Raw genomic sequence first — 57,671 nt, forward strand, 5'->3', positions numbered from 1 at the left:
GCTTTGTTCAGTTTTCAAAGGTCTACGTTTTTTCGTTTAAGTTGTAACTTTTATATCTTAACAAATTCACTACTTCATGTCAATAACTTTTTTTATTTTTCTAAATTACTTAGAATTTATTATTTGTCATCGCCATTCGCAACTTAACCATCATAACAGACAACATTGTTATTTGTCAACAACTTTTTGAGTTATTATTTCAAGCTTTTGAAAGTCATGTTTATTTACAATTTGTTATTTTATCGTTGAACTTCAAATGACTTTTTCAAAACCAACGTTAACTAATTTACCACTTAAAATTCACAATGTCTAGCTTATTTTCTTATTTTCCTTAATTTATTTTTAAACATTAGGAATAGTCGATATTCTTTCATTCCAAAAAAACGTTTCCCTCTTTTAGGTATTCCGTTTTTTTGGAAGAATGAATTCTAGCGGCAAGTACGCTACTTAAATAAAGCGACACTCATTAAACACTCTGCTACTTACTTTTCAGTAATCATAACTTTATTTAATGCGAATCTTGAATTCGTTTAAACATCCGCTCCATTTCACGATTGGTAAAATGAATGAGTACTGGTCGCCCATGCGGACAATTAAATGGATTCTCACACTGTGCTAGATCCGCTAACAGTGCTCTTCCTTGTTCCGGATTTAAATAGTGATTCGCTTTAATTGATTTTTTGCAACTCATCATAATAGCCGTGTCTTCTCGAAACTTGGCAAGATCAAATCGGCCGGTTTCTAAAACAATGGTGATTATTTCTTGGACAAGCTCTTCTTCTCTTCCTGCTTCGTACCAAGTAGGGTGCTCTCTGATGATGAAACTCTGTTGACCAAAATCTTCTAAATGAATCCCCACTTCGGCTAGTTGAGTTCGTTTTTCATTGATTTTCAGCCATTCATCTTGAGGGTATTCAAGGACTATTGGGACTAGTAAATGTTGCAAGTCGCCCGCGTCTTCTCCAATTTTACGTCGATAGTATTCATATTTAATCCGTTCTTGGGCAGCATGTTGATCAATAATGTATAATCCTTCTTCACTTTGGGCAAATAAATAGGTTCCGTGCATCTGACCAAAATAAGCTAACTGTGGAAACCCTTTTTGCGTTTCGTTCATATCGTCATTAGATTGCGACTCTTCTATTTGAGTTTTTTGCTCTGGTGGTATAGATTGTACTAATTTTGAGTCGCTCTGGTCGATCACGGTGGACATATTTGATACGTGACTTGTCGTCTCCTCAGTAACAGGTGGTTTACTATTTTGCGAGAGGGACTCTTGCTTCGTGTTTAACTCATCCGACTTTTCGCTAGGCGTCACTTCTTTGATATAAAATTGCCCGGTCGTTTGATCAAATGCTAAATCGGTATTGGTACGTGCAGGTTCCTTTAATGATAAGGCTAACTGTTCTGTTGGCTGAGTAAGATCTTTTTTCTTTTTAAACAATTGATTGTAGTCCACTTGAGGGATTAGACGCTCATCTTGTAAACTTTCTCGAATGGCTGTTGTAATTAAGGTGGAGAGTTCTGCTTCTTTTGATAATCGCACTTCTTGCTTTGTCGGATGAACGTTCACATCTAATAGAAGCGGATCCATATCGATCGTTAAAATCACAATAGGAAAACGCCCGACCATCAATTTTGAACCATACCCACTTATAATCGCTTTATTTAATAGAAAGTTTTTAATATACCGACCATTGATAATCAAAGACATGTAATTTCGGCTTGCTCTTGTCACTTCTGGTAACGAGATATACCCATGAATGTTAAAATCGAGGTCTTTTGCTGTCACTTCGCGCATTTTTTTCGCCAGCGCGACACCATAAATCCCTGCTATGCTTTGTTTAAGATCTCCATTCCCCGTCGTTTGCAACATCTTATTATGATCATGGACTAAGCGAAATGCCACTTCGGGATGACTTAGCGCGAGGCGATTAACGATATCTCCTATATTAGCGAGTTCTGTCTGTAAAGATTTGACATACTTCAAGCGGGCAGGCGTATTAAAAAATAGATTTTCTACGGTGATTTTCGTTCCGCGGCGAAGTGCACTCGGTTGTTCTTGTGTAATTTTACCGCCTGTTAAGACGAGTAAAGTCCCTTCTTCTTCGTCCTTGAGCGCGGTTTCGATTGTCACTTGAGAAACGGAGGCGATACTAGGTAGCGCCTCGCCTCTAAAACCAAGGGTTCTTATTCGAAATAAATCATGTTTGGTATGAATTTTACTTGTGGCATGTCGTTTAAAGGCATTTCTAGCATCTTCTCGGGACATCCCTTCCCCATTATCGATGATTTGGATCTTTTTCAATCCGGCTTCTTCAAGAAAGATATCGATTTGAGTGCTCCCGGCATCGAGAGCATTTTCGATCAATTCTTTGACAACAGAAGCAGGTCGCTCCACAACTTCTCCGGCGGCAATTTGGTTCGCTAAACTTTCCGATAGTTCTTGGATCTTCCCCATTTTCTGTTCCCACTTTCTATTATCATTTTACTTTCTTTTGTAATTGGTGTAAGACATTCATCGCGTCTAACGGTGTCATCTCTAAAACGTTTAATCTTCTGAGTTCGTCAAGGACCCGTTGCTCTTCCTCATTCCCTTCGTGAAAAAGCGAGAGTTGTTCAACTGGCAATGGCGCTTTTTGTATCGGATGGCCATTTTCTAATTGAACTAACAAATCATCAGCCCGTTCCAACAGTCTTTTTGGTAATCCCGCAATTTTCGCCACATGTATCCCATAACTTTTATCAGCGGGACCAGGAAGCATTTTGTGTAAGAAAACGAGCTCCCCTTCTTTTTCTACTGCGCCAACGTGCACATTTTTTAGTTGCGAGAGTTCTTCTTCTAGCACGGTTAGTTCATGATAATGGGTTGAAAATAAGGTCTTACCCCGTACTTCGCGATGAATGTATTCAATAATGGCTTGTGCTAATGCCATGCCATCATAAGTGGCCGTTCCTCGCCCAAGTTCATCAAATAAAATCAAACTATTCGTTGTCGCATGTTGTAGAGCATGGTTCGCTTCAATCATTTCCACCATAAACGTACTTTGGCCGGCAATTAAATCATCACTGGCACCAATTCGAGTAAAGATTTGATCGAAAAGAGGCATCTCGGCACTTTCGGCTGGAATAAAACAGCCAATTTGGGCCATAATTACCGTCAAAGCTAATTGTCGCATATACGTGCTTTTCCCGGACATATTTGGACCGGTAATTAATAAAATCAAACTATCTTGATCCATTTCAATTGAATTGGGAATGTATTCTTGATGACCTAACACTTTTTCTACCACCGGATGACGTCCGTCAATAATGCGTAAGCGCCCCTCTTGATTGAATGTCGGGCGAACATATTGATATTTTTCGCTGACTGTCGCAAAACTTTGCAAGACATCGATTTCACTGACTGCTTGGGCTAGTTGTTGCAAGGACGCAATACTTTTTTTGACTTCTTCCCGAATGGCTAAAAACAATTGGTATTCTAAGTCTACCGATTTTTCTTCTGCTTCTAAGATTAATGTTTCGATTTCTTTTAACTCTGGACTGATAAAGCGTTCTGCGTTGGCTAACGTTTGTTTTCGCTCATAGCGATTTTCAGGTAAATGAACCAGATTCGCTTTTGTGATTTCAATATAATAACCAAACACGCGATTAAAGCCGATTTTCAAGGTTTTAATGCCGGTTGCTTGGCGTTCTTTCGCTTCGAGCTCCGCTAACCATTTTTTCCCAGACGACATCGCTTCTCGATACTGATCAAGTTGCTCGTTAAAGCCTGTCTTAATGATTTTCCCTTCTGTTATTGCGAGGGGGGCATCTTCGCTAATCCCTGTTTCGATTAATTGTACGAGGTCTTCCATCGGTGACAAGCGTGAAAGTAATCCTTGCCACTCCCCTTGATCGATTCCTTGGAGAATATGACGCAATAGCGGAATTTGCTGCAAGGATGTTTTTAGTTGAATTAAATCACGACCATTGACATTCCCAAAGGCAACTCTTCCTGCTAGTCGTTCTAAATCATAGACTTTTTTTAGGGCTTCTTGTAAATCACCACGTTCAAAAAATGCGTGGACGAAGGAGGCAACTTGATTTTGGCGTGTCTCGATGGCTTGTTGCTGAATTAATGGTCGGTCAATCCATTGTTTCAGTAAGCGCCCCCCCATTGCTGTTTTTGTTTCATCTAGTAACCATAATAATGTTCCTTGTTTTTTTCCGGTACGAAGCGCTTGAATCAATTCCAAGTTTGCTTTTGAATGGTAATCTAATTTTAAAAAGTGATCGACTTGATACATCCGTGCTTGCTGCAGATGATCTAAACTTCTTTTTTGTGTTTCATTTAAATAAGTTAATAGTTTTAATGTAACCTCTTTTAATCCTTCATCCAGTTCATTCGTTAACGATTCAAAATGCGGTGGACAAATCATCGTTTCTTGATAAGAAAAAACGAGTCCAAGTCTTTTTTCTAACAACTCTTTCGTCGATTCGGAGATGTCGTTGGTTAACAGTACTTCTTTGGCTCGTAGAACAGAGACCTCATTTAGTACACCCTCTTCGTCTGCGATAAGGGCGACTTTTAGCTCACCGGTACTTAAGTCCACATAGGCGAGTTGAAAATCCGAGATCCCTTGCGCTAAAGCGACTAAGTAGTTGTTATCTTTAGCGGAAAGGTTTTTTCCTTCCATCACCGTTCCGGGAGTGACTAATTGCACGACTTCCCGTTTGACCATCCCTTTGGCTGTTTTTGGATCTTCTACTTGTTCACAAATTGCGACTTTGTACCCTTGTTCGACTAACGTATCAATATAAGCTGCCGCCGCGTGATAAGGCACGCCACACATTGGTACTGGATCCACTGCGTTTTTATTCCGACTGGTTAACGTCAATTCTAATAATTGCGAAACTTCAATGGCATCCGTATAAAAGAGTTCATAGAAATCACCTAAACGATAAAACAAAAAAGCATCGGGATAAGCCGCTTTAATCTTAAAATACTGTTCCATCATTGGGGTTAATTTGGTTTCTGGTGGCATGTTATTCCTCCTCTCCCTCAATTACTCGATTGACGTTTTTTTGAATCATCGTCGAGACATGTTGCAATAATTCATCCGCTTCAATTAAACTTTGACGATAACTTTCAACTAAAGGATGACTTTTATATTCTTTATTTAAGCGATTAATTTCAGCAACCGCCTGCCTTTGCGCTTCTGGTTTCCCATAATGTTCAAAATTCACGGCATCTTTTTGCGCTGCTTTAATTTGCGCTTCTAATTCTTTTAATTTTGGATGGTTTTCGGCGCGATTACGCACCGCTTGGAACTGTTGCACACTTTCATGATTTTTTAATAAGTCTAACAATTTCTCGACTTCTTGTTCTAATTGTTTTTCTTCTTCTAAAAATGTCACAATTTTTCTCCTTTACTCCATGAATGGGCGATCTTCACTAATTTGAAAAGCTTGAATCGACTTCGCTTTCCCGGTCCGATCGTCTAGTTCAATCACACACGCTGATACAATCATACGCCCACTTTCGACTACTTCAAAACGACGAGGCAAAGCCGTCAAGAATTTCTCGATGACTGCGTCGCGCTTCATTCCTAAAATCCCATCGTAAGGACCTGTCATCCCAACATCCGTTAAGTAGGCTGTTCCTTGAGGTAAAATCCGCGCATCGTTTGTTTGAACATGGGTATGGGTACCCACGATGGCCGAAACCCGACCATCCAAATACCAGCCCAATGCTTGTTTTTCACTTGTCGCTTCGCCGTGGAAATCAACAAAAATAAAGGGCGTCCGTTCGCGAACCTCTGCTAACAACTGGTCCATCGTGGTAAATGGATCTTCTAGCGCCACCATAAACGTGCGCGCTTGTAAGTTAATGACGGCTAGTTCGACTTGATTGACTTTAATATAGACGATTCCGACACCAGGCGTTCCCGCCGGAAAATTCACTGGTCGAACTAATTTTTTGGCATCTGCAATAAATTCAAAGATTTCGCGATTATCCCAAGCATGATTACCTAACGTGACGACATCCGCTCCGTCTTGTAAAAAGCCTTTATAAATTTTCTCCGTAATCCCGCGACCCGCTGCCGCATTTTCACCATTAATAATCGTCACTTGAGGGCGGTATTTTTTCTTTAATTTTGGGACATATTCTGTAATGGCCTCACGTCCTAGAGATCCTACGACATCGCCGATAAATAAAATTTTCATGTTTTTCCTCTTTCCTCACGCACGTTCATTCGCTGCTTCTTCTATTATATCGGTTTTAAGGTGTAAAAAAAAGGTTTGCCGTCTTGCCTTATTCATAAAAAGTGATTGGGATTGCTCTTTTGAAGACGGAACAAAAGAAAAAAACTGTTGCCTAGTACGAAGCCAGGAACAGTTTGTGTTTTTATAAAGCAATTGGTCGGCGATCGCCTTCATGGATGACTTCACGAAAATCAGCAAAACCAGCATCGAGACCACGCAGTAATATTTCAGCCGTCCCGATATTCGTTGCCAAAGGAATTTCATAAACATCTGATAAGCGAATCAACGCCGTCACATCTGGTTCATGTGGTTGTGCTGCGAGTGGGTCTCTTAGAAAAATCACCATATCGAGATCATCTTCTGAAATCATCGCACCAATTTGTTGATCGCCACCTAAAGGGCCTGATTTAAAGCGATGAACCGGTAATTGCGTCGCTTCAGTAATTCTTGTTCCTGTCGTTCCTGTTGCATACAATTCATGTTTTTCTAAAATAAAACGATAAGCCGTCACTAATTTAACTATCAAATCTTTTTTTCGATCATGAGCAATTAACGCAATTTTCATTTTATCTCCTCCGCAACTTTTAATCGATTAAGTGTAATTCTTTTAATGCATGCCAAATTCCGTCATGATTGTGATCTTTGGTGACTAGATCTGCTTCTTGTTGTACGAGCAGCGAAGCATTACCCATTGCCACACCAATTCCTGATTCGCGCAACATCTCACGATCATTTAAGCCATCCCCAAAACCGATAATATCTGCCCGATCAATCCCTAAGCGTTCTGCTAGCGCTAAAAGCGTCCGGGCTTTTGACCCATTAGCTGGAATAACATCGACACATTTTTCATGCCAACGAACAAAATTAAAGGCTGGATGTTGACCTTCAAATAATGGATCGCAGTCTTTTTCGTAATAGGCCAATGCCTGATAAACTTCATCGTCATGAGAAAATCCGCCTAATTCAGAAGCCGTTGACCCAAATGATGTCATCGCATCTTGCATTTTCTCCAAATCAAATGAGCTCAAACGTTTCGATTGATCGAGTTGCACGATCGCAGTATCAATCCCTCTTGCTTGGCACACTTCAATTAAAGTAGTTAGCGCCTTTTGATCCAGTGTTTCTTTAAATACTTGTTGGTGATTAAAAAAACCAGCCGCGCCATTACATAAAATATAATTTTCAAATTGTAACTCGCGAATAACGGATTCCGCTAAAAACCGACTTCTCCCCGTTGCTAAGGTAACAAAATGTCCGGCTTTTCGTAACGCATCTAACGCTTCTAACGTACTTGGCAACGGACGTTTATTCGAATCTAAAATTGTCCCATCAATATCAAATGCTAATAATTTTCGACTTCCCACTATTAAAAAGCTCACTTTCTTTGCATCATTTTTTTCATTCCTTCTTACTTAATCATAGAAAAGGAATTTTTTCAATTGTTTGTGCTCTGTTTATAAAGGCATTTCTTAAGATAACCATTGTTGGTACATTTTTTCGACTAACTCGACACATTGCATGGTCATATCAGGTGCCGCAATCGGACTTGCTTGTAACCCTTCTTGTAAACACTGATTGACATGCGCGATTTCAAACACAAATTCACTTTGGTGAGCATACGTGATTTCTTCTACTGATTGATCACGGATGATGGTTGCTGTTTGTTTTTTCCAAAAGTCAGGAAGATGAATGCGCCCTTTCGTCCCATAAATCGTCAACTCACTTGGTCCTTCAAAGAGGGTTGAAATCAATAAATGACCTTGAAATCCTTCTTTAAATAAGATACTAACGTCACATTGACTATCAGACTCATCAGGCGAGAACATCGCCGTCCCTGCAACTTCTTCAATCTTGCCTCCTGTCACATACTGGAAATATTCAATAGGATAACTTCCTGAACCATATAACGCGCCACCTCCGGATGCTAAATCCTTAAACCAAGGAATGTGATCGGCGTTCGTATGCATCATACGACAATCCAAGTACTTGACTTCTCCAATTTCCCCATCTGCAATTAACGTTTTGATTGTTTGTGTTAAGGGATAAAATAAGGCTTTTTGCGCTTCCATCAAAAATACCCCTTGTGCTTGCGCAAGCGCAAATAAGTCTTCCGCTTCATCCAGCGTTAGTGTAAAGGGTTTTTCGAGTAATACCGATTTTCCAGCTAGCAAGGCTTCTTTTGCAACAGCATAGTGGGCTCGATTATAGGTAGCAATGTAAACGACATCAATTTCTTCGTCTAAAAATAATTCAGCATAACTCGCATAAACGTGTGGAATCTTTAAAGCGTCCGCCATTTTTTGAGCTTTTTTTTGCTCACGTGCCGCAATTGCCCAAACTTCTGCGTCAGCACATTCAACAATTCCTGCGACAAAACGTGGAACGATGGTTGCAGTACTGATAATGCCATATTTAATCGTCATGTTTTTTCCTTCTCTCCTAAGGTTGTGAAATCGCATCACTTTTTTAGGTGCTCTTTCTTTCTTTTTATACTAGCATATTCTGCTAATGGATTCATTATAATCTGTGCCGATTGCTCAAACTCGTGACTTTTTCTCTAAATGTTCCCCAATACTTCTTACGTCCTTCTTCTTTCGATTATGAAAGACTAATCGCAATAACGGTTCATGGCAATCGAAGTTTTATCGCTATGTTATACTAAAGTCATTAGGTGAAACAAAGAAAAGAAAGGGGAAAAAAAGATGTGTACAACCATTGGATTTCATTACAAAGAGGGACACGTATTTGGTCGAACGTTAGAAATCACGCAAGCGTTAGCGCACCAAATTCTCTATGTTCCAAAAAACACGCAAGATTTTTTTAAAACGAGTGAGGGACGCACGTACGAAACGCGTTTTTCAACAATCGGGACAGGCTTTTTTGACCAGCCTTCCTTTGGAGATGGGATTAACGAAAAAGGGCTGATGGGTTCAAATAATTTCTTTCCTGCTTATGCGACTTTTGCCAAAGAGTGTAGCGAGGATCGGATTAATCTAATCAGTTCAGAAGCGTTTGATTTTTTATTGACCCGTTGTCAAGATGTCGAAGAAGTAAAAGCGACGGCTGCCACAATCAATCTACTCGCGCAAAACGCAGCCGGCGTCAAATCGATGAGTATGCACTTCTTTTTTATGGATCAACAAGGTGCGACTGTTGTCTTAGAACCAAGAGAGGGTTCCCTCATTGCACATGACAATCCTTATGGCGTTTTAACCAATGCGCCAGATTTTTCATGGCACGCGACTAATTTAAAGAATTATTTGCATCTAAAACCTGAAAATATTGAATCTAGCCATTTCAACGACGTCACCCTTACAAAATTGGGCGAAGGCAATGGACTGGTGGGGCTTCCTGGAGATTTCACACCGCCTTCACGCTTTATTCGTGCCGCTTACTTTGTCGCACAAACACCAAAAAACCTCGATCGTCAAGCAGCTATCCGACAAGCTTTTCGAATTTTAGGGCAATTTGATATTCCTACAGGTGCAGTGGGCGACGCTGCGAATGGTCATTGCGATGAAACGTTATACACGAGTGTCATGGATACGAAACAAAAAGCCTATTTCATCAAAGGACACAATCATTCTTTTATTCAAGCCTTCCAACTTGAGGATTATCTCACTGAAACGGACATTCAATTTGTTCCTCTTCAACAGGAGAAAAACCTCTAGGTCAAAAAAAGAACCCACGATTCTTTCATTTTCATTTTAGCTAGACCCTCATAAGGATAAAAAAAAAGGAGTTAAGACAAATGAATGTCTTAACTCCTTTTTTATCCAGTACTATTGCTAGTAGAATCTCTCTTCTCCACAAAAAAAGATTCCGACACCCTACAAATCCGGTAGGTGAATCACTTCATGTGCCTCTGTTTGAGTTAACTAGACGAACTAGTTCTCCTCGGCTCTGTCGCATAAAATAGATAGTAACATATTCTTTGACAAATAACTAGGCTTTGCTCTCAAAAATTGATTGGATTTTCGTATTAATTAAATCAATCGCTACGTAATTTGCCCCACCCTCCGGCACAATCACATCGGCATAACGCTTTGTGGGTTCGATAAATTGGTGATACATTGGCTTAACGACTGATAAATATTGATCAATCACGGAGTCCAAAGTCCGACCACGTTCTTCCATATCACGCTTAATCCGACGAATAATCCGAATATCGTCATCGGTTTCGACGTAGATTTTAATATCCATTAAATTCCGTAAACGTTCATCTTCTAAGATTAAAATCCCTTCAAGAATAATGACTTCTTTTGGCTCTTGTAAAATGACTTCAGCGCTTCTTGTATGTCTGACATAATCATATACCGGTTTTTCAATCGTTTCAAAGCGGCGCAGTTGTTCTAAGTGTTCGATCAATAAATCGGTATCAAAGGCAAAAGGGTGATCATAATTCGTATTTAAACGTTCTTCAAAGACTAGGTGATCTTGATTCTTGTAATAAGAATCATGTTCTAGCATCATAATCGAATGATTCGGAAACTGATCCAAAATCGCACGACTAATACTTGTCTTCCCACTCCCGGATCCACCCGTCACGCCAATAATGATTGGTCTGTTATTTGTCATTTTAAAAAGCTCCTTCTTTCCCTTGTTTCGTTATCCTTTTTTATTATAGCCAAATTCAATAAAAATTCTAGCGATTTCGCCATTTTCTAAGAAAGTAGCGAATAAAGGTCTTCTAATTGACGAATTTGATGGGTCGGTTCAATCGCAAGTGGTGTTTTCGGTGTATCTGGCCGCAACCAAATGGTATCAATTTCGGCATTGATGCCCCCTTGAATATCAGACGATAAAGAATCACCAATAATGACGGTTTGTGCTTTGTTCAAATTCGGAATTTTCGCAAATGTATACTCAAAAAATTCAATCATTGGTTTTTGGTAGCCCGTATCTTCAGAGACAATGACTTCTTTAAAATAAGGAAGTAATTTTGAGTCTTCCAACCGTTTAAATTGTGTTTTAGAGACGCCATTCGTCACAATATATAAATCAGCTTTTTCGGCAAAATGCTGCACGACTTCTAAGCTGTTCCCTAACAGTTGATGGCCTTCATTTAAGAATTCACGGTACGCTTGTTCCATCGCGAGACTATCGACTTCATGATTCAGTAGTTGAAAAAAGGCTCCAAAACGACCATTGACAACTTCATCGCGACTCATTTCTCCCGTTTCGAAGGCGCGCCAGCGTGCTTCGTTGACTTCTTTATAAAGCTTTTCTTTATCTGAAGTAAAATGAAGGCCTTCTTTTTCAAATAACGCTTTTAACGCTTGGCTTTCAGCTGCTTGAAAATCAAGCAATGTATCATCGACATCAAATAATAGTGTGGTATAACGCATGAACATTCTCCTTTTTTGTAAACCTTAACGAAAATAAGGTTTGAGTTGTTGTAATTCTGTTAAACTGAGCGCTCGATATTGACCTTCCGGAAGCGTCCCTAATTCAAGTGGCCCCATTGCGACCCGTTTTAAGGCAACGACTTTTTTACCACGAGCTAAAAACATTTTTTTCACTTGATGAAATTTTCCTTCTTGAATCTGCAAGCGAACATCACTCGTTTGACTTTGTACGTCATAACTGACGATCGTAAGTGGCGCACTTTGACAAACCGTTCCATCTAAAAAGACAATCCCATCGGCAAAAGCGGCAATATCTTCTTGCGTTACCTCTTCGTTAATGCGCGCTTCATACGTTTTGATGACTTTTTTCGTTGGATGAAGCAAATCATAGACTAATTGGCCGTTACTTGTTAGGAGTAATAACCCTTTTGTGTCTCGATCTAAACGACCGGCGGCAACTAAATCTGAGCGAAAATCAGCCAGATGCAAGAGATCAAACACTGTCAGATGCTCCTGATCTACGTTCGCTGTCACCACACCTTTAGGTTTATTTAATAAATAATAAACGTCGTGCGTCTGAAGAACTTGATCAGCTACCGTGATTTCGTGCAAAAAGCTATCAACATTTTTGTTTTGTTGGAAGCAAACTTCCCCGTCAACCCTCACTTGACGCGTACGAAAGAGTTGCTTCATTTCTTTTCGCGAAGTTTGTAATTGTTGTTCTATTAACTTGTCTAAACGCATCGAATCCCTTTCTTTCTTTTTCTATTATAGCGTACTTTTTCGAGTGGAAAAAGGAGAAAACTTGACAGATGAAGGAATTCGTCCTATGGTTATAGAGTAAAGTAAATATTTGTTTCTAACTACACACAGTGTTATGAACTGGTGGAGAAAGTGACTAAACCCTTTCTAGGTAATGTTTTTTATTACCTTATCACGTACATGTCTTGTACGCACCCTTAACCTTTAAATGTGAAAGAGTAACACGATTTACTTCGAAATGACTGTCTCAGACAGAAAAATTAGGAGGAATTTAGTTATGTCAGTATCATTAGAAGTCAGCAAAAGAGCGCTCCGTCCCCGTGCCAACCGCAACAAGTTACGTCACGAAGGTCAAATCCCTGGAATCATCAATGGGTATCAAATTGAAAGTACCCCGATTTCGGTCGCTACTTCCGCTTTCAAACGCATTTTAAAAGACGAAGGATTAAACGCAGTTGTTCGTGTATCAATTGAAGGTAAAGAGTATAATACCTTAATTCATCAAATCACGACAGAAACATTTACCAAAGAAATCAACCATATCGAATTGTTATCAGTGAACATGTCCGAAGAAACAGAAGTAGAAGCTGAGATTGTTTTAGTTGGAGAAGCACCTGGCGTAAAACTTGGTGGAGCCTTAACACAAAACTTATACAGCGTGATTGTTTCAGCAACACCTGATAAATTACCAGAGAAAATCGAAGTCGATATTTCTGAATTAAGCATCGGTCAATCGATTACAGTAGCTGACTTAGAAACTACAACAGATTTCACGATCGTGACTGACGGCGTAGAACAAATTTGTGCGATTTCTGAAGCTCGTGCAGCAGAAGAAACAGTAGAAGAAGCTCCAGCAGCTGAATAATATATAGAACGCAAAAGCTCGAAATCATGATTGATTTCGAGCTTTTTTTGATTGATTCAATTTGATTTATAAGGCATGAAACTCTTCAGCTGAGACATTTTTATAGCTCAGAATCCAAGCACACAATTCGTCTTGGTCATTCAAGACGGTAATATCTTGATCAATTTTTTCATTTATCGAAGAAATCACACCCGTTAAAGGACTTGAAAACTCACTCACGGCTTTTTCTGCTTCAACTTCAAGCAACGTTTCACCTTGTTTTAACTCTTGGCCTTCTCCTGGCAAGTCAATAAATGTGATTTCACCTAATTCTTCTTGCGCTTCACTTGTTAACCCAACAACATATTCCGATCCATTAAACAAAATCCATAAATTATCTTTTTTCTTTAAACATGGTGTTTTCATTTTAACAAAATCCTTTCATATGCATCTGCTTTAAAGCCATTCGCTAAAAATTGGTGGTCTTTGACTAAAATCGGTCGTTTTAACAACATCCCATCACTGTTTAACTGTTGACTGGCCTCTTCTATTGTATAGTCATTCACCAAATCTTTCAAGCCTAGTTCCCGATACTTCATCCCACTTGTATTAAAAAAACGACGAATAGGCAACTCACTTTGGGTCATCCACTGGGTTAATAACGTGACACTTGGCGGCTCTTTCACTAAGTCAATCGTCTCAACTTCAAATCCAGCTTCTTCTAACCATTTTTTTGCATCTTTACACGTACTACATTTTGGATACCAATACAGTGTAATCATCGATTTCGCTTCCTTTTTTCATTCATTTCTACTTCTGGTGTCGCTTGATATCGCATCGATAAAATCAAGCCAATCCCAATCATATTACTAAGCAAGGCCGATCCCCCTTGACTGATAAACGGTAAGGGAATTCCGGTTAACGGTAGCAAACCAATATTTGCCCCAATATTTTCAAAAACGTGAAATAAAATCATCATAATAATCCCTGTGGCAATGTAGGCATAAAATTCATTGTTCGTGTCAAAACAAACGCGAATCATCCGATAAATCAAGACAAAATACAGCAAAATAACGAGGGTACTTCCAACAAAGCCAAAATTTTCGCCAATGACGGAAAAAATCATATCCGATTCTCTTACTTGGACGTAAACATCGCTCACATTGAAGCCCTTACCGAGCATGCCACCTGAGCCAATCGCCATCATTGAATTGGCGACTTGCATCGAACTACCTTGCATATCATGGAAAGGATCAATCCATGCATCAATCCGCGCGAACTGATAAGCGGAGAATCCAAATTTGGATAATATCTCTCGGCCCGTATCACTCAATACGAGAAAAATCATGGTCACTCCAAGTAATAACATCACCACAACTGTCGGCACGATAATCTCCCAAGAAATTCCTGACATTAAGAAGATCCCACCAAAAATAGCTAAAAAGACTAACATAGACCCAAAGTCATCTTGTAACATAATTAAGACAATCACCGGTAGCATCACTGCTAACATCTTGGCAATCAATAAGCCATCTGTCTTTAAGGTGGCCACTTTGCGATAAGTCGCATTATGTTTGGTAACGACGAGCGCCAACATTAAAATCACCGCGATTTTCATCAATTCCGCCGGTTGCACACTAAAGCCACCTAAGCGGAACCAGTTGCGCGACCCCGTTGCTTCAAATGTTGCTTGGTCATAAAACTTTAAAAGTAACCCCATGACAATTAAGCCTAACCCATAAATAAAGGGAGTGAGTTTCCAAAGCCATTTTGATTTCATATGCATAATAATGACGACGGCTACGATACCAATGACATACCATAATACTTGACGCCACACTTCTATGGCTGGATTCCCAGTAAAAATAGGACTTTGATCATACGCCACATAAACAGCGGCTAAACCAAATAAACACAAAATAAAGACGGGCAAAATCACCCCGTAGTCAATTCGATTATCATTTCTAAATATATTTTTATTCATCGCTTCGCTCTTTTCTTAAGAAATACTTCTCCTATTATAGAGGGCTTTTCTAATAATTGAAAGAGAAGGGAACGACATTCAGTAAATTTTTAAGTTTTTAACAACAATAACCAATCATTTAAATAAGTTAGTGCTTTATTTTTTTAACTATTCTCTTCTTTTTCAACCATCTAATCAAATGCACCTTAGGAAATGAGGTTGTCTGAATGGATAACGGACTCTGAGCCTAGATGCCCCGGTGAACTTACAGAACTTTTGAGCAACTAAGCGTACAAAAAAAGCAAATTGAAACTTTCTATGCAAGTCAACAATTTGCTAATTCCTTCAATTCGTCGAATCAAGTGTCCGAAACATACCCGACGGACAAAATAAGTCCTAGTTGGTTACCAAAATACGAGAAGAAGCCTTCGTTTTCGTCCGCTCTCACCAAGAGGTTTGTCTCTTATTATTTGAGCGTTCGAACCAAATAAACTTCTTCGCAAAAACCTTTTAACCCATTATAGATGCGTTGCGCGCGCGAATGTTGTCGACACAAAGCAAAAACGGTCGGGCCACTCCCACTCATTAAAGCGATATCGGCACCATACTTGATCATCCGATCTTTAATTTGTTGCACAACCGGGTATTTAGGAATCGTAATATCTTCTAGACTATTCCCCATGTGACAAAGCATCTCTTCATAGTCTTGCGCTAAAATCGCTTGTGATAAGCTCGCCATATCCGGATGACTCAATTCGTCAATCTTTGAGACTTGTTGAAAAATTTTCCTAGTTGAAACACTAATACGCGGTTTCACTAACACAACCCAACATTGAGGCATCGGGACAAGTGGTTGAACAATCTCTCCCTTACCTGCAATAAAAGCCGTTGTACCATATAAGCAATACGGGACGTCTGTTCCAATCGTGACCCCAATTTCAATGAGTTCTTCCATGGAAAGATTCAAATTCCATAAGCGATTCATCCCACGCAAAGCTGCGGCACAATCAGAACTTCCCCCACCAAGTCCAGCAGCGACAGGAATGTTCTTTTCGATTGAAATTTTTAAGCCTTTCGTGATGCCGTAACGTTGTTTGATGATCGAGGCAGCCTGGTACACATTATTTCGTTTATCAATGGGTAAAAAAGCTTTATTCGTCTCAATCAGAATCTTGTTTTCTGGAATTTCTTCGAAAATTAAGCGATCGGCTAAATCGACACTCGACATCACCATCTCCAATTCGTGATAGCCGTCTATTTCCCGCTTATACAACACATCTAAGCCTAAGTTGATTTTCGCTGGTGCTTTTTCTATAATTTCCATTTCATCACCCACCACTTAAAATCATTTGATTCATTCTATCATAGTAAAAAAAAACTGTATAGTTCGTCCGTTTAGAATACCGTCTATATTTTTCGACTTTGACAATTGACCTTGCAAAATCTCATCCAATCTTATCATGCGCAATATCTGGCAAGAATCGAAACGGAGCACGGGATAAGGTCGTTTTTTTTCTACCTATTATTTTTAAAATAACATAATATATTCTTTGTTTTCTCGTAGATTTCTCATTTTATTAAAAGTGTGCTATAATAAGATTATAGAAAAGGGAGGTTTTTTAGAACATGGCAACATTTGGCAAGTTTGAAACTACTATTGTCCCGTCGGAATTTGGTTTAGAGTTTGAAGTCGATACCCCTGTTCGTTTTAGCTTTCAAGATCAAGCAGAAACAGGCGAAGTCGTGAAACAATTGCGTAACTCGGCAATTATTAAAATTAAGGAAACACAAGAAAATAGTGATCTTATGAGAAGAAGCAATGGTGTAATCATTATTAACTATAAACAGTTACAAAAAATTTAAGCAAAAAGGCTATCCAATTGGACAGCCTTTTTTTTATTTTGTACCGAATAAACGATCGCCGGCATCCCCTAGACCAGGAACGATGTAGCCATTTTCATTTAAGCGATCATCTAATGCTGCCGTATAAATATCAACATCCGGATGTGCTTCTTGTAATACTTTGACTCCTTCAGGTGCCGCTACTAAACAAACAAATTTAATGTTTGATGCGCCACGTTTTTTCAAAGCGTCAATTGCCATCACTGCGGATCCACCTGTTGCTAACATCGGATCGACCACTAATAATTGGCGGCTCGTAATGTCATCTGGTAATTTCACAAAGTACTCATGTGGTTCAAGTGTTTCTTCGTCACGGTATAATCCAACGTGTCCGACTTTAGCAGCTGGAATCAATTGTAAAATCCCATCAACCATGCCTAATCCCGCACGTAAAATTGGAATAATCGCAACTTTTTTCCCTGCTAATTGTTTTTGAACACTCTTCATCATTGGTGTTTCAATTTCAACTTCTTCTACTGGTAAGTCGCGTGAAATTTCATACGCCATTAGCATCGCAATTTCATCAACGACCTCACGAAAGACTTTAGTCCCACTATTTTTATCACGGATAATTGTTAACTTGTGTTGAATTAATGGATGATCAATTACTTGAAATTTTCCCATTTTAATCGCTCCTTTTCGTTGTTGCTATTATTGTAAAACAAATTCCATTTTCAAACAAGGAATCTTATAAGACTTTCGTATATTTCCTATAAAATCAGGTCTTGTTCTCATTTTTTTTGAAGGATTCGCTGCTACAAGATCAATAAAAAAGAAGAGGTGACCGACATTTCCTGTCATTCCCTCTTCTTAGACTTTATTCATTGAATGCCGTTAGCGACTCCCCGCTGCTAGCATCGTCTCTTCATCATTATTTGATTTTTAAAGGATGAGCATCGGTCAAAGCAATAACTTCTTCTTTTACTTGTGCCAATATTTCTGCGTCGTCTTTATTTTCTAAGACTTTCAGAATTAGTTTTGCTACTTCAACGGCGCTTTCTTCTTTAAAACCACGACTCGTAATCGCTGGTGTTCCGATACGAATACCACTTGTTTGGAACGGACTTAATTTCTCGAAAGGAATCGAATTTTTGTTCACGGTAATGCTAACGGTGTCTAACAACTGTTCCGCTTGTTTACCTGTCATTCCAAATCCTGTTACTTCAATTAATAACAAATGATTATCCGTCGCACCAGAAACAAGACGTGCTTTACCTGATTGATTAAAGACTTTTGCCATTGCCTGCGCATTTTTAATTACTTGAGCAGAGTATTCTTTAAATTCTGGTTGTAATGCTTCTTTGAAGGCAATCGCTTTTCCGGCAATCACGTGTTCTAATGGGCCACCTTGAATTCCAGGGAAGACGGCGCTATTGATTTTTTTCGCTAGGGCTTCATCATTCGTTAAAATTAACCCACCACGCGGACCACGCAACGTTTTGTGAGTCGTTGATGTCACAATATCAGCGTAAGGGACTGGATTCGGATGTGCACCGGTAGCCACAAGTCCCGCAATATGAGCCATATCCACCATTAATTTTGCGCCAACTTCATCCGCAATTTCTTTAAAGCGTGCAAAATCAATCGTTCTTGAGTAAGCACTCGCTCCAGCTACAATTAATTTTGGTTGATGTTTGCGTGCTAAAATACGGACAACGTCATAATCAAGAACTTCCGTCGCTGGATCAACACCGTAAGCCACAAAGTTATAGGTTTTCCCACTAAAGTTAACCGGAGAGCCGTGCGTTAAATGGCCACCAGCCGATAAATCCATTCCTAAAACGGTATCACCAGCTTCAATTAGAGAAAGATAAGCTGCTGTATTGGCTTGTGAACCAGAGTGTGCTTGAACGTTGGCAAATTTTGCCCCAAAAATTTCTTTTGCTCGTTCAATCGCTAAATCTTCCACCACATCCACAAACTCACAACCGCCATAGTAACGACGACCTGGATAACCTTCTGCGTATTTATTCGTTAAGATACTTCCTTGAGCAGCCATAACGCCCTCAGAAACAATATTTTCTGATGCAATTAATTCAATATTATTTTGTTGACGAATCCCCTCATTCTTGATTGCTTCCCATAATTCTTGGTCAAATTGCTTATAATCCATCTAACACAAACATCCCTTCAAAATAAGATAATCCGATTGTATCACAAAGCGAATAGACTTTGAAATGCTTTCCCTTAATAAACCTTGTTTTTTAAATGATTTCCTTGAAATTATCGATTAAAGACGAACGTTAATCTAAATAAAACGAAATATTATTCAGATGTTAGCTGTTCTAGAAAATTCAGTTGATTCGTTGCTTTTTTCAAACGATTCATATAAGCCACACCTAAGCCTTCTTCAGGGAAGGTTGGGACTAAGATGACGTCGATTGCTGCTTCATCTAAGGCGCGTAAGCCCGCAAACAAGCCTTTCGCTGCTGCTTCCACGCCTTCGCCTTCATAGGCAAACGTCGCTTGCGCTGACGCTTGGTATCGTTCAATCATTTGAGGACTTCCTAATAATCCCAGGCGGATCTCTTTGGCTATGACTAAAGCCATAACCGCTTCCCACTCATCAGGATTGACCATCAATGCAGGCGTTTTAGGGGCGTAATGCTTATATTTCATGCCAGGAGACTTCGGTGCTTGTTCTTCATGGGCTAGATGGGGATCTACTAAGATTTCAATTCCTAGAATCGTTTCTAACGCTTCTTTTGTAACAGCACCTGGACGTAAAATCATCGGGGGTTTCGTTGGATCGCTTAAATCAAGCACCGTCGACTCAACACCAATTGCTGTCGCGCCCCCTTCAAGTATGCCGGCAATTTTCCCTTGTAAATCATGATAGACATGTTGACTATTGGTCGGACTCGGTCGTCCAGAAGTGTTCGCACTGGGACCGACAATCGGAACACCGGCTTCTTTGATCAGTTCTAACGTTAGCGGATGATTGGGCATCCGAAATGAAACGGTCGGTAAGCCGGCCGAAACAACGCTTGGTAATGCCCCGGGTTTGATCGTAAAGATTAAGGTTAATGGCCCTGGCCAAAACGCGTCAACAATTTCTTGCGTCAACGGATGGAAGACCTCGACATAATCTTTTACTTGTTCAAAACTTTCGACGTGAACAATCAGTGGATTGTCACTTGGACGACCTTTCACCGTAAAGACCGATTGAACGGCATCGGCTATTTGGGCATTGGCTCCCAAACCATAGACCGTTTCTGTGGGAAACGCCACAATTTCACCCTCTCGGAGTAACCGGGCCGCTTCTATTAAGTCCATTTTATTAAATATTTTTGTTTCCACAAGTTATACACATCCTTTTTCAAAAAAGTTGGCGAGTTATCAACATTCCTTGCGTTGTTATCCCCATTCTGTGGACAACTTATCCGTCAAGAGGGGATAACTCTGTGGGTAATCGAATAAAAGGCTCCCATTGTCACTCTATCAAGGATTCATTCACTTATTAAAAGTAAAAAATAAATAGTTATGCACAAAGCTGTGTATAACTATTCCACGACAATCATCCGATCTCGCCCACTTAAATCTGGATAAATCGTTACTTTTTTATGTGGAAAAGCCGTTTGAAAAAGTGTTTGTACTGCTTTTCCTTGTTGAAAACCAATTTCTAAAAAAATTTTTCCAGAAGGTTTCAACTTTTCCTTTGCTTGCTGTGCTAATTTTTGATAGATCGCCAGGCCCTCTTCTTCTGCAAACAAGGCCATTTTCGGCTCAAAGGTGCGCACACTTTCGTCCATGACAGACCACTCATCAGCCGCAATATAAGGGGGGTTCGAAATTAAGATATCGATTGGTTGGTTAATGGGCGCTAACGTATCTCCTTCATAAAACGATAATGGGGCGTTTAACGTCTCGGCATTTTCTTGTGCGACTTTAAGCGCGGCTGGCGATAAATCGACAACGGCTACTTCCCAAGTGGGCCGCTCCAATTTTAATGAAATCCCGATTGCACCTGTCCCTGTCCCGACATCGACCACGTACAGTGGCTCATCTGGACATGTTTCTAAACAAAGAGCCACTAATTCTTCCGTTTCAGGACGAGGAATCAAGGTGGCTTCCGTAACTTTCAAACGATGACCATAAAATTCTTCAAATCCAAGAATATACTGCGCAGGATAATGCGCGGCTAGTTGTTTTAAATCTTGCTGAAGTTGCTGTTGTTCCAATTCCGGCATCTCTTTGTGCCAATTCAGCAACCAATCCGTCTTCCGCCAATTCTTACGGCCAAGTAAGACATATAAAATGCTGTGTCCTTCTACCCCTTGTTCTTCTAAAAAAGAAGAAGCCCAGGAAAGGACTTCTCGATACGTTTTAGCCATTTTGGAGCTCTTCTAATTTCGATGTTTGGTCGTAAATGATTAAAGAATCGACAATTTCATCTAATTTTCCGGCTAAGATTTGGTCTAGCTTTTGAATCGTTAACCCAATCCGGTGATCGGTGACGCGATTTTGTGGGAAGTTATAGGTCCGAATCCGCTCTGAACGATCGCCCGTTCCAACAGCCGATTTACGTTCGGAATCATAGGCACTTTGCGCTTCTTGTTGCAATTTGTCATAGACACGCGCGCGTAACACTTTCATCGCTTTCTCACGGTTTTTAATTTGGGAGCGTTCATCTTGCATTGCGACTGCAATGCCAGTTGGTATATGCGTCAAACGTACAGCTGAAGCGGTTTTGTTGACGTGCTGACCACCGGCACCAGAGGCATGATAAATATCAATTCGGATATCTTTATCTGCCAAGTCAATTTCGACTTCTTCTGCTTCTGGTAAGACGACAACCGTTGCCGTTGACGTGTGAATACGCCCTTGCGATTCGGTTGAAGGCACACGTTGTACTCGGTGAGCACCACTTTCATATTTTAATTTTGAAAAGACGCTTTCGCCGGTAATCATCATGATTACTTCCTTGTAACCACCAATCCCCGTTACGTTCGCATCCATCACTTCGACTTTCCAACCTTGTGCATCGGCATAACGTTGGTACATTTCGAATAAGTCACCGGCAAATAGCGCGGCTTCATCGCCACCTGCTGCGCCACGAATCTCCATAATGATATTTTTATCATCATTCGGATCTTTTGGTAAAAGCAAAATTTTAATTTGTTCTTCTAAATCAATTTTTTCTTTTTTCAGTTCACTGAGTTCTTCTTTTGCCATCTCAGCCATGTCTGCATCGAGGTTTTCACCAAGCAGTTCTTCTGTTTCTTCGATGCCGCTTACCACGACTTTATAACGACGGTAAACAGCAACTGTTTCACGTGTATTGGCTTCTTCTCTAGACAAAGCCATAAAGCGTTTCGTATCGGACACGACAGCGGGGTCACTTAATAATTCCCCTAACTCTTCATAACGGTCTTCAATCGATTGTAACTGATCGTACATAGGTATGCTCCTTTTCTTTAATTGCTCTTCATTTTTGGATTAACATAGTGTTGTCGACAAACAGGGTAATACGTTTCATTTCCCCCAATTTGGACTTGCTCCCCTTCGTAAACTGGAACGTGATTCACATAACGTAAATTCATGATTGCTTTTTTATGACAAAACCAACAAATGGTCTTCATTTCTTCAATCTTGTCCGCGTATAACAAGAGGGATTTTGACCCTTCAAACAGTTCATTGCGAAAATCATTTTTCAGCCCAAAGGCCATCACAGGAATCTTTAATTCATCGACAATTTTCGTTAAGTCTAAGACGTGACGCGCACTTAAAAATTGCGCCTCATCAATTAAGACACAATACGGCGTGTAGCCCAACGTTTGCACGACAGAAAAAATATCCGTTTCTTCAAAAATTGGTAGTGCTTCTTTTGAAATCCCAATGCGACTTTTCACTTGACCTAAGCCTGAACGCGTATCGATTCCGCTCGTCATCAAGACAACCGGCTTGTTTTGTTCTTCATAGTTATGGGCAACTTTCAAAATTTCAATTGATTTCCCACTATTCATCGCGCCATATTTAAAAAATAATTGTGCCATCTCTCATCCTCCACTTACTCCTTTGGTATTATACTTGAAAAAGCAAAAATTTTACAGTAAAAGAAAAGAGAAAACGTATTTTCCATTAAAACGCTCACCAGACGGTCTCGTCTCGTTAAGCTTTCAAGCGCTAACAATCTCCGCGCATCTTTTGCCGCTAAAAAAAGCGATGTCAGAACCTTAAAGGAACGGACTCGCTTTCAATCGAACGTTTGATTTATTTCAGTCGTTACTTACCTTGCTTCATGCTTAAAGCGGCTGACTTTTGTTTCTTCTAGTAACCGCCATTCACTTTGTAAAAATCCAAAATCTAATTGATCGTACCACTTACCACTTTGATACACACTTTCGCGATTGATCCCTTCTTGCACAAAGCCGAGACTGCGATACATCTCAATCGCGTTTTGATTAAAACTATGAACATGTAGTCGCACTTTATGTAAGCCTAAATGATCAAAGGCATACGCGAGTAGCAAGGAAACAGCTTCTTTTCCATAACCTTTTCCCCGGTAAGATTCATGGGGAATGCCAATCCCAATCACGGCTAAACGGTTTTTCATCATCACACCGGTTAACGAAATAAACCCGACTAAGGCATCATCTTTTATTTGACGAATCGTAAAGAAAAATGCTTCGTTACTATCCGGGTCGCCAAACATATCTTCCCAATCATCCACACCAAAAGGATGAAACACATCGTCACTAATCCCGCGCATAAATTGAGGATCCCATTGCCACTCCGCAAATAACTCTGTGTCCCCCTCTCTCAACTCTGCCAAATACACTTTTTTCCCACGCATGATGTTAACTCCTTTTCATTTTTGTTTCTTTTGAATACGCTCGTTCCCACACGAGCCTACTCATTTAATCGCAATATTTTCTACCCTGGCAACTAACACTCTCCAAATTGCAGCACGCAAAGTGGCGTCATACAGCGACGATTTAACCTAAGTGCTTGAAAAAACTCACACGAGTCACGTTCATCTCGGACCTAGTGTGAGCTTAGGATTTACAAAAAGACAACTTGTTCGACAACCTCAATGTTAGGGTCTAGCGACTGGATGACCGGACAATTCGGTGAAATCAATTTGACACAACGTTGTGCTTTCTCGTGGTATTCGGTCGCAATCTCCGCATAAATTGTCACGTTGATTGACTGAATCGGATTGGTTTTTTTCGCCATATCCCGCGTATAACTCACCGTGACCTTTTCAATTTCATGCGGCACATTCGAGTTGTTCAACACCGAAATATAGACATATCCCGCACAGGCAGCAGCGGCTGTCACAAGTGATTGCACAGGAGAATAGCCTTCTCCTCTGAGTAAAATCCAAGGTTCTTCAGGTGTATCGAGTGTAAATGCTGGTCCTACTTTATTTAATGTAAATGTTTCAATTGACATGTTAAACAACCTTTCTGTGTTCCCTTATTGATGTTAAAAAAAAGACATATCTGGAATTGGCCAGTAACGCCAAATGACTTTTCCTTCAACAGCCGTTTGCGCTACAAAACCGAAACTACGGCTATCTTTTGAAACTAAGCGATTATCGCCTAATACAAAATAATATCCCTCTGGCACAACCACACTAAAATCATCGGTAAAATTCGTTGCTTCACGAGCAATTTCTTGAAAAAGTTCGTTATAGCTATACGTTTCAACGAGTTGGTCTTGAGCAAACAAGGCTTGAAATTCAGCAAGATACGTTTCTTCTAAGGGATCGCCATTAATCGTTAATTGATCATTGCGCATTTCTACCGTTTCACCTGGTAAGCCAATGACCCGTTTTACCGCTAGTTTATCGGGATCGTCTGGTTCTTGCAACGTAATAATATCAAGACGGGAAATACTGTCCGTTTTGAGTGTTAATAATTTTTGTCCATCTGCCAACGTTGGATCCATTGAGTGTCCCTTCACCGAAACAGGCGTCACAAAATAAAAACGAACAATAGCAAATACGGCGATAATGACTAAAAATGCACCCCAGTTTTTGATAAATTCTTTCACATGATCCCTCCTTTTTCATAATACTTCGAACTAAAATTAGTATAACATAGCTCTCTCAGCAAAGTCCTATCCTGATCCTGAATTTTTTAGGAATTTTCCTATCGAATTAAAGGCATTTCTCACTTGATTATTTGGTATACTAGAGATGAAATCTATTTTAAGGAGGGTGTCTTCATGTCTTGGGACCGAAAATTAAGTCTTTTTTTCCGACGTAATCGTATTTTTTTATACCAACATGTTTCATCAATTCAAATTATTGTGATTTATTATTTACTCGTCACTCTTCTTTCTTTGGGACTTTTTTACTTACCGTTTTTCCGACAAACCGGCAGTGACGCGTCCTTTATTGATTTGTTATTTATGGCGGTCAGTACAATTAGTGTGACCGGGTTAACGACGTTTCCTATTAACAAAATTTTCAACCAAAACGGTGTGATTTTGTTGACGATTTTATTTCAAGTCGGTGGATTAGGGATTATGATGATTTCGACTTTCTTTTTCATCCTCTCCAACAAACGGATTTCCTTAAAGCAGCGGCAACTGATTATGACCGATATGAACCAGCCACGTTTAAGTGGGATTGTTAATTTAATTCGCACCACTTTTTTAATTTTAATTAGTTTACAAGCGATTGGTGGCCTACTCTTTAGTTTCTATTTTAAAGTCACTGGTTACTACGATCGTTGGTCAGATGCCTTCTTCAACGGTTTTTATCAAGCGATTTCGGCAGTCACTAATTCTGGCTTTGATGTTACAGGCCATTCGATTCTCCCGTATTCAACGGATTATCCTTTTTTATTTGGGATTATGTTTTTAATTTTTATTGGAGGAATTGGGTTTCCAGTTATCATGGACTTTCGCTCTTGGCTCATCGATAAATTAACGAAGAAAAAATTGCATCAAATCCCGTATCGCTTTTCATTATTTACGAAAATTGCTTTTTTCTCGTTCCTAATCTTGTTTGTCGCTGGAACGATTACGATTTTCTTATTGGAAAGAAACCATTTATTCCAAGGAGCGTCCCTTTTAAATCAGGGCGTTACGAGTATGTTTTATTCTGTGACAACGAGAAATGCTGGTCTACAAATCCATGATTTAAATGAATTTCAAACAACGACCTTGCTCGTTTTTTCGTTATTAATGTTTATCGGTTGTAGTCCGAGCTCTGTTGGTGGTGGTGTGCGAACCACAACCATTGCCATTATCGGTCTTTATTTATTTTCTTTCTTAAAAAGCGAAAGCCGCGTCAATGTCTTTGGACGTCAAATTGACGATGATGATTTACAAAAATCAATTGTAGTCTTTATGTTGTCGTTATTTATGTGCTTTAGTAGCGTGATTTTTTTGACGGCGACAGAAGATTTCCCGTTGATTTCCATTGTCGTGGAAGTTGCTTCGGCCTTTGGAACCACAGGAATGTCACTAGGCATTACCGCTGCCCTTTCGCCAATTGGAAAAATCGTCATTATTGCATTAATGTTTATTGGTCGCATCGGGATGCTTTACACGTTGTTACTCTTTGTTCCAAAAGAAACACGCGACTTAGGTTACGAATACCCGACTGAAAAAATCATCATTGGATAGCTATTCACGGTTGACTAACTCTTAAAAAAAGGCATAAAATCAGACAAGGATTTCTGCTCTTTACCTGATTTTATGGTATGATTAATTGAATTTGACTACTGCCAAAAAGAGAAAAAAGTAGTCCTTTAGATAGATGGAGGTTTTATATGAAAATTCGTCATTATTTTGCGACAGCTGTCGGCAAAACATCCCAATGGCTTTTACAAACATTTTTCAAAGGTGGTTCCAGTTATCCTGGAAAAATTGCCTTAACACTCGATCCCAATATTTTAGATTATTTAGCCAAAGACTATGAAGTCATTGTGGTTACTGGCACGAATGGTAAAACCTTAACCACGGCCCTGATTGTCAAAATCTTACAACAAGAATTTGATGATGTCTTAACCAATCCAACCGGTGCTAATATGGTGCAAGGGATTGTTTCTACTTTTTTATCGGCTCATGGCAAAAAAGGACGCAAAAAATTTGCGGTTCTTGAAATTGATGAGGCGAGCTTAAGTAAAGTGACGCGATACATTAAACCAAAATTGTTTGTTTTCACGAATATTTTCCGTGATCAAATGGATCGTTACGGTGAAATCTATACAACGTATCAAATGATTTTAGACGGTGCAGCCCAAGCACCAGAAGCTACGATTTTAGCTAATGGCGATTCGCCAATCTTCAACTCAAAAGATACGCCAAATCCTCGTATTTATTATGGCTTTAATCATCAAGCAGATCATGAGCAATTCGCGCATCCAAATACTGATGGCGTCTTATGTCCGCATTGTCAACATATTTTGCATTACAAGATGATTACGTATGCGAACTTAGGCAAATATTACTGTCCAAATTGTGATTTTAAACGACCAGAACTGGCATACCAACTCACTCAACTCGGTGAGATGACCAATGTTTCTTCTGTTTTTACGGTCGATGAAGAATCTTACAAAATTGAAGTCGGCGGCCTTTATAATATCTACAATGCTCTGACCGCTGCAGCAGTTGGCCAGCATTATGGTGTTTCGCCTGAAAAAATCCGTCTTGGACTTGGTTATGACGAAAAAGTCTTTGGCCGTCAAGAAGTCATTACGATTGGCTCGAAAAAATGTACACTGGTCCTCGTTAAAAACCCTGTTGGTCTCAATCAAGTCATTGATACGATTACCTTATCGCCAAATGATTTTTCACTTGTCTGCTTGCTGAACGCCAATTATGCAGATGGCATTGATGTGAGTTGGATTTGGGATGGTTCCTATGAGCACTTAACAAAACGTGCCATTCCCCAAGTCCTAACAGGCGGTGATCGTCGAGAAGATATGACTTTCCGCTTGCAGGTTGCCGGAATTGCTGAAGAAACGATCCACGAATGTGCGAATTTAGATGACGTCATTGCCCAAATTCCACAGCTTCCGACAGAAGAAGTCTATATTTTAGCAACTTATACGGCAGTGCTTCAATTGCGCCAAAAATTAACAGAAAAAGGAATTCTAAAAGGAGGGAACTAAACCATGGCCAACTATCAATTACGTGTCGCCCACCTTTATGGGAATTTACTAAACACCTATGGAGATAACGGCAATCTCCTTGTACTCGATTATTTAGCGAAAAAGATGGATGTTGAAATGACGACGACGATTGTGAGTCTTTATGAACCTTTTGTGGCGGACGAGTACGATCTAGTCTTTTTCGGTGGCGGACAAGATTATGAACAAAAAATCGTCGCCCACGATTTACAAAGTAAAAAAGAAGCCCTCACTTCCTATATTGAAAACGATGGCGTTCTCTTAGCGATTTGCGGAGGGTATCAGTTGCTGGGGCATTATTACGTGACCGCAAATGATGAAAAAATCATGGGAATTGGCGCGCTTGATCATTACACGACGCGGCAAGAAAATCACCGTTTTATTGGGGATATCAAAATCGTCAATGAAACGTTTAATGAAACCTATATCGGATTTGAAAACCATAACGGCCGGACGTTCTTAGGCAAAGGCGAGCGTCCATTAGGGATTGTCGTTGATGGACATGGTAATAATGGCGAAGATCAAACCGAAGGCGTGATTTATCGCAATGTGTTTGGTTCGTATTTCCACGGTCCCTTGCTAGCACGCAATACAAATTTAGCCAAACGAATTTTGAATCTCGCTTTAGCTAAAAAATATGGATCCGATTTTTTAATAAAGTAATCCATACTAAAAGTTAGACAACTAAAAAAAGGCTGACGCATCAGACGTCAGCCTTTTTTTGTTACTCTGCCAATCGAATTCGAACGCCAAAGTGATCGCTCACGACAGGTTCTGTGTGCCCGTCAAACATGACGTCATGTTGCGTGACACGAAGACCGTCGCTCACAAACAGATAATCAATGCGTAACGATCCTTGTTGATCTTGCCAACCGTCAATCGGCCCTTCGATCGTCGCTTCTCCCCTTCTTTTTTCGGCTACTAAAAAGCTATCTTGAAGTGCTAAGGGACTGTCGAGTACTCGCTGATGGCCGATCGTTCCCGCAATCTGGTTAAAATCACCACCTAAAATAATCGGGTATCGCGTGTCTGATAACAGTTCTTCTGCTCTCGCCCATTCCGTCTCAAACGCACCGCCTTCCCACCAGGAATGATGGACATTGCCAATTGTATACAGATTACCCGCACTTTCTGTGACGCCACTTAATAAAATACGGCGCGCGGCCTCTTGAATATCATCACACGTCGACATTAATGAAACCTTAGCTAACAAGGGTTCTTTGGATAAAATGGCCAGCCCTTCTTCGTACTTCCCATAGCCAATATGACTAAATCCCCACGTCCAGTAGTAGGGTTCATCCTTTATTTGAAGCGCTTGGGATAAAACAAGCGCAAAATTATCAGCTAATATCGGCCAAGGGTCATTATTGAAACAATACCATTCATCTAAAATTGCGGGTTCACTACCTATTCGTTGATTCACTTCTTGTAACAAAACGACATCAAATTTTTCTTTTACGATTGTATCGACGAGCTGTTGTAATTTCTCGAGACTATTTTCTTCTACCCAACTGTGGCAGTTCAGGGTTAATACATGCATTTAGAAACTCCTTTTATTTCATTTTTTACTTTATTATAACATAATTTGATTCTTCGCTGATTCGCTCTTGACGATGCAACCGATTGCGTCTATGATAGAGCTAGCATCTACTAGTGCTAGCATACAACTATAATGAAAGCGATTTACTAATTAATCGTTCTTGATTTTTCTTACAAATTTAATCAACGAATCCCCTTTTTACTTGTATGCTAGTATTTACTAGTTGATTATGATACGATATTTTTCGTTAAAGGAGTTGAACGTCCAATGAGTATTACAGTGAAAGATGTTGCAAAAAAAGCAGGGGTTGCTACATCCACTGTTTCACGAGTGATTAATAATCACTCCAGCATATCAGAAGAAACAAAAAAGAAAGTCCGAAAAGTAATGGACGAACTAGGGTACACTCCGAATCTGGCGGCTCGCAATTTAGGGAAACGAAGTGCTAGTGCGATTGGTGTTATTTTGCCACCCTTAAATTCGAAGGAGCGTTTAGGCAATCCTTTTTATTTAGAGACGATCGAAACAATTAATGAGGAAGCGCGTAAATCAAATATGTCGGTCGCCGTAGCTTCTGCTAGAGATTTTGAGACCTTATTAGCCAATGTTGAACGTATGCATCGGCAAAAACAAGTTGATGGCTTTATTCTTACTTATTCCGATAAATATGATCCAATTATTACCTATTTAGTTGAAGAAAACATTCCTTTCACGTTAATTGGACAACCTTATCAACAAGAAGAAAAAATCATTTATGTCGATAACGACAATCAACTATTAGGTAAACAAGCCACCGAGCATTTGATTGAAAAAGGACATCAAAAGATTTTATTCATCACGAATACAACGCATGAAAATTTATATTATGAACGCTTTTTTGGCTATCAAAAAGCGTTAATGATGACAGGATTACCTGTTTTCCCAGCAGTTTCCTTTGAAAAAACAGAAGATTATCCGAATTTCGCGGAAGTTTTAAAAGAAACGCAAGCAACGGCTCTCGTCGTTATCGATGATTTGTTTGCCGTTCGTATTATGCAGCTTGCGACGCTCTTAGGGTACAAGGTCCCCGACGATTTATCGGTCATTAGTTTTAATAATTCAATTTTTACAACGTTAATTCATCCTTACTTAACGAGTATCGATATTGATGTTGCTTCCTTAGGTGAGATTGCGACGCAACAATTAATGACGCAACTCACTAAAACCGAAGCACAAAGCAGTCTACGAGTTGTTGTACCGCATGAATTGATTCAGCGTGAAACCGTCTTAAATAAGCACAATATGAATAAAACCTATCCTCTCTAAACTGAAAGGATAGGTTTTTTCGTATTCGTAAAATAATCAATTCGTTACAGAAGATTAGCTAAACTTATTTCCCAGGTTCAGAGGCAATCAGTTTGAGTTCCCCTTTTATTTCCCAACGCTCAATTTGGTTTGGTAAAATGAAACTCGTTCCCATTGTTAATGGATACGTCTTTTCATCCACGATTAATTCCCCTTCACCCGTAATCACAGTCACTAAGGTATAAGGAGCCGCTTTTTCCATGCTCAAAAGACCGTTAACTTGCCATTCATACACATTAAAAAAGTCAGTTTTTAAGTACGTAACGACGGTCGAGTCACCGATTTTTTCTTCCACAATCGCATTTTCAGGGCGATTTGATGGGACCGTTGTGACATCGATTGATTGTTGAATATGTAGTTCACGGGTTTGTCCCGCATCATCTTTACGATCATAGTCGTATACGCGATAAGTTGTATCAGAACTCTGTTGCGTTTCTAAAATCATAATCCCTTTGCCAATCGCATGAATTGTCCCACTTGGAACAAAGAAAAAATCACCTTTTTTTACCGGTACGCGGGTTAATAAGTCTTCCCAACGACCTTCTTGAATCATCGTTGTTAATTCTTCTTTGGTTTGTGCATTGTGTCCATAAATAATTTCAGCTCCTGGTTGAGCATCAATAATATACCAGCATTCTGTCTTCCCTAATTCACCCTCGTGTTTCAAGCCATAGGTATCGTCTGGATGAACTTGTACCGATAAATCGTCTTCGGCATCTAAAATTTTTATTAATAATGGAAAAACGTCTTCCGTTGGTTGACCAAAAAGCGCCTTCTCGTTTGCCCATAATTGATCTAATGTTTGGCCTTTGTAGGGACCGTTTTCAATCATACTCACGCCATTAGGATGCGCACTAATTGCCCAGTCTTCCCCGATTTTATCACTTGGAATGTCATAGCCAAATACCGTCTTTAACCGGCTACCACCCCATATTTTTTCTTGGAATACTGGCTTCATAAATAATGGTTGCATACTCACACTCTTCTCCTTTTGATTGCGTATTTCTTGGTTATTATAACATGGTTCACTAATTTATTTCAGCTAAATAAAGGGTTTTTATAAAAGAGAGTCGAATAACTGGGCTCTTAAAAAAAGAAGAAGCATGCTTCTTCTTTTAAAGTTATTTATTCTTTTTGAGGATAAACCACCATTCAATCCCCATTGGATCAAAAATCGTTAAAATTTGTTTCTTTTTATCGATGTAAAAGTCTTGTTCTTTTTCGATTAAATGCTGTTCTAAGGCAAGTAAGTCTGCTTCTTCAATCGTAAATTTCAAGAAATCCAGTCCTAAGACTTCATCTTCAGCTGTCATAAATTGCTTCCCAGCCGTATCAGTCAATGTTAATAATGGCACTGTCGCAGCTACCCCTAAAATATCATTGAAAAAAAGTTGCGCTTTTGCTTGATTCGGAACATTCAAATGAATCCCCGTAATCTCAGTTTCTGCCGTTAACAAGGTTGTTTCATCGCCTTGTTTTAATAATTCTTCAGAAGTGGCTACTGCTTCATTTGTTGGTTCAAAATAGATGACTAATTGATTTCCTTCTGGATCTTCGATGATTAATTGAATAGAATCTTCCTTCAGTGTCAATCCGATAACAGGACTTTCACGTTTTAAGGCACGAGAATAAATACTCGCAATTTCTGCTAAACTTGCTACTTTTAACGTATAATGTTGTAATTTTTTGATTTCTCCAAAATGAGGATACGCTCGTGGACTTTCTTCTAACCATAGATGTTCTTTGTTACTTCCCTTAATCCCCATCATTGCTAAGGCATTCTCTTCTTGTATTAGAGAAAAACCGACGATTCCTTGATAGAAAGCAATCATTTTGTCGCGATCTTTCACCCGAATCGTAATTGTTTCTAATGTAGCCGTTTCTCCTAATGTAAAACTCGACATCTCAAACTTCCTCTCTTTAACTTCTTTGACTATTGTACTGTTGAACGCTTTATTAGGCAACTAAAAACCTAACACTTTTTGATAGAAAATAAACAACAATCGCCGGCAAAAAGGAAAAATTCGCATCTTTATCTCTTTTTAGTCAATCTATGATAAAGTAGTAGAAAGAGGAAAAGGAGGAATTCCCTGTGGAAAATTGTATTTTTTGTAAAATTATCGCGAAAGAAATCCCGAGTTACCCGATTTACGAAGACGAGGACGTCTATGCTTTTTTAGATATTTCTCAAACAACTCCTGGCCATACGCTACTCGTGCCTAAAAAACATGTATCTGATATTTTTGATTATGATGAGACACTCGCTAGCGCTACATTTTCTCGTCTACCAAAAGTAGCACGCGCAATCGAGTCCGCTTTTCCTGAGTTAGCAGGATTAAACATTATTAATAACAATAAAGAACTGGCTTACCAAACTGTTTTTCATTCACATATCCACTTGGTTCCACGCTTCACGAAAGCAGACGATTTTGCGATTCACTTTGGTAACCATACTGGAAAAGCGACTGCGCAAGAAATGACGGACTTAGCTCAAAAAATTGCAGAGCAGGTGAAATAAATGATGAAACAATTTATCAAAGGACTTTTTGTCGGCGGAACAATTGGCGGTGTCGGTGGTTTATTATTTGCCCCACGTAAAGGATCAGAAACGCTTAAAATATGGGAAGAACCGATTAAAGAAACGGCGGCAACCATTCAAACCGTCAAAGAAGATTACCAAACGGTGAATGACAATCTCGCTAAGACTCAAGAAATCGCGAAGACAAGTTTACCGGCCTTTCAAAAATCATTAGAAGAAGATCTGAGAGCGTTCCAATTTCAAGCAAGGCCTCGTATTAATCGGATTAATGAACAGTTAACTTTACTCCAACAACACCTAGAAAACTCGCCTTTGAATAAAACGACGAAATAAGAAGTTTCTTTGAATTTCCAGAGTTTTTTTTTTGAATGCGTTCTTTTCTAAAATAGAGTGTGGTATAGTAGGAACTGTTAATCGTACCGTAACGAAAATAGAATTTAGATAACAGGAGTGCAACTATCCATGACAAAGAAAAAAATTATTTTAGCATTAGCAACATCAATGAGTATCCTGGCCTTAGCAGCTTGCTCTAGCGAGACTAAAAACACTGAAATCGCAACAATGAAAGGCGGTACTATTACTGCACTTGATTTTTACGATAATGCTCGTACGCAACAAAGTAGTCAACAAATCGTATTTGACATGATTTTATCGAAAGTCTTCACGAAACACTATGGCGAAGACATTACGGATAAAGAAATTGAAGAAGAATTAAAAGCGGTATTCGGCGATGCTGATATCGATGAGCAGTTAAAACAAGCTAACATGACACGTGAAGAAGCGAATAAATTAATGCGCGATCGTCTTTCTTTTGACAAAGGTTTACGTTCACATGTTGAATTAACCGATGCGGACTTAAAAGCAGCTTGGGAAGCTTTCCATCCTGAAGTTGAAGCACAAATCATTCTAGTGACTTCTGAAGAAGAAGCAACTGATTTGTTAAAACAAGTGAATGAAAAAGATGCGAACTTTGGCGAAATTGCAAAAGAAAATTCATTGGATGCGTCAAGCGCCGAAGAAGGAGCTGTAACATTTAGCTCTGCAACGGATACCACAACGATTCCTGCTGAAGTAAAGCAAGCAGCATTTGCTTTAAAAGATGGCGAAATCTCTGAGATTATCCCGGTTCAATCTGCTTATGGCACACCAACTTACTACATTGTGAAAATGGTGAAAAATACACCAAAAGGCAATGACATGAGTAAATTTGAAGATGAAGTGAAAGAAGCGGCAACGAATGCAAAACTAGCCGATCAAACATTCATCAATCAAGTGATTGGTGAAGAATTAATTAAAGCCAACGTAAAAATTAAAGATGATGCTTTTGCAACTATCTTAACAACATTCATTGATGCAGCAACACCAACGGAAGAAACAGAAGAAACAGAAGCAACCGATGACACGACAGATACTAAAGCAACAGAAGACAAGGAAACAGAAACTTCTGAATCCGTAACGACTGAAACAGAATCTAAATAATAGTTAACACGTCTCGTTTTTTAATCATTGACGGGGCGTTTTAACTATTTTCAATAGAAATTTTATTTTTGTCTCACATGTCTCAAACCGAAATACTAAGCTAATCAATGAAGAGATTGTTCATTTCATTGGTTAGTTTTTTGACGTATATTAAAGGTGAAAACGTTATGAGAATCTCCGTAAATCTTTAGGTTAATGGCAGATGTAATAAAAGAAGCGAATCTGTATTCTGAAAAATCTACTTGTACGGAAGAAGTAACAGAGAAGATGGCGAAAAAACGAATATCCTTTAAATCATGATTCTGAGGAGGCCCATAGAATGGAAGAGTTATACAAAACACTCTTAAAAGAAAATGCTGCTTTAAAACGCTTGAACAAAGAATTATCCGAACAACTATTTAAAGAGGACTTCACGCATTACCCTTGGATGGGCAATCTTGGACATTGGTATTGGGACTATCCCGAAAACCAAGTCACCTTTAATCCTTTAAAGGCTGAAGCTATTGGATACAAGAATGAAGATTTACCTGAAGATGTCGGGTTTGAATTTTTCACGCAAAAAATCCATCCTGAAGACTACGAACATGTTATGGAACAAATGCGAGCACACTTACAAGGTGAAACGCCCGTCTGGGAAGTCAAATATCGAATTCTAGCCAAAGACGGCTCTTGGAAAGTTTTTTATGATCGTGGTAAAATCACGCAACGAGACGCCAATCAGAAACCACTCTTTCTCTCAGGGATCGTTTTTGACGTAACTGAAAGTGAATGTAGTCTGCAAGAAGAAATTCAAAAAGCTCGTTACTGGCAGAATCAGGCGCAATACGATCATTTAACACAATTATATTCGCGCTACGAGTTAGAAAGACAACTCAATCTCCTTGACCAAAAGACCCGCCAAACAAAAGGTAGCTATACGTTAATCATTATCGATATCGATTGTTTCAAAAACATTAATGACACACATGGGCATTTAATGGGCGATTATGCCATCAGTCAAATGGGAGCTGCCATTGCAAATGCTTGTCGTTATTCTGATATTACTGGACGCTATGGTGGCGATGAATTTCTGATTGCGCTACCGGATACAAGTAAGGAACAAGCACTCAATATTGCGAGTCGAATACAAAGCGAATTTGTCAACAAGCCTTTCCTATCAGGCTTAAATCCTTCAATCAGTGGTGGCGTTGCAACGAGTAGCGAAGCCACAGATATCCGAAAAATGATTGCACTTGCAGATGAAAGACTCTATTTAGCGAAAAAAAATGGCCGTAGTCAAATTGTGATTGCTTCGTAATTCTTGATTTCAAGTAGCACGTTTTAGAACATTAGCCGTAAAAAAACCGTATTTCCTTTATTCGTTTGAATAAAGAGAATACGGTTTTTCGTCTAAGATTAGCTTAATATTTTTTAGTAAAGTCATGAACTACTAACAATTTATGGCATTCAAACAATCGTTTTTCCCAATTAAAATCATTGTCCGCACGTCAACAAGTATGTACCTTAGCTATTAAACATCTTTTGGGACATAAAAACTACGATTATCCATACCAAAAATCCGATCCGTATATTCCCCTGGTGTTGTTTGGCGAATAGAGGTTAACATCATTTGCATGGAAGCATCGAGATTATCAATTTGGTGCAAGATTTCTGCTTCTAAAAGACGCGGTCGTACCGGTGAACCATATTCTAATAAACCGTGGTGGGATAAGACCATGTGTCGCAAAATCACGACATCTTCTACTGTATCATCAATTTTTAAAGCGAGACAAGCTTTCGTAATTTCTTCATCCACCACGACCAAATGTCCTACGAGGTTCCCAATTAACGTATATTCCGTCGTCATTGCTCCACTAAGTTCAATTACTTTCCCGAGATCATGTAAAATAATCCCTGCATAAAGGAGCGAAGCATTCAGTTCTGGGTACTCACTCACGATTGCCTTACCTAAACGCAACATGGTCGTTGTATGATGTGCCAGACCACTCGCATAGGCGTGATGATTGCGCTTAGCTGCTGGATATTCAAAGAATTCTTTTTGGTATTTTGTTAATAAATAACGAACAATCCGGTTCCAATGTGGATTGGTAATTTCAAACAACGTCTGGCTAATTTCAGCTTCCATCGCTTCTTTTTTAATCGGTGCTCGTTCCATATAAAGTGTTGGATCCGCGGCTTCTTCCGTTGCTAATCGTAGTTGCATAATTTTCACTTGGGGCGTCCCTTGATAGAGCTCACGTTTGCCACTTAACATCACCACTCGCCCTGCCTGGAAACGCTCGACTTCTTCTTCAGAAGCATCCCAAAACTTGCCGTCAATCGTACCTGAAGTATCTTGAAAGGTAAACGCGATAAACGTCTTACCATTTTTAGCTTTGCGAATATCGGCATTTTTGATTAAAGTGTACATTTGAAACTCTTCATCGACTACTAATTCACGTATTTTCTTCATATCTTTTGTTTTTGCCAAAACAAAAACATTCGTCACATCCTTTATTCCATCATTTTTACCGCTTGCTGACACTCTTGATAATAGCTTACCATTTCTTGGTCGGAAGACAAACAAATGATTTGATAGTCTTGACCAAATTCCGCTAATAAACGTGCCAATTGGCGTTTGCGTGTTCCATCATAATGCAACCATCCATCATCAATGATGACGGGAGAAAGAATTTTTTCCTGTTGTAAGGCTAAGTAGGCAAAACGTAATGCCATAATCAGTTGATCTTTCGTACCTGTCGATAATTGATAAATCGGTTGGGTACCGTTGCTCGCAACAACGGTGAGGATGCCTTCGTCTAATTTTACTTGCTGGTAAGATTGATTGGTTAACAAGGAAAAATAATGCGAGGCTTGCTGGAGTAATTGAGGCAATTGTTGATCGGATAAGGCTGTTGCCAAATCAGCTAGGAAAGTACTTAACAGACGGTTTTTCCCCCAAAGAATCATTCCTTCTTCGATTTCACTTCTCAATTCCATTTCTTGTTGGTAACAATGATCGAGCGTGCCATCACTTTGCAATTGCTCTAACTGTAATTGGAGTCGTTGTTTTTCTTCCAAGTCCAAACTCAAAGCCGCATAAAGTTCTTCTTGCTGCTCTTTGATGCGTTGTTTTTCCTCGGCTAATTCATTTTTCGTTATTTTCTTTTTAAATAACGGCGATAGTAATTCGCTGAGTTCTTTCTTACGAGCGAGCTGTTTTTCTTTTGCAGCCCACTGTTTACTCCATAAAGGAATTTCAGTCGGATGGGTTAACCCAAATTCCGCAAGCAATCCTTCATAAGTCACAAATAATTCTTCTCGATTTGTCTTTAGGCGACGTAATTGTTGGGCAAGGAGCGTGCTTGGTTGTTGCAAACGTTCCATCTTGATGGCTTGCATCTCTATATGAAAATCTTCTAAACACGTCATTTTTTCATTGAGATTTTTATTTTCTAGCGGCAACCAATCATAAAAGTCAGAAAACAGTTCCTCATACAGCGCGAACTGTTGTTGATTCTCACTTTCTTTGGGCTTTAGCGTGGCTAACTGCTGCAAATGGGCTTCATACAACGCCACTTCACGGTTATATTCATCGACTAATTGGAGCCACTTCGCGGTTTCTAACTCTTGACCAAAAAAAGGTTGTAATTCTTTTTTGCGCTGCGCAACTTGCTGTTTTAATTGGTGAATTTGTTGTTCTTGCTGTTCTCGATTATCGAGCCATTCGTTCTTTTTCTGCATCTTCTCTTGCCAAAGTGGCTTGCTTTGTTTGACTTTTATTTGTTGAACTTGCAAATAAATACCGGCTAAAGCTATCCCAATACCTAAGGCAATGAATAGACCTTGGATAGGTCCACTCCATAAAAAGGCTGCAGCAAAAGCTCCTACGCTACCGACTAGTAAAGCGAGTCGCAAAGCACCCGACTTTTTCGGTGCAAATAACTGCGGCGTTTGTTTTTCGAGCGTTGTAATCTCGGTTTCCAGACTCGCAAGTTGTTCATTTAGCCAATTGAATCGTAAGCTTTCTTCCTTTAATTGAGCCTCATCTGCTTGTATCTGATGAATCACTGCTGGAATAGTCGGATCACTTTTTTCCGGGAGTTGACGCCAACCACGTTTTTGTTGGAGCGCTGCGAGTTCTTGACGGATTTGTTGTATTTGAGCATTGACGCGTTGATTGTCATCCAGTAAACGACTGACCGTTACTTTCTCTCGTAAGATTTGTTGAATATTAGCTTCTTGATCGAGATAAAAGAAATATCTTTCTGAAGTTTGACCACTTTCTAATTGCGCAAGTTCGGCTTCTTTATTTTGAATTTCTTCTGAAAGTTGTTGGTATCGTTGATGAAATTGTTGCAATTTACGTGTTTTTTCTTCTGATACCCCTGATTCTTTGACGTTTTCTAGCTCACACCATTCCTCGTAAAGCGGCCAATGCAGTTGTTGTTGCTCTAACAATTGACTTCGTTGTTGTAAGATTTGTGCTTGTCGGTTACTTGTTTGTGCTTGCGTCTCATAGTAAGCCAGTTTTTGATAGGCTTGTTGCACTTGGGCTTCTTGTTGCTCTTTCTGGTGAATCGTTTCCTTGAGTTTTTGCCACTGTTTTAACTTTTGGTTGAGTGGTAATTTTTGGCCTTTCAACTTATACATTTGGTGATTATTCTTTTCATATTGTTGCATTTGGTTCATCACTTGCGCACTACCACTAATTCCTAAAGAAATTAAGGCTTCATGTAACTCCTTTTCTTGTAAACGATCGAGCTCTGATAATTGTTCTTGTTGGAACGTAAAGACTTCTTGGAACGTTTCTAACGTTAAAGGGGCAAGGATCTCATTTAAAAAAGCTTCATCCCCTACGACATCTCCCATTTGAATCTTCGCTTTTCCACGATTGAGTTGACGGAATCGTTCAATCAAAATCTCGCCATAAAGCGGATGCCAGATCCAAAGTTTGCCTCCAAACGCCGCCCCATCACTAGGCCGATAATCACGTTTTTTGGCACTTTTTTTCGCAAAACCAAATAACATCGTTTGAATAAAATGGTATAAAGTTGATTTTCCCGTCTCGTTTTCACCAAAAAATAATTGATTTCCTGCAGAAAAATCAATTATTTTTTGACGGTAATGACCGAAGCCACTAATCTCTGCTCGAATCAGTTTCATTGTCAGACCCTTTCCAAACGTATTCTTGTTCGATTTCTTTACTTGCTACTTCAAAGACACCTTGCTGAAAAGCTTCCATCTTCATCACTTTACTCGCAATTGGGTGTTGCAAGAGTTCCGCCATCACTTCACGAAAGACATCGGCGTCTTGATACTGTTGGAACAGCGCTCGTTTTAAAGCCGGACTCGCATTCAACTGAACTTGTTGCTCAAAAACGACCTGAATTTCTTCCATTTGATAGATTCGTTGCGCAAAGCCCTGCAGTTGCAACTCATGATTTAAATAAGCAATTAATTCCTTTTTTTCTTTTGCATTTAACCAATTTTTGGGTAAATCAGCGGTTTCACTCAAAACGAGGCGAATCAGTGCTTTTTGAGAGACCGTAAAGAGACGCTGAATTTTTTCCAACGCCATTCTTTGGTTGGAGACGCCAGCCAGCGAAAGTGTGATTTCTTGCCACGATAACTGATGAACAGGGATCGCTTCCCACGTTGCTTCCCCTTGCGTCAGTGTCACCAATAGAATACCCGGCGTTTCTTTTTCTTTTTGCGTATGACCTTGGGGTGTCCCCGGATAGATAATCGGTGGTTGCGTTGATAACGCCGTTGCCACATGAATATGACCTAATGCCCAATAATCATAACCTTTTTGTTTCATTTCTTGGACGACAAACGGGGCGTAGTGTTCGCCTTGTGGATCTCCATGATACATGCCGATATGATAGGTCCCTTGACGTCTTGGAAATTGCGCCACTTTCGATTCGTCTAGCCAAGGTTTTTGATAACTAAAACCACTAATACAATAAGAAACACCTTGTTTCGTTTCACCTGTGATCGTTTGGACTGTTTCTTCCGTAAACAGATGAACATTTTTGGGGAAATCAAACCAATAACGTGCTTCTTCATAATAATCATGATTGCCAAAACTCAAATAAATCGGAATATGGGCGACTTCAAGCCGACTCATTTGAGTGAAAAATTGATGTTGTGTTTTTAAACTCGGACGATTTTGGTGAAACGTGTCTCCGACAAGAAGGACAAAATCGACTGCCTCTTGAATTGCCACGGATACGATAGATTCTAGCACTTTCTCGTTTATTTCAAGTAATTCATCGACAGACTCATTCATTAAATAGAGGCCTTCAAAGGAGCGGTCCAAATGTAAGTCCGCACAATGGATAAATCGTAACATGAAAAAACCTCCTCTTTTTCCTTATATTTTACCATTTCAGCAAAAAAAAGCCAGACGAACACGAAAGTTTGTTCGGTAATCAGAGGTTGTTATAAAAAGCGCTTTGACTTGAGAAAAAAGAAAAAAGAGACGAAAATCGGTTCGTTGATTTTCAGTCGCTTTGACTTTTTTTCCGAGAGTCAGTTTTTTTAACACCGTTTCCTATCAGAGGTTGTTACAAAAAGCGCTGTGACTCGAGAAAAAAAGAAAAAAGAGACGAAAATCGGTTTATTGATTTTCAGTCGCTTTGGCTTTTTTTCCGAGAGTCAGCTTTTTAACACCGTTTCCTATCAGAGGTTGTTACAAAAAGCGCTTTGACTTGAGAAAAAAGAAAAAAGAGACGAAAATCGGTTTATTGATTTTCAGTCGCTTTGGCTTTTTTCTTTTTGTACTGTTTCAATCGATTCTCTGATTTCTTCTAATACTTGCGATAAAAAATCAAAAATCGGCTGCTGTTCGATATCCATCGTAATGGCTTCTTCTTCTCTCGTTAGTTCAGATTTGAATTTATTAACGGGCGCAACGATTTGAATCGACGCTAGCGGATAGCCCTCATCGATGATTTCACTTTGTCGATTCACAAACAGACGGGGGGAATCATTTTCAAAAGTCGTCATTGAATTTCCGGTAGCCACCGCGATTCCTTTTTTAAAATAGCCAGTCAATTGGCCATTTTCGCCATATTTTTCGACTAAGTGAAGATAATGCTCGATCATTTCCTGATCGTTTAAGCGTCGGCCGTTCACTCGTCTGACATGGACACCAGGTTGTTGCTCAGGTGATAACCCATTCAAATATACGCCTTCATCTATCGCTATCGTGGGAATTTGTGCTTGCTGAGCATAACTCGTCGCTTTGATGATCGCATTTTCTGTCGGGGTTTTCCCTGTCTCTTCAACTTCTTGCGTAATCCCTAAGTCTGATAATGTGACAATATCAAATCCTTTTTCTTGCAAACGTGTCGCATAATAACGAACTTTTGCTTGATTGGTTGTAGCAAATAATATTTTCATTGTGATCCTCACCTCTTCTTTTGGTCATTTCTCGTCTCTTTACAGACAAAAGCAACTGAAAGAAGGATCTTCTTTCAGTTGCTTTATTTTTTATTACGATTATCCTTCGTATAGTTCTCTTAAAGGGTTCATGATAATTCGATTTAGGTCATTTACAACAACGCTGAAGGCTTGTTCTGTTTGCATTAAATGGCTAATAACGGGTTCGCTTTGCACTTTTTCCGCTAATGCTTGTGCTTTTTCTGCATCTTCATCCGTCATTTCTTCGCCAGCCATCATTTTTTGGTGCATTTCTTGTTGGAAAGCTTGAAACTCTTTGAAAATCCCATAAGCCTCTTCATTTTGTTTTAAACGATTAAACGATGCACTTAACGTTTGGAAGGCTTCGTCTTGACGAATCTCACGTTCTAATTGGTTTGCTGTATCATATAAATTTGATGACATATTATTTCCTCCTAGAAATTATTTACTTCCTAATTGTACCATGCTTTCACTTTCTAAGCGATTATTTTAAGGGAGTAGATCTATTAATTCACGTAAGACTTCTTTTCCTTTTTCAATCGCTTTGCCACCGACTTCTTTGGCTTTAACTTTCGCTCGTTCTGCAAGGTCATCCACTTCTTCTTTCCATTTTTCCACCTCTTCATTTTTGGTGGCAGGATCGACCGCATCCTCGGCAGCCACTACTTGACCGCCCGTCCAGTACGCATTGCCTACCGTAAAGGGTGTTTGCGACGTGTAAGGTAAAATACCTTCCGCTTGCGCTTTAAAGAGTGCACCCATATTTTCGCCACCGGTGCCGCTCAGTACATTTTCCTTACTCGCCGTTTCAAAGCCAATCCAAGTCGAGATGACAACGTCTGGAGTATACGCAATCATCCATTGATCATTACTTTTCGTCGTATCATAACTACTCTCTGTCGTACCGGTTTTTCCGGCAATTGTATAATTATAAGGATTAGCACTCATCCCTGTTCCATTTGAAAAAGTTCCCAAAAGCATACTTGTCATTTCTTCACTCGTTTCTTTGGAAATCACTCGTTTCCCTTTAGGTTGGGTTTTGTCCACAATAACCGCACCCGTTGAATCAATAATTTTTGTAATTAAGTGAGGCGAATAGAGTGTGCCGCCATTTGCAAAAACACCATAAGCACTGGCCATAACCGCAGGCGATGTTCCATGTTCGAGTCCGCCAAGCGCTAAACCATAATATTTATCTGCTTCCGTTAGTGGTAAGCCAAATTCTTTTGCTTTATTAAATCCTTTGTTTAATCCAATTTCGTTTAGCAACCAGACGGCTGGTAAATTCAAGCTTTGCGCCACGGCTTCATACATTGGGACTTCCCCTTGATAGGTCCCATCAAAGTTTTTCGCCTCATAATACGATTGTGGCTCATCCTTTAGAATACTATCCGGTTTATATCCCGCTTCTAAAGCGGGTGCGTAAACACTAATTGGTTTAATGGTTGAGCCGGGCGAGCGTTGCATGCTAATAGCGAAGTTGAAGCCACGGAATGTATACTCACCACGTCGGCCAATTAGCCCTTGAATGCCGCCCGTGTTTGGATCGAGCGCAACAGAAGCCGATTGGACAATCTCACCGGTCGAACTATTTGGTGGGAAATATCCGTCTTGCGCATAGAGTTCTTGCATATTGCTTTGATAATTTTGATCCAGCGCCGTATAGATTTTATATCCTCGCTTCATGACGTCATCTCCATCGAGTCCATATAGACGCACAGCCTCATCGATGACCGCATCAAAATAATACGGATACTGATAGCCTGAACCTTCTGGATTGTAGGCATCATAAAGTTGATCGCCCAGTGCCACTTGCTGTTGTTCAGTGGCTTGTTCTGGGGTGATTTTGCCTGTTTCAGCCATCACACTTAACACCGTATCTCGACGGTTGGTTGCGGCTTCTAAGTCATCAATCGGATTATAAATCGAAGGTCCTTTTAACAATCCAACTAAGGTTGCGGCTTGTCCGACTGACAAATCAATTGCATCCACACCAAAATATTTTTTAGAGGCATCTTGAATCCCCCATACCCCATTCCCAAAATAAGAATTATTGAGGTACATTGCTAAAATTTCATCTTTGCTATATTGCTTTTCAATTTCAATTGCAAGAAAAAGTTCTTTGGCTTTACGGGTAAATGTTTGATCAAGCGTCAGATAGGCATTTTTAGCAAGCTGTTGGGTGATCGTACTCCCCCCACCGCCAGCTGTACTGCGATTAATCAATAGGCGTGACGCCGCCCGTGCAATTCCTTTTAAGTCAAAGCCATGATGTTCATAAAAACGTCGATCTTCTGTGGCAATCAATGCCTCAACCACATAAGGCGAAATCTCCGTTAAATCGACATAACTATTACTTTTCTCAGCACGAAATTGGCCGGCTTCCTCGCCATTTCGATCATAAATAATAGTCGATTCTTTCAGACCAGAAGATAAATCGGCGACATTTGTCGTTTTCGCTACGTAAAATAAATAAGTGCTAGTCACTAAAATTCCTGTTAACGCCATTAAAATAATAATTTTTGTCAGATGATATTTCTTCCAGACTCTTGATAGCCACTGGGAAAACTGTTTTAGATAGGGCTTGATCCATTGCCAAAAACGAATCAAGTGTTCCTTGATTTTTTGTATGATTGCTCTAAAATCCATTGGCACTCCTCCTCATTCAACCCCTAGTTTAGCAGACCCTTTACCGTCTTTCCTAGGGCGAAAGTTGTACTTTTTCTGAAAAGTCTCCCTATTTTACCATCCATGCGTTAAAAAGAATGGTTTTTTTCATTAAGAAAGCTTTAAATCTGTTATAATAAGCGTGAAATGAATCAAAGGAGCCTGTCAAACATGGATTTTACCATCACTTTACCTCATACCCAAAAAACAATGACTATTCGTGAGCTATTAGAAAAAGAGTGGCTTGTTCCACGCAAAGTCAGACATTTTCTACGCACTAGAAAAGATGTCAAATGCAACGGCGAAGTCGCCATGTTCCACCAAGAAGTTCAGGCAGGCGATCAGATTTCCCTCCATTTAGAAGAAAGTGATTATGCTTATCAAGAGATTCACTTAGGGCTTGCCAAATTCATTGATGTTCTCTATGAAGATGAGCATGTCATTATTGTCAATAAACCTGCAGGCTGCAAAACGCATCCTAACCAACCGAACGAAACCGATACGCTGCTCAATCATCTTGCGGCTTATTTAGCACCAAAAGCGCAACGTCCCTACGTCGTCCATCGCTTAGATAAAGAAACAAGCGGCGCGATTTTGTTTGCCAAAAATCCGTTTGTTTTACCAATTCTGGGGCGTCTCCTTGAGCAAAAACGCATTTATCGTCGTTATCAAGCAGTCGTTCATGGCTTACTGAAAAAAGATTGTACCATTCATCAAGCAATCGGCCGTGATCGTCATGATAGACGAAAACGCATCATCGATCCAAGGAATGGACAAGAAGCTGTTACGTATGTCACCATTGCCCAAACACTCAAAAATACTACCCAAATTTACTGCGTCCTTGATACCGGTCGAACGCATCAAATCCGGGTCCATCTCGCAAGTCTTGGTCATCCACTTGTCGGTGATCCGCTTTATCAATCTAAACCCGCTCCTCGCCTAATGCTGCACGCGATTGAAATGCATTTTATTCATCCTTTTACAAAAGAAAAAATGGTGGTGCAAGCACTCCCTGGTTTATGGTAAAAACAATTCCTATACGTAGCAAAAACGCCTTTTTACAATAGTTCAGATAGTCATTCCCTGATTACTATTGTTAAAAGACGTTTTTTTGCGGAGGTTTATCTCGTTTTTTGCCGGGTGACGTTTAAGTTATTCTCTAGTTGCGTTGCTTTATGTTGATAGTGTTTATAAAGCGTCGCAAATTTTCCTTTGTATGTTTCGTCCCACGGTTTGGATTTTCCACAAAAATGCAAAAAGACGGTTTCTTCAATTAGATAGTTCACATCCCATTTGCCTAAACTCGTTGTTTCATAGACCGCTGATTTGCGGACATCGTAGTTAAATAAAAAGTCAGAGACTGCTATGAACTGATCTCCATATAAGCCATTCAAAATATCTTGATCCGGTAATAGTAAATTCAGACGATTATTCTCAATAAAGGTAAAAATATCTTCAGCCTTCACTACTTTACGAATTTGTTTTAAGTTCATTAATAGCACACCTGAATTATAATAACCTTCTGCTTCGTATGTTTTTAAACGAATTTTATTAATCACATTGGTGACGTTCGTCAAGTGCGTATGACTCGCAGCTGCGTAAAGATGATCCCCCATCTCCATTTGATAGAGCTCGACTACATCATTAATACATAAGATATCCGCGTCAAGATAGAGGATTTTTTCGAGGTGATCCGGTAAAAATTGGTGCGCAAGTAAGCGATAATAAATAATTTCCGGATAGCGTTCAGTCACAGGCGCTTGGGCAAAAAGTGTCGCTCGGTCCATCTTCAAAGGATAGTAATTCATGCCCAACAATTGACAAAACACCGTTAATTCTTCGTCAAATGTCGTTTCTTCAGGATGTAAAAGATAGACATTATACGTGGTAGCACTTGAGTTTTTCTGAATTGAATATAAGGTCGTCTTCAACTGACGAACAAATCGTTGATCAATCGCAAAGAGTAAATTTATTTCCATCTTAACACTTCCTTTAAACTAAATATCGTCCTACTTCAATTATAACAACTTCTCTTATTTTTGATAGTCTTCCTAGACGACTATTATTGTTTCTTATTGTTAAGAACGCGACGATATTGTTACCATACGTTTGATTGTGCTAAGGGTTTGTGCTCATTTTAGGATTATCGATACCAGTTAAGAGCATCTATCTCCAATAAAATTTCACCATTTAGCCATAAAAAAACCTCCACACTCGCCCGCGTAGGCGTAGTGTGAAGGTTCGGATAAACATGTTTGATTTTGTCTATAGATATGGTATTCCCTCATTTTAATTTTAAAAAAAGGCAATTAGTAAATAAAATTAGCTGGATCAACAAAACCACTCCAAATATCCGTTGCGATTCCAAAATGCAAGTGAACGCCAGTCGAATTGCCTGTCGTACCCATTGTGCCAATTTGTTCTAAGGTGGTAACGCTTTGACCCACGGTAACATAAACATCTGTCATATGCATATAGTAGGTGTAGTAGCCATTGTCGTGTTGAATAATCGCATAATTCCCTGCACTCCAATGATTTCCTGCTTCCACAACCGTGCCATACCGTGCCGCTAAAATCGCCTCACCTTGATTGCCAGTGTAATCAATGCCGTCATGCATATTACCCGAATAACCTGTGGGGTCCGCTCGATAACCAAAAGAACTGCTAACATTTAATGCTCCTTTTAAGGGAGAAAGAAATCCGGTTACAGCTAATTTATCGGCCAATTGTTTCGCCTTCGCTTCCGCTGCTTTGGCTTTTTCTTCCGCAATAGCTTGTTCTTCTTTTAATGTTTCTAACGTTGCTTTTTCATCCGCTAACATTTCCGTTAAGGTTTCAAATTCTTCCACTAACGTTTCTTTCTCAGTTGTATTTGTGGTAACGTCTGCTTCTAGTTGAGAAAGAGTTGTCTCTTTTTCAGCGATTGTCGCTTCTAAAGTAGCCATTCTTTCTTTTAACGTCTTGATTTCATTTTCATGATTTTTGATGCTATATCCCGAAAGATTCGCGCCTGACATGACGCCTTGAATAGCCGCCACGACCCGGAGCCGTTCTTCTTTTGTCATTAATTGTTCCTGAAGTTGCGCTTGTTCGTTATTCAGTGCAACGATTTCTTTTTCAATTATTTCTTGTTCGGAATTCAAAGTCTTACTTTCTTCTTCAAGGGTAACTTGTTGGTTTTGGTTTTCAGTGACTTGTTTTTCTAAGGCAACAATCGTCGATTCTTGGGCCTTAATCTGGGGTGTCGTTTCAGTAGCTTGAGTAACGTCTGGTAAGCAAAACAGCAAGCCTAAGCCTGCAAGTAAAACAAAAGACTTCATTTTCAATAGTGGTACGCTCCTCTAAATTTATTCCTTCGCTACTTTAGCATAAATTAGCAGAATAAAGCGTAACAAATCCACAACAAGTTGATATCAAATAAAGAGAAATGATGACGAAAGACGCTATCTTGCAACATGAAACCCTTTTCTATGACAACTAGATTACAGTGGTCTTGTGATTTAATTTCTAAGTAACTTGAGTTCATCTTGGGTTAAGGGTCGAAACTCACCTAAAGCTAACGTTTCATCCAAGGTTAATCCGCCCATGCGCAAGCGTTTTAAATACGTTACTTCTTTCCCCACGGCTTTCACCATGCGCTTCACTTGATGGAACTTTCCTTCATGTAAAATCAAACGAATTTGGCACGTATTCGCCGCTTCATCGACAGTATCAATCATTAATTCTGCGGGCAGACAAACTTCGCCCCCATCAATTGTGAGGCCTTCTTTAAATAAAACCACATCTTCAGGTGTCATGATTCCTGCTACTTCCGCATAATATTCTTTTTCAACATGATGTTTCGGTGACAAGAGACGATGAGCAAGTTGGCCATCATTCATAATCAATAATAATCCTTCAGTATCTTTATCGAGACGACCAACCGGAAAAAGGTCTTCGCGAAAGGTGTCATCATCAAATAAATCTAAGACTGTAGCGTCGTGATTATCGACTGTCGCCGAGACGACTCCCCCTGGTTTATTCAATAGATAATAAAAATCTTTTTGATAATGGACTCTTTCTCCCTCAAATAAAACGAGATCTTTCTGTTCCTCAACCTGAAATTTATCGGATTTCACAACAGTACCATTGACCGTCACATATCCTTTTTTGATTGACTGTTTGACTTCTTTTCGTGAGCCAAAATTCATATCGGCTAAAAATTTATCTAAGCGCATTGGACTAACTCCTTCTCTTTTATTCAAAAAAAGAGCTGTGTTGCGACTGCTTGCTACGAGTCAATCTTCGAATCGTTCACGAGCGAAGGACTTGTAGCTGACTGTCTCAACCCAGCTATTTTTTTATTTAATTCTTAATTTATGACGCAAACGAACCATGTTAGGTCCTAATAGTTTATCGGCAATCCGAATTTTCAATCCTAAATAAAGATACGCAAATCCTCCGCTACCGGCTACTAACATGACCAAGATAAAGGATTGGATTTTATGTTCATCGCTCAAGAACGATCCAAAAACAGCTTTCGCAAGTGCTGCAACGACGATCATACAAATCGTCATCAATAACATGAGGAGCGTCCGCCGTAACACGAGACTGCGATTAAAATGCGTTTTTTGATGCAATTTGCGCAAATTCAGGTAACACGCAACACCTAGCCCGATCGTTGTTGAAAAATGCGGACCATAGGACTCTAAAAGATAAATACTCGGGGCTTGTAATAAAAATTTAACGATAAAGCCGATTCCAAAAAATATCATCGCAGACATGTTTTCATAAATCCCTTGCAGCATCGTTGCAGAAATCATAAATAATCCTAACACTAGACCGGATAGACACGCTACCATTAATAAGCGTGAACCTAGTACATTATAGCCGTAAAAAATGGTATTTAAGGGATATGCCAGTAAGACCATACCAAAAGTGGCAGGAAACATGATAAACGAGTAGAGTTGTAAATTATTGGTTACTAATTTCGTTAAACTCCGTTGATCTTTTTGGGCGTAAGATTCCGTAATTAACGGCAATCCGACGGCAGCCATCGCCGTTGCTAGCCCGATCACGACCATCGTCAATTTATCGGGATTGACACTGAATAACGCCATTAAATTTTGCAGTTCTTGATTGGTATATTCCGTAAACATACTCATCATGCGAATAAAAGTGAATTGATCGACTAATTTAAAAATCGTAATCGCCGATCCGACAATAATAAACGGAATCGCTTCTTTAACAGTTGAAACCAATATCCCAACCGTATCAATTTTCCCAAGTTCTTGACTTTGCTCCGCTAAAATCGCCATTTTGACTTTTTCTTTTCTAAAGTAGTAAAGTAAGACTCCAATACCACCTAATGCCCCAATAAATGCCGCAAAAGTCGATTGCGTTACCGCCGAAACGTAATCGCCACTTCCTAAACGCATAATGATAAACGTTGCCATCAGCATATAAATGACACGGAAAAATTGTTCCACTAACTGTGAAATCGCGAAAGGACCGACATTTTGAGTCCCCTGGAAATACCCTCGCAAGACACTCATTACGGGAATGACAAGAATTGCCACACTTAATGAACGCATCGCTGGCACTAAGTCGTCTCCGCCACCTGATGCTTTGGATAAGGCAGGCGAGGCAAGATACATAACAGTGGCACTAATAATTCCAAAAATAAACATGATTTGCAGTGCGCGTTTTAATAAATTTTGACTCGTTCGATACTCTCCTCTGGAATTATGAAAAGCGATTTGCTTAGCAATCGCTGCCGGAATTCCTGCCGTTGAAATCATGATAAATAAGGCATAGACATTGTAGCCCATCCCAAATAGGGCATTGGCAGTTTCCGCATTGTCGCCCAACCAAAAATACCATGGAATAATGTAAACCACACCAATGAGTCGCGAGCCAATATTACCGACAGTTAACCACGCAGAACCCCGGGCCATCTTCTCTTCATTTGTTAGCAGTGGTTTTTGAATCTGTTCTTGATGATCCATATGCCTCTTTCCCAACTTTCTTCTTTTTACATACCTTCTATTTTAATGCTTAAAGACTTTTGTCGCAATCTATTTCTTTCGTTTAGAAGTGACTATGCTATAATTATCTATATCGATTCCTACGAATAAGGAGAAAACGTATGTATACCATTACAACCACAGAGCTTTATACTTTATTAAGAAATCATCAATTACTCGTTTCATCCCCGATAGATGACACTTTACCCGAACAAACCTTTCATCACCTTTCGTATGATTCGCGTGATGTTCAAACACAAACCCTTTTCTTTTGTAAAGGGTTAGCGTTCAAAGAAGCCTTACTACTCGATGCCATCACAAAAGGGGTGACGGTTTATTTAAGTGAAATTTCTTATGATACACAAGCAAATGAGATTTTGGTCACCGATATTCGCGAAGCCATGGCCGTTATCGCCCAAGCTTTTTATCGTCATCCGCAAGATCAACTGATTAAAATTGCCATGACGGGCACCAAAGGAAAAACCACAGTTGCCTATTTTGTTCATCAAATTCTTAAAGATGCTTATGGGCCAAAAGTGGCCTTATTTTCTTCGGAAGAAACGACAACAGATGGCGTACACTATCATCCTTCTGTTTTAACGACACCTGAAGCATTGGTCTTATATCAACAAATGGCCCAAGCGGTTGAGAACGGACTCACGCATGTAGTGATGGAAGTCTCTTCACAAGCCTATAAAACCAAACGTGTTTTTGGACTGACGTTTGATCTTGGTATTTTCTTAAATATTAGCCCCGATCATATAAGTCCGATTGAACACGAAACATTTGAAGAGTACTTTTTATGCAAACAAGAATTACTGTTACATAGTAAAAAAATGGTGATGAATCATGAGTCGGATCACTTTGAGGTCTTAGAAAACCTCTGTCAGATTAATCATATTCCTTACCTGACTTATGGAGGTTCAACCGCTGATTACCCCGTTATCGCCATGGACGATCCACGAGCCTTCGAACTCAAAAGTGCCACGGATCCGCTAGCGATTAATGGCAATTACGCCTTAACCATATTCGGTCATTTCAATCATGAAAATGCGGCTGCTGCACTACTGGCTACCGCTTGGTTAGAAACACCAAGAAACCATATGAAAGAAAGTCTCAGTAAGTGCGTGATTCCAGGTCGGATGACCCTCTTTGACTTACCAAATGGCGCGCTTGCCTTTGTCGATTTTGCTCATAACTACTTAAGTTTGCTTTCAATGGGACAACTCGCAAAAGAAATTCGTCCGCATGGAAAAGCCATTGTCATGACCGGAAGTGCTGGTGGCAAAGCGCTCTCGCGTCGCAAAGATATGGGACTCGCGATTACGCAGATCTATGATGTCGCGATTCTAACGAGTGATGATCCAAATTTTGAAAATCCGAATGCCATTGCCGATGAGATTCAACAGGCAATCGAAAATCCTGAAGTCGCTGTTTATCGCGAGATGGATCGAGAACAAGCCATTTATTTAGCCCTTTCACTTGCTGGTCCCCAGGATGTCGTTGTGCTGGCTGGGAAAGGAAACGAAGCCTCGATGAAAATTGAGGGGCACGATGCCCCTTATGACGGAGATGCGATCTATGCCCAAAAATGGATTGCTACGCAAAAAGAGGCTTGATATGTTGCGTTTTTGTAACAAAAATTACGTTATGAACACATTGCCCATTTTGTAACAAACTTTCGTTATAATAAACCCGAAGAGATTGGTAAAGGGGCTTGTTCCATGAAATTTTTACAAAAGAAAAGTGTGATGATTGTTGTATTCAGTCTTTGTACTGTCATTATCGGTTTACTGGCATGGAAGTTATTAGTGCGTTTCGAGATTATTCAATTACATGCACTCGCACCGAAACGTTATTCACGGACAAATTCAGCTAGTGGGATGATTTTAGTTTTCTTCATGCCCATTATTGCGACTGGAATGTTGTTTTTAGGTGTCACTCGAAAAAAAGATTAGATTAAGGAAAGATTTCTTTGAATAGAAGAAGTCTTTCCTTATTTTTTACTAAACAGCCTTCATGAAAATTTCTAACTTTCTTCCTTTTATGTTAGAATGTTGTTTGAATCATTTAAATATGAAATTTTAATTATTAGGACGTGAAATTATGTGCGGTATTGTTGGTTTTGTGAATCAGAAAAATCAAAAAGAAGCCCTTATTGAAGCGATGATGGAACGAATCATTCATCGTGGACCCACGAGTTCCGGAAAATACGTGGATGAGCAAATCGCTCTTGGTTTTCGTCGCTTGTCAATCATTGACTTAGAAGGCGGCTCACAACCGATCTATAATCAAGATCGGAATAAGGTCATTATCTTTAACGGCGAAATTTACAACTATCAGACATTGAGAACAGAATTAGAAACTCTAGGCTATCTCTTTGAAACAAAAACGGATACTGAAGTCATTCTTCATGGTTATGAGGCTTGGGGAGTTGACGTGTTACAAAAACTACGCGGTATGTTTGCCTTTGCAATTTGGGATATCGACAAACAAGAACTCTTTGGCGCCCGTGATCATTTTGGAATGAAACCTTATTACTATGCGGAAATGAATGGCACCTTTATGTTTGGTTCCGAAATCAAGAGTTTTCTCGCGCATCCAGATTTTGATAAAACGTTAAACAAAGCGGCGCTAAAACCGTATTTAACATTCCAATACTCACCACTTAATGGCGAAACGTTCTTTAAAGGCGTTCACCGTTTAGCAGAAGGGCATTACTATTTTTATAAAGATGGCAAACTAACGATCAATGAGTACTGGGATGCCGATTTTACGAAGAAAGAAAAATTAACACGTGAGCAATGGGTCGATAAAATTGATCAAACGGTGCAAGAATCCATTATGCTTCATAAAAATGCGGATGTTGAAGTTGGGTCTTTCTTATCAAGTGGCGTCGATTCGAGTTATGTCGCGGCCGTTTTACGACCAGAACAAACTTTTTCGATTGGTTTTGATGATAAAACGTATAACGAAGCGATTGAAGCGCGGAAACTAACGGAAACAATCGGCTTAAATAATATTGCTGCCATCATTCACGGAGAAATGTCTTTCAAAGCCTTCCCCTTGATTCAATATCACTTGGACGAACCGGATGCGAATCCTTCGTGTGTTCCGCTTTATTTCTTAGCAAATTTAGCGTCACAGCACGTCAAAGTCGTCCAATCTGGCGAAGGAGCCGATGAACTCTTTGCCGGTTATAGCGCCTATGGCTTACATACGCATTCCAAAGTGGTACGGGTTGTGGCTCAAGGTTTAAGAAAATTACCAAAAGGCCCACGTTATTCGATTGGTCGCAAACTAGGCAAGATGAAAAACTTCCAAGGTCGCTTGCACTTGTATGCCGCTTCTGCACCTGCACAAGACTTTTTCATTGGTCATGCAGAGATTTTTGAAGAACAAGAAGCTGCTTCTTACTTAACGGCCGCTTACCAAGATGCGCCAAGTGTGGCAGAAATTGTCGCACCACATTTTGCCAAAGCTGAGAAATTAGCGGATGAAGAAGTCAATAAAATGCAATATTTAGATGTCCATCAGTGGATGCCAAAAGATATTTTATTAAAAGCTGACAAATTAACAATGGCAAGCTCTTTAGAGTCGCGGACACCGTTACTCGATATCGAGTTGATGAAACTAGCGCAAAGTATTCCAACAAAATACTTAATTAACCAACACAACACCAAAGATATTTTCCGTCAAGCTTCGAACCGTCACCTACCAGAAGCTTGGGCAAATCGTGAAAAACTTGGGTTCCCTGTGCCAATCAAAGCTTGGTTACGAGAAGATTTTGGTTATGCTCAAGTCAAAGCGCTTTTTGAAGAAGCATTTGTCAAAGAATTTTTTGACCAAGCGAAAATCATCCAACTATTGGAGGATCATCATACAGGAAAAGCCGATCTCCAACGTAAAATCTGGGCTATTTATGCGTTCTTAACTTGGTACAAAGTCTTCTTTATCGACACAGACATTCCTAAAGCCGAACCAATTATTTATGATACTTTTTAAGAAGAAATAAAAACAGCTGACACCCCGTTTATCATCGAGGTGTCAGCTGTTTTTTTGGTTTTTCGCCAAATCGTATGGATCGAAATTGATACTATTTGGCGAATGAATCTCAGTTAACCGCATGTGAGATACCTTTGCTCGATCGAACTTTTGAGTGCATTGTCCTATTCCTGGCAGAAGCCATTCACTTATCTCCTAAGGTTTTCTTTCTTCTTCTGTGTTACTTCGACTGGGAATTTTACTGATCATGCCTGTTGGGCTCGTCGACCTCAAGCAATAAATTTTCGGCTCGTTTTAAGTGCCAAAAAATATAACACAACATTCCAAACAAGAGCGCGATTCCGAAGTAGGCTCGGATTGCAATCACGTAAAGAACCATTAGGCTAAACAGGAACACCGCGACGTAACGCCCGATTTTTAACGCACGTTGGGCTTTCATTTTTGGTGTCATCCAATCCCCTCCTTCTAGTCCACCTGCGAATAAGACGTATTATTTGCTACCACTTGATAATATGGTCATTATTTTTCGCTACTTGTTTTTTCCCATAATTGTTTCATGACTGGAACATTCGCTAAATCGGTCATATTTGATGGAATAATGACCGTATTTGTCTCGCTATTTGCGACTTCTTTAAAAGCTTCTAATCCTAAGTATTGTAGGACTTCTGGCGTCAATTCACTTTCTTTAATCGCTTGATTTAACGCTTTAATACGTAATTGTTCTGCTTCTGTGATGACCCGGATTTTTTCAGCTTCAGCGGCTGCATCAATGCGTGTTCTATCCGCGCGTGCTTCTGCGTCAATTTTGGTTTGTTTGGAACGTGCTTCGGCATCAATCTGCATTTCGGATGATTTGGCTTCAGAGTCTAAAATTAAGGAGTGTTTGCGTCCTTCTGATAAGGTGATCATCGATTCTTTATCACGTGAAGCAGTAATGAGTTTATTCATTGAATTAATAATTTCATCGGAAACTAAAATTTCACCAATATTGATCCGATCAATCGCGAGTCCATAACCAGCCGTAATATCTTTAATCGACTCAAACAACGCGACGTTAATTTCTTCCGTTCCATTTAATACTTCATTTAAATCCATCTTTCCGATAATTCCGCGTAAGTTCGACTGCGCATCTTGAATCATCGCCGTTACAGCATCTTCGTTGTCATAGACGAAAGCACGAACATCTGTCACGTGGTACTTAATCGCTTCATCAATTTGGACAATTACGTTATCGCGCGTAATCGCACTTTGAGGAGGAATTTCTAATGGTACTTGTTTTAATGACACTCGTTGGCGGACTGTATAGACGATCGGGATTAAAAAATGAAGGCCCGGTTCTAACGTCCGGACAAACTTCCCGAAACTTTCCACAACTTTCACTTCTCCTTGATGGACAATCACGGCCGTGCTGGTTAATAACCAAATCAATAAGGCAAAGATTAAAACAAAAATAACGATTCTAGCAACAAACATCTCATACACTCCTTTTATTTTCTAATTTCAATGTAGTCTTCACTTTCTTCAATTAAATAATCATTTACTCGCACAAAGGCCTTACCATTTTCGATGGCAAACACTTCTAACATACTATCGACATTAGGTTCACCTTCAATGACTACATATTCGATGTAACGCCCCAGCGCAAAAACGACGCCTCTAATTTGCGTGCCTTTACTGCGAAAGTACTTACCGAGTAATTTGTGATCCAAATAATCCAATTTCGTCAACTCCTTTACTTGTCACAGACTCTCTTTCATTTTACCACTTTCAGCGTCAGACACAATATGAAAACCGATTCTACTATGCAATCGCTTCGCTGAACGCTTTTGAATAGGCTGTTTTCATGTCACTCGGCATGAAAAAAATTGAAGTCAGACATGTAACAAAAAAACTGACCTACTCTTTGAAGTAAGGTCAGTTTCCATTCATTGATTAATTGGCTACAATATTAACCAATTTTTTCGGAACAACAATCACTTTACGAATTGTTTTTCCAGCTAACAGTTCTTTAATTTGAGATTCTTCTTTAGCTAATTGCTCCAGTTCCTCACGCGTTGCTTGCGTTGGCACGAATCGTTTTGCACGAACTTTGCCATTGATTTGAATGACAATTTCGACTTCATCTTCCACAAGCGCTGCTTCGTCATACGTCGGCCATGGTGCATACGTCAAGCTTTCTGTGTTTCCTAGAATCGACCACAATTCTTCCCCAATATGAGGCGCAATTGGTGCCAATAATTGGACGAATCCTTTGATATAGTCAATCGGTAACGCGTCGACTTTATATGCTTCATTGATAAATACCATGAGTTGCGAAATTGCGGTATTAAAACGTAGTTCTGCGAAGTCCTCGGATACTTTTTTGACCGTTTGGTGATAGACTTTCGTTAACGTACCATTGTTAATCGTCGTAATCCGGTCACGCATTTTCCCATTCTCGTCAACGATTAAACGCCAAACGCGATCGAGGAATTTGCGACTACCTTCAAGACCATTTTCATTCCAAGCGATAGCTGCGTCT

55 protein-coding genes (1 of these 55 running past the window's edge) are annotated in these 57,671 nt (G+C 39.7%); 15 read left to right on the forward strand and 40 right to left on the reverse strand.

Annotated elements, in window-relative coordinates; all coding sequences use genetic code 11:
* Window positions 1–508: 508 nt before the first annotated feature.
* The 7 genes from mutL to RU93_RS09440 all read right to left on the reverse strand — a co-directional run bounded on the left by mutL (window position 509) and on the right by RU93_RS09440 (window position 8,672).
* Window positions 509–2,461 carry a DNA mismatch repair endonuclease MutL gene (gene mutL, locus RU93_RS09410; RefSeq protein WP_071875374.1) on the reverse strand — a complete coding sequence of 651 codons (1,953 nt, stop codon included), beginning with the start codon at window positions 2,459–2,461 and terminating at the stop codon, window positions 509–511.
* Between the two features lie 22 nt (window positions 2,462–2,483).
* On the reverse strand, window positions 2,484–5,027 hold the full coding sequence (gene mutS, locus RU93_RS09415; RefSeq protein ID WP_071875375.1) for a DNA mismatch repair protein MutS: 2,544 nt from the start codon (window positions 5,025–5,027) through the stop codon (window positions 2,484–2,486).
* 1 nt (window position 5,028) lies between these two features.
* On the reverse strand, window positions 5,029–5,400 hold the full coding sequence (locus tag RU93_RS09420; RefSeq protein ID WP_071875376.1) for a YlbF family regulator: 372 nt from the start codon (window positions 5,398–5,400) through the stop codon (window positions 5,029–5,031).
* A 12-nt stretch (window positions 5,401–5,412) separates the two neighbouring features.
* Window positions 5,413–6,210: a TIGR00282 family metallophosphoesterase gene (locus RU93_RS09425; protein ID WP_071875377.1), complete on the reverse strand. Its 798-nt coding sequence runs from the start codon at window positions 6,208–6,210 to the stop codon at window positions 5,413–5,415.
* Window positions 6,211–6,391: 181 nt separating this feature from the next.
* A complete protein-coding gene (gene mgsA / locus RU93_RS09430; RefSeq protein WP_071875378.1) occupies window positions 6,392–6,814 on the reverse strand; it encodes a methylglyoxal synthase in 423 nt (140 codons plus the stop codon).
* Window positions 6,815–6,833: 19 nt separating this feature from the next.
* Complete coding sequence (locus tag RU93_RS09435; RefSeq protein WP_071875434.1) at window positions 6,834–7,613, reverse strand: HAD family hydrolase; 780 nt, start codon at window positions 7,611–7,613, stop codon at window positions 6,834–6,836.
* A gap of 105 nt (window positions 7,614–7,718) precedes the next feature.
* Window positions 7,719–8,672 (reverse strand): Gfo/Idh/MocA family protein, encoded by a 954-nt coding sequence (locus RU93_RS09440; protein ID WP_071875379.1) that lies wholly within the window; start codon window positions 8,670–8,672, stop codon window positions 7,719–7,721.
* A gap of 279 nt (window positions 8,673–8,951) precedes the next feature.
* Between RU93_RS09440 and RU93_RS09445 the strand changes: the two genes are divergently transcribed.
* Complete coding sequence (locus RU93_RS09445) at window positions 8,952–9,920, forward strand: linear amide C-N hydrolase (protein WP_071875380.1); 969 nt, start codon at window positions 8,952–8,954, stop codon at window positions 9,918–9,920.
* 274 nt (window positions 9,921–10,194) lie between these two features.
* Here RU93_RS09445 and udk read toward each other — a convergent pair whose 3' ends face one another.
* From udk to RU93_RS09460, 3 genes are all read right to left on the reverse strand, one after another.
* A complete protein-coding gene (gene udk / locus RU93_RS09450) occupies window positions 10,195–10,827 on the reverse strand; it encodes a uridine kinase (protein ID WP_071875381.1) in 633 nt (210 codons plus the stop codon).
* An 86-nt stretch (window positions 10,828–10,913) separates the two neighbouring features.
* Window positions 10,914–11,597, reverse strand: a complete 684-nt coding sequence (locus RU93_RS09455; protein ID WP_071875382.1) for a YjjG family noncanonical pyrimidine nucleotidase — start codon at window positions 11,595–11,597, stop codon at window positions 10,914–10,916.
* A gap of 24 nt (window positions 11,598–11,621) precedes the next feature.
* Window positions 11,622–12,341: a pseudouridine synthase gene (locus tag RU93_RS09460; protein WP_071875383.1), complete on the reverse strand. Its 720-nt coding sequence runs from the start codon at window positions 12,339–12,341 to the stop codon at window positions 11,622–11,624.
* A gap of 295 nt (window positions 12,342–12,636) precedes the next feature.
* Here RU93_RS09460 and RU93_RS09465 point away from each other — a divergent pair, with 295 nt between their 5' ends.
* Complete coding sequence (locus tag RU93_RS09465; protein ID WP_071875384.1) at window positions 12,637–13,224, forward strand: 50S ribosomal protein L25/general stress protein Ctc; 588 nt, start codon at window positions 12,637–12,639, stop codon at window positions 13,222–13,224.
* A 66-nt stretch (window positions 13,225–13,290) separates the two neighbouring features.
* On the opposite strand, the gene RU93_RS09470 is transcribed toward RU93_RS09465, so the two are convergent.
* From RU93_RS09470 to ispE, 4 genes are all read right to left on the reverse strand, one after another.
* On the reverse strand, window positions 13,291–13,629 hold the full coding sequence (locus tag RU93_RS09470; RefSeq protein ID WP_071875385.1) for a glycine cleavage system H family protein: 339 nt from the start codon (window positions 13,627–13,629) through the stop codon (window positions 13,291–13,293).
* Window positions 13,626–13,985 carry an arsenate reductase family protein gene (locus RU93_RS09475; protein WP_071875386.1) on the reverse strand — a complete coding sequence of 120 codons (360 nt, stop codon included), beginning with the start codon at window positions 13,983–13,985 and terminating at the stop codon, window positions 13,626–13,628. The genes RU93_RS09470 and RU93_RS09475 overlap by 4 nt, the downstream gene beginning before the upstream one ends.
* Window positions 13,982–15,187 carry an FtsW/RodA/SpoVE family cell cycle protein gene (locus RU93_RS09480; protein WP_071875387.1) on the reverse strand — a complete coding sequence of 402 codons (1,206 nt, stop codon included), beginning with the start codon at window positions 15,185–15,187 and terminating at the stop codon, window positions 13,982–13,984. Before RU93_RS09480 ends, RU93_RS09475 begins: the two co-directional genes overlap by 4 nt.
* 445 nt (window positions 15,188–15,632) lie before the next feature.
* The gene (ispE, locus tag RU93_RS09485; protein WP_071875388.1) at window positions 15,633–16,490 is read right to left on the reverse strand and encodes a 4-(cytidine 5'-diphospho)-2-C-methyl-D-erythritol kinase; all 858 of its coding nucleotides are present in this window, start codon (window positions 16,488–16,490) and stop codon (window positions 15,633–15,635) included.
* A gap of 302 nt (window positions 16,491–16,792) precedes the next feature.
* Between ispE and RU93_RS09490 the strand changes: the two genes are divergently transcribed.
* On the forward strand, window positions 16,793–17,029 hold the full coding sequence (locus RU93_RS09490) for a hypothetical protein (protein WP_071875389.1): 237 nt from the start codon (window positions 16,793–16,795) through the stop codon (window positions 17,027–17,029).
* A 33-nt stretch (window positions 17,030–17,062) separates the two neighbouring features.
* On the opposite strand, the gene upp is transcribed toward RU93_RS09490, so the two are convergent.
* From upp to lepB, 9 genes are all read right to left on the reverse strand, one after another.
* Window positions 17,063–17,692, reverse strand: a complete 630-nt coding sequence (gene upp, locus RU93_RS09495; RefSeq protein WP_071875390.1) for a uracil phosphoribosyltransferase — start codon at window positions 17,690–17,692, stop codon at window positions 17,063–17,065.
* A gap of 247 nt (window positions 17,693–17,939) precedes the next feature.
* A complete protein-coding gene (gene glyA, locus RU93_RS09500) occupies window positions 17,940–19,181 on the reverse strand; it encodes a serine hydroxymethyltransferase (RefSeq protein WP_071875391.1) in 1,242 nt (413 codons plus the stop codon).
* A 152-nt stretch (window positions 19,182–19,333) separates the two neighbouring features.
* Window positions 19,334–20,368, reverse strand: a complete 1,035-nt coding sequence (locus RU93_RS09505; protein WP_071875392.1) for an L-threonylcarbamoyladenylate synthase — start codon at window positions 20,366–20,368, stop codon at window positions 19,334–19,336.
* Between the two features lie 203 nt (window positions 20,369–20,571).
* The gene (prmC, locus tag RU93_RS09510) at window positions 20,572–21,402 is read right to left on the reverse strand and encodes a peptide chain release factor N(5)-glutamine methyltransferase (RefSeq protein ID WP_071875393.1); all 831 of its coding nucleotides are present in this window, start codon (window positions 21,400–21,402) and stop codon (window positions 20,572–20,574) included.
* The gene (gene prfA / locus RU93_RS09515) at window positions 21,395–22,468 is read right to left on the reverse strand and encodes a peptide chain release factor 1 (RefSeq protein ID WP_071875394.1); all 1,074 of its coding nucleotides are present in this window, start codon (window positions 22,466–22,468) and stop codon (window positions 21,395–21,397) included. Before prfA ends, prmC begins: the two co-directional genes overlap by 8 nt.
* A gap of 17 nt (window positions 22,469–22,485) precedes the next feature.
* Window positions 22,486–23,064, reverse strand: coding sequence for a thymidine kinase (locus RU93_RS09520; protein ID WP_071875395.1), 579 nt, complete (start codon window positions 23,062–23,064; stop codon window positions 22,486–22,488).
* A 233-nt stretch (window positions 23,065–23,297) separates the two neighbouring features.
* The gene (locus RU93_RS09525) at window positions 23,298–23,864 is read right to left on the reverse strand and encodes a GNAT family N-acetyltransferase (protein ID WP_071875396.1); all 567 of its coding nucleotides are present in this window, start codon (window positions 23,862–23,864) and stop codon (window positions 23,298–23,300) included.
* A gap of 209 nt (window positions 23,865–24,073) precedes the next feature.
* Window positions 24,074–24,466 carry an OsmC family protein gene (locus RU93_RS09530; protein ID WP_071875397.1) on the reverse strand — a complete coding sequence of 131 codons (393 nt, stop codon included), beginning with the start codon at window positions 24,464–24,466 and terminating at the stop codon, window positions 24,074–24,076.
* Between the two features lie 33 nt (window positions 24,467–24,499).
* Window positions 24,500–25,069: a signal peptidase I gene (gene lepB, locus RU93_RS09535; protein ID WP_071875398.1), complete on the reverse strand. Its 570-nt coding sequence runs from the start codon at window positions 25,067–25,069 to the stop codon at window positions 24,500–24,502.
* A 174-nt stretch (window positions 25,070–25,243) separates the two neighbouring features.
* Here lepB and RU93_RS09540 point away from each other — a divergent pair, with 174 nt between their 5' ends.
* The 3 genes from RU93_RS09540 to RU93_RS09550 all read left to right on the forward strand — a co-directional run bounded on the left by RU93_RS09540 (window position 25,244) and on the right by RU93_RS09550 (window position 28,824).
* Window positions 25,244–26,653, forward strand: a complete 1,410-nt coding sequence (locus tag RU93_RS09540) for a TrkH family potassium uptake protein (RefSeq protein WP_071875399.1) — start codon at window positions 25,244–25,246, stop codon at window positions 26,651–26,653.
* 146 nt (window positions 26,654–26,799) lie between these two features.
* Window positions 26,800–28,143: a Mur ligase family protein gene (locus tag RU93_RS09545; RefSeq protein ID WP_071875400.1), complete on the forward strand. Its 1,344-nt coding sequence runs from the start codon at window positions 26,800–26,802 to the stop codon at window positions 28,141–28,143.
* A 3-nt stretch (window positions 28,144–28,146) separates the two neighbouring features.
* Window positions 28,147–28,824: a type 1 glutamine amidotransferase gene (locus tag RU93_RS09550; protein ID WP_071875401.1), complete on the forward strand. Its 678-nt coding sequence runs from the start codon at window positions 28,147–28,149 to the stop codon at window positions 28,822–28,824.
* 61 nt (window positions 28,825–28,885) lie between these two features.
* Here the strand turns inward: RU93_RS09550 and RU93_RS09555 are convergent, their stop codons facing one another.
* On the reverse strand, window positions 28,886–29,701 hold the full coding sequence (locus RU93_RS09555) for an endonuclease/exonuclease/phosphatase family protein (RefSeq protein ID WP_071875402.1): 816 nt from the start codon (window positions 29,699–29,701) through the stop codon (window positions 28,886–28,888).
* A 267-nt stretch (window positions 29,702–29,968) separates the two neighbouring features.
* Between RU93_RS09555 and RU93_RS09560 the strand changes: the two genes are divergently transcribed.
* Window positions 29,969–31,006, forward strand: coding sequence for a LacI family DNA-binding transcriptional regulator (locus tag RU93_RS09560; protein ID WP_071875403.1), 1,038 nt, complete (start codon window positions 29,969–29,971; stop codon window positions 31,004–31,006).
* A gap of 64 nt (window positions 31,007–31,070) precedes the next feature.
* Here the strand turns inward: RU93_RS09560 and manA are convergent, their stop codons facing one another.
* Together manA and RU93_RS09570 are read right to left on the reverse strand one after the other, a co-directional pair.
* Complete coding sequence (gene manA, locus RU93_RS09565; RefSeq protein ID WP_071875404.1) at window positions 31,071–32,018, reverse strand: mannose-6-phosphate isomerase, class I; 948 nt, start codon at window positions 32,016–32,018, stop codon at window positions 31,071–31,073.
* Between the two features lie 148 nt (window positions 32,019–32,166).
* Window positions 32,167–32,949, reverse strand: a complete 783-nt coding sequence (locus RU93_RS09570; RefSeq protein WP_071875405.1) for a CppA C-terminal domain-containing protein — start codon at window positions 32,947–32,949, stop codon at window positions 32,167–32,169.
* Between the two features lie 188 nt (window positions 32,950–33,137).
* On the opposite strand from RU93_RS09570, the gene RU93_RS09575 reads away from it, so the two are divergent.
* From RU93_RS09575 to RU93_RS09590, 4 genes are all read left to right on the forward strand, one after another.
* Entirely contained in the window at window positions 33,138–33,563 is a 426-nt protein-coding gene (locus RU93_RS09575) for an HIT family protein (RefSeq protein WP_071875406.1), read from the forward strand.
* Window positions 33,564–33,566: 3 nt separating this feature from the next.
* Entirely contained in the window at window positions 33,567–33,917 is a 351-nt protein-coding gene (locus RU93_RS09580; protein WP_071875435.1) for a YtxH domain-containing protein, read from the forward strand.
* 129 nt (window positions 33,918–34,046) lie between these two features.
* Window positions 34,047–35,063 (forward strand): peptidylprolyl isomerase, encoded by a 1,017-nt coding sequence (locus tag RU93_RS09585; protein WP_071875407.1) that lies wholly within the window; start codon window positions 34,047–34,049, stop codon window positions 35,061–35,063.
* A 319-nt stretch (window positions 35,064–35,382) separates the two neighbouring features.
* Window positions 35,383–36,360 (forward strand): GGDEF domain-containing protein, encoded by a 978-nt coding sequence (locus RU93_RS09590; RefSeq protein ID WP_071875408.1) that lies wholly within the window; start codon window positions 35,383–35,385, stop codon window positions 36,358–36,360.
* A 213-nt stretch (window positions 36,361–36,573) separates the two neighbouring features.
* Here the strand turns inward: RU93_RS09590 and RU93_RS09595 are convergent, their stop codons facing one another.
* From RU93_RS09595 to RU93_RS09620, 6 genes are all read right to left on the reverse strand, one after another.
* The gene (locus RU93_RS09595) at window positions 36,574–37,515 is read right to left on the reverse strand and encodes a 3'-5' exoribonuclease YhaM family protein (protein ID WP_071875436.1); all 942 of its coding nucleotides are present in this window, start codon (window positions 37,513–37,515) and stop codon (window positions 36,574–36,576) included.
* Window positions 37,516–37,556: 41 nt separating this feature from the next.
* Window positions 37,557–40,208 (reverse strand): ATP-binding protein, encoded by a 2,652-nt coding sequence (locus tag RU93_RS09600; RefSeq protein WP_071875409.1) that lies wholly within the window; start codon window positions 40,206–40,208, stop codon window positions 37,557–37,559.
* Complete coding sequence (locus RU93_RS09605) at window positions 40,183–41,400, reverse strand: metallophosphoesterase family protein (RefSeq protein ID WP_071875410.1); 1,218 nt, start codon at window positions 41,398–41,400, stop codon at window positions 40,183–40,185. Before RU93_RS09605 ends, RU93_RS09600 begins: the two co-directional genes overlap by 26 nt.
* A gap of 401 nt (window positions 41,401–41,801) precedes the next feature.
* Window positions 41,802–42,452 carry a non-canonical purine NTP pyrophosphatase gene (locus RU93_RS09610; protein WP_071875411.1) on the reverse strand — a complete coding sequence of 217 codons (651 nt, stop codon included), beginning with the start codon at window positions 42,450–42,452 and terminating at the stop codon, window positions 41,802–41,804.
* Window positions 42,453–42,551: 99 nt separating this feature from the next.
* Entirely contained in the window at window positions 42,552–42,896 is a 345-nt protein-coding gene (locus RU93_RS09615) for a YlbF/YmcA family competence regulator (RefSeq protein ID WP_071875412.1), read from the reverse strand.
* Between the two features lie 66 nt (window positions 42,897–42,962).
* Window positions 42,963–45,122, reverse strand: coding sequence for a PBP1A family penicillin-binding protein (locus RU93_RS09620; RefSeq protein ID WP_071875413.1), 2,160 nt, complete (start codon window positions 45,120–45,122; stop codon window positions 42,963–42,965).
* 189 nt (window positions 45,123–45,311) lie between these two features.
* On the opposite strand from RU93_RS09620, the gene RU93_RS09625 reads away from it, so the two are divergent.
* Window positions 45,312–46,166 (forward strand): RluA family pseudouridine synthase, encoded by an 855-nt coding sequence (locus RU93_RS09625; protein ID WP_071875414.1) that lies wholly within the window; start codon window positions 45,312–45,314, stop codon window positions 46,164–46,166.
* A 95-nt stretch (window positions 46,167–46,261) separates the two neighbouring features.
* Here the strand turns inward: RU93_RS09625 and RU93_RS09630 are convergent, their stop codons facing one another.
* The 4 genes from RU93_RS09630 to RU93_RS09645 all read right to left on the reverse strand — a co-directional run bounded on the left by RU93_RS09630 (window position 46,262) and on the right by RU93_RS09645 (window position 51,127).
* Complete coding sequence (locus RU93_RS09630) at window positions 46,262–47,119, reverse strand: glycosyltransferase family 8 protein (RefSeq protein WP_071875415.1); 858 nt, start codon at window positions 47,117–47,119, stop codon at window positions 46,262–46,264.
* A gap of 330 nt (window positions 47,120–47,449) precedes the next feature.
* On the reverse strand, window positions 47,450–48,460 hold the full coding sequence (locus RU93_RS09635) for a M23 family metallopeptidase (protein WP_245785401.1): 1,011 nt from the start codon (window positions 48,458–48,460) through the stop codon (window positions 47,450–47,452).
* A 180-nt stretch (window positions 48,461–48,640) separates the two neighbouring features.
* Window positions 48,641–49,357, reverse strand: coding sequence for a pseudouridine synthase (locus RU93_RS09640; RefSeq protein ID WP_071875417.1), 717 nt, complete (start codon window positions 49,355–49,357; stop codon window positions 48,641–48,643).
* 123 nt (window positions 49,358–49,480) lie between these two features.
* Window positions 49,481–51,127 (reverse strand): putative polysaccharide biosynthesis protein, encoded by a 1,647-nt coding sequence (locus RU93_RS09645; protein ID WP_071875418.1) that lies wholly within the window; start codon window positions 51,125–51,127, stop codon window positions 49,481–49,483.
* Window positions 51,128–51,267: 140 nt separating this feature from the next.
* Between RU93_RS09645 and murE the strand changes: the two genes are divergently transcribed.
* The 3 genes from murE to asnB all read left to right on the forward strand — a co-directional run bounded on the left by murE (window position 51,268) and on the right by asnB (window position 55,150).
* Entirely contained in the window at window positions 51,268–52,764 is a 1,497-nt protein-coding gene (murE, locus tag RU93_RS09650; protein WP_071875419.1) for a UDP-N-acetylmuramyl-tripeptide synthetase, read from the forward strand.
* Window positions 52,765–52,869: 105 nt separating this feature from the next.
* On the forward strand, window positions 52,870–53,103 hold the full coding sequence (locus tag RU93_RS09655) for a hypothetical protein (RefSeq protein WP_071875420.1): 234 nt from the start codon (window positions 52,870–52,872) through the stop codon (window positions 53,101–53,103).
* Window positions 53,104–53,251: 148 nt separating this feature from the next.
* Window positions 53,252–55,150, forward strand: a complete 1,899-nt coding sequence (asnB, locus tag RU93_RS09660) for an asparagine synthase (glutamine-hydrolyzing) (RefSeq protein ID WP_071875421.1) — start codon at window positions 53,252–53,254, stop codon at window positions 55,148–55,150.
* 238 nt (window positions 55,151–55,388) lie between these two features.
* Here the strand turns inward: asnB and RU93_RS09665 are convergent, their stop codons facing one another.
* From RU93_RS09665 to leuS, 4 genes are all read right to left on the reverse strand, one after another.
* Window positions 55,389–55,601 (reverse strand): hypothetical protein, encoded by a 213-nt coding sequence (locus tag RU93_RS09665; RefSeq protein ID WP_071875422.1) that lies wholly within the window; start codon window positions 55,599–55,601, stop codon window positions 55,389–55,391.
* Window positions 55,602–55,669: 68 nt separating this feature from the next.
* Entirely contained in the window at window positions 55,670–56,623 is a 954-nt protein-coding gene (locus RU93_RS09670; protein ID WP_071875423.1) for an SPFH domain-containing protein, read from the reverse strand.
* A 14-nt stretch (window positions 56,624–56,637) separates the two neighbouring features.
* Window positions 56,638–56,868, reverse strand: coding sequence for a hypothetical protein (locus RU93_RS09675; RefSeq protein WP_084131371.1), 231 nt, complete (start codon window positions 56,866–56,868; stop codon window positions 56,638–56,640).
* Between the two features lie 214 nt (window positions 56,869–57,082).
* Window positions 57,083–57,671, reverse strand: the 3' end of a protein-coding gene (gene leuS / locus RU93_RS09680) for a leucine--tRNA ligase (protein ID WP_071875424.1). The gene runs 1,826 nt beyond the window's last position; 589 of the gene's 2,415 nt are visible here — the last part of the coding sequence; its start codon lies beyond the right edge, outside the window; its stop codon occupies window positions 57,083–57,085.

Origin of the sequence: Enterococcus aquimarinus, assembly GCF_001885765.1 — a bacterium.
GTDB classification, from domain to species: domain Bacteria; phylum Bacillota; class Bacilli; order Lactobacillales; family Enterococcaceae; genus Enterococcus_I; species Enterococcus_I aquimarinus.

Coding starts and splice junctions, on each gene's coding strand:
- mutL (WP_071875374.1), bottom strand. CDS start 2,461: ATGGGGAAGATCCAAGAACTATCGGAAAGTTTAGCGAACCAAATTGCC.
- mutS (WP_071875375.1), bottom strand. CDS start 5,027: ATGCCACCAGAAACCAAATTAACCCCAATGATGGAACAGTATTTTAAG.
- RU93_RS09425 (WP_071875377.1), bottom strand. CDS start 6,210: ATGAAAATTTTATTTATCGGCGATGTCGTAGGATCTCTAGGACGTGAG.
- mgsA (WP_071875378.1), bottom strand. CDS start 6,814: ATGAAAATTGCGTTAATTGCTCATGATCGAAAAAAAGATTTGATAGTT.
- RU93_RS09440 (WP_071875379.1), bottom strand. CDS start 8,672: ATGACGATTAAATATGGCATTATCAGTACTGCAACCATCGTTCCACGT.
- RU93_RS09445 (WP_071875380.1), top strand. CDS start 8,952: ATGTGTACAACCATTGGATTTCATTACAAAGAGGGACACGTATTTGGT.
- udk (WP_071875381.1), bottom strand. CDS start 10,827: ATGACAAATAACAGACCAATCATTATTGGCGTGACGGGTGGATCCGGG.
- RU93_RS09455 (WP_071875382.1), bottom strand. CDS start 11,597: ATGCGTTATACCACACTATTATTTGATGTCGATGATACATTGCTTGAT.
- RU93_RS09460 (WP_071875383.1), bottom strand. CDS start 12,341: ATGCGTTTAGACAAGTTAATAGAACAACAATTACAAACTTCGCGAAAA.
- RU93_RS09465 (WP_071875384.1), top strand. CDS start 12,637: ATGTCAGTATCATTAGAAGTCAGCAAAAGAGCGCTCCGTCCCCGTGCC.
- RU93_RS09470 (WP_071875385.1), bottom strand. CDS start 13,629: ATGAAAACACCATGTTTAAAGAAAAAAGATAATTTATGGATTTTGTTT.
- RU93_RS09475 (WP_071875386.1), bottom strand. CDS start 13,985: ATGATTACACTGTATTGGTATCCAAAATGTAGTACGTGTAAAGATGCA.
- RU93_RS09480 (WP_071875387.1), bottom strand. CDS start 15,187: ATGAATAAAAATATATTTAGAAATGATAATCGAATTGACTACGGGGTG.
- ispE (WP_071875388.1), bottom strand. CDS start 16,490: ATGGAAATTATAGAAAAAGCACCAGCGAAAATCAACTTAGGCTTAGAT.
- RU93_RS09490 (WP_071875389.1), top strand. CDS start 16,793: ATGGCAACATTTGGCAAGTTTGAAACTACTATTGTCCCGTCGGAATTT.
- upp (WP_071875390.1), bottom strand. CDS start 17,692: ATGGGAAAATTTCAAGTAATTGATCATCCATTAATTCAACACAAGTTA.
- glyA (WP_071875391.1), bottom strand. CDS start 19,181: ATGGATTATAAGCAATTTGACCAAGAATTATGGGAAGCAATCAAGAAT.
- prmC (WP_071875393.1), bottom strand. CDS start 21,402: ATGGCTAAAACGTATCGAGAAGTCCTTTCCTGGGCTTCTTCTTTTTTA.
- prfA (WP_071875394.1), bottom strand. CDS start 22,468: ATGTACGATCAGTTACAATCGATTGAAGACCGTTATGAAGAGTTAGGG.
- RU93_RS09520 (WP_071875395.1), bottom strand. CDS start 23,064: ATGGCACAATTATTTTTTAAATATGGCGCGATGAATAGTGGGAAATCA.
- RU93_RS09525 (WP_071875396.1), bottom strand. CDS start 23,864: ATGCGTGGGAAAAAAGTGTATTTGGCAGAGTTGAGAGAGGGGGACACA.
- RU93_RS09530 (WP_071875397.1), bottom strand. CDS start 24,466: ATGTCAATTGAAACATTTACATTAAATAAAGTAGGACCAGCATTTACA.
- RU93_RS09540 (WP_071875399.1), top strand. CDS start 25,244: ATGTCTTGGGACCGAAAATTAAGTCTTTTTTTCCGACGTAATCGTATT.
- RU93_RS09545 (WP_071875400.1), top strand. CDS start 26,800: ATGAAAATTCGTCATTATTTTGCGACAGCTGTCGGCAAAACATCCCAA.
- RU93_RS09550 (WP_071875401.1), top strand. CDS start 28,147: ATGGCCAACTATCAATTACGTGTCGCCCACCTTTATGGGAATTTACTA.
- RU93_RS09555 (WP_071875402.1), bottom strand. CDS start 29,701: ATGCATGTATTAACCCTGAACTGCCACAGTTGGGTAGAAGAAAATAGT.
- RU93_RS09560 (WP_071875403.1), top strand. CDS start 29,969: ATGAGTATTACAGTGAAAGATGTTGCAAAAAAAGCAGGGGTTGCTACA.
- manA (WP_071875404.1), bottom strand. CDS start 32,018: ATGCAACCATTATTTATGAAGCCAGTATTCCAAGAAAAAATATGGGGT.
- RU93_RS09570 (WP_071875405.1), bottom strand. CDS start 32,949: ATGTCGAGTTTTACATTAGGAGAAACGGCTACATTAGAAACAATTACG.
- RU93_RS09580 (WP_071875435.1), top strand. CDS start 33,567: ATGAAACAATTTATCAAAGGACTTTTTGTCGGCGGAACAATTGGCGGT.
- RU93_RS09585 (WP_071875407.1), top strand. CDS start 34,047: ATGACAAAGAAAAAAATTATTTTAGCATTAGCAACATCAATGAGTATC.
- RU93_RS09590 (WP_071875408.1), top strand. CDS start 35,383: ATGGAAGAGTTATACAAAACACTCTTAAAAGAAAATGCTGCTTTAAAA.
- RU93_RS09595 (WP_071875436.1), bottom strand. CDS start 37,515: ATGAAGAAAATACGTGAATTAGTAGTCGATGAAGAGTTTCAAATGTAC.
- RU93_RS09600 (WP_071875409.1), bottom strand. CDS start 40,208: ATGAAACTGATTCGAGCAGAGATTAGTGGCTTCGGTCATTACCGTCAA.
- RU93_RS09605 (WP_071875410.1), bottom strand. CDS start 41,400: ATGTTACGATTTATCCATTGTGCGGACTTACATTTGGACCGCTCCTTT.
- RU93_RS09610 (WP_071875411.1), bottom strand. CDS start 42,452: ATGAAAATATTATTTGCTACAACCAATCAAGCAAAAGTTCGTTATTAT.
- RU93_RS09615 (WP_071875412.1), bottom strand. CDS start 42,896: ATGTCATCAAATTTATATGATACAGCAAACCAATTAGAACGTGAGATT.
- RU93_RS09620 (WP_071875413.1), bottom strand. CDS start 45,122: ATGGATTTTAGAGCAATCATACAAAAAATCAAGGAACACTTGATTCGT.
- RU93_RS09625 (WP_071875414.1), top strand. CDS start 45,312: ATGGATTTTACCATCACTTTACCTCATACCCAAAAAACAATGACTATT.
- RU93_RS09630 (WP_071875415.1), bottom strand. CDS start 47,119: ATGGAAATAAATTTACTCTTTGCGATTGATCAACGATTTGTTCGTCAG.
- RU93_RS09635 (WP_245785401.1), bottom strand. CDS start 48,460: ATGAAGTCTTTTGTTTTACTTGCAGGCTTAGGCTTGCTGTTTTGCTTA.
- RU93_RS09640 (WP_071875417.1), bottom strand. CDS start 49,357: ATGCGCTTAGATAAATTTTTAGCCGATATGAATTTTGGCTCACGAAAA.
- RU93_RS09645 (WP_071875418.1), bottom strand. CDS start 51,127: ATGGATCATCAAGAACAGATTCAAAAACCACTGCTAACAAATGAAGAG.
- murE (WP_071875419.1), top strand. CDS start 51,268: ATGTATACCATTACAACCACAGAGCTTTATACTTTATTAAGAAATCAT.
- RU93_RS09655 (WP_071875420.1), top strand. CDS start 52,870: ATGAAATTTTTACAAAAGAAAAGTGTGATGATTGTTGTATTCAGTCTT.
- asnB (WP_071875421.1), top strand. CDS start 53,252: ATGTGCGGTATTGTTGGTTTTGTGAATCAGAAAAATCAAAAAGAAGCC.
- RU93_RS09665 (WP_071875422.1), bottom strand. CDS start 55,601: ATGACACCAAAAATGAAAGCCCAACGTGCGTTAAAAATCGGGCGTTAC.
- RU93_RS09670 (WP_071875423.1), bottom strand. CDS start 56,623: ATGTTTGTTGCTAGAATCGTTATTTTTGTTTTAATCTTTGCCTTATTG.